55 protein-coding genes and 3 pseudogenes are annotated in these 56710 nt (G+C 63.2%); 27 read left to right on the top strand and 31 right to left on the bottom strand.

Going from position 1 to position 56710, the window contains the following annotated elements; translation table 11 throughout:
• Positions 1-48: 48 nt before the first annotated feature.
• A pseudogene (locus BH683_RS19665) lies at positions 49-1258 on the top strand (IS256 family transposase).
• Positions 1259-1468: 210 nt separating this feature from the next.
• On the opposite strand, the gene BH683_RS19670 reads toward BH683_RS19665, so the two are convergent.
• The 3 genes from BH683_RS19670 to BH683_RS28480 all read right to left on the bottom strand — a co-directional run bounded on the left by BH683_RS19670 (position 1469) and on the right by BH683_RS28480 (position 3849).
• Complete coding sequence (locus tag BH683_RS19670) at positions 1469-2392, bottom strand: hypothetical protein (protein WP_143696097.1); 924 nt, start codon at positions 2390-2392, stop codon at positions 1469-1471.
• Between the two features lie 547 nt (positions 2393-2939).
• Positions 2940-3521 (bottom strand): tetratricopeptide repeat protein, encoded by a 582-nt coding sequence (locus BH683_RS19675; protein ID WP_084837981.1) that lies wholly within the window; start codon positions 3519-3521, stop codon positions 2940-2942.
• A gap of 145 nt (positions 3522-3666) precedes the next feature.
• Positions 3667-3849 carry a hypothetical protein gene (locus BH683_RS28480; RefSeq protein ID WP_143696098.1) on the bottom strand — a complete coding sequence of 61 codons (183 nt, stop codon included), beginning with the start codon at positions 3847-3849 and terminating at the stop codon, positions 3667-3669.
• Positions 3850-4612: 763 nt separating this feature from the next.
• Between BH683_RS28480 and BH683_RS19680 the strand changes: the two genes are divergently transcribed.
• On the top strand, positions 4613-4942 hold the full coding sequence (locus tag BH683_RS19680; protein WP_084837982.1) for a hypothetical protein: 330 nt from the start codon (positions 4613-4615) through the stop codon (positions 4940-4942).
• A 130-nt stretch (positions 4943-5072) separates the two neighbouring features.
• On the opposite strand, the gene BH683_RS19685 is transcribed toward BH683_RS19680, so the two are convergent.
• The 5 genes and pseudogenes from BH683_RS19685 to BH683_RS19705 form a co-directional block, all read right to left on the bottom strand.
• Positions 5073-5510 (bottom strand): type II toxin-antitoxin system VapC family toxin, encoded by a 438-nt coding sequence (locus tag BH683_RS19685; RefSeq protein WP_084837983.1) that lies wholly within the window; start codon positions 5508-5510, stop codon positions 5073-5075.
• Positions 5507-5746: a type II toxin-antitoxin system prevent-host-death family antitoxin gene (locus tag BH683_RS19690; RefSeq protein WP_084837984.1), complete on the bottom strand. Its 240-nt coding sequence runs from the start codon at positions 5744-5746 to the stop codon at positions 5507-5509. Before BH683_RS19690 ends, BH683_RS19685 begins: the two co-directional genes overlap by 4 nt.
• Before the next feature lie 52 nt (positions 5747-5798).
• Positions 5799-6833: an alcohol dehydrogenase catalytic domain-containing protein gene (locus tag BH683_RS19695; protein WP_084837985.1), complete on the bottom strand. Its 1035-nt coding sequence runs from the start codon at positions 6831-6833 to the stop codon at positions 5799-5801.
• Positions 6834-7110: 277 nt separating this feature from the next.
• Positions 7111-7951, bottom strand: a pseudogene (locus tag BH683_RS19700) (SDR family NAD(P)-dependent oxidoreductase).
• Entirely contained in the window at positions 7948-8292 is a 345-nt protein-coding gene (locus tag BH683_RS19705) for a nuclear transport factor 2 family protein (RefSeq protein ID WP_084837986.1), read from the bottom strand. Before BH683_RS19705 ends, BH683_RS19700 begins: the two are co-directional and overlap by 4 nt.
• Positions 8293-8520: 228 nt before the next feature.
• Here BH683_RS19705 and BH683_RS19710 point away from each other — a divergent pair, with 228 nt between their 5' ends.
• Both BH683_RS19710 and BH683_RS19715 read left to right on the top strand, forming a co-directional pair.
• Entirely contained in the window at positions 8521-9348 is an 828-nt protein-coding gene (locus BH683_RS19710; RefSeq protein WP_084837987.1) for a MerR family transcriptional regulator, read from the top strand.
• A 199-nt stretch (positions 9349-9547) separates the two neighbouring features.
• A complete protein-coding gene (locus BH683_RS19715) occupies positions 9548-10243 on the top strand; it encodes a DUF2071 domain-containing protein (protein WP_084837988.1) in 696 nt (231 codons plus the stop codon).
• Between the two features lie 78 nt (positions 10244-10321).
• On the opposite strand, the gene BH683_RS19720 is transcribed toward BH683_RS19715, so the two are convergent.
• Positions 10322-10714 (bottom strand): nitroreductase/quinone reductase family protein, encoded by a 393-nt coding sequence (locus BH683_RS19720; protein WP_084837989.1) that lies wholly within the window; start codon positions 10712-10714, stop codon positions 10322-10324.
• A 248-nt stretch (positions 10715-10962) separates the two neighbouring features.
• On the opposite strand from BH683_RS19720, the gene BH683_RS19725 reads away from it, so the two are divergent.
• Positions 10963-11373, top strand: coding sequence for an ester cyclase (locus tag BH683_RS19725; protein WP_084837990.1), 411 nt, complete (start codon positions 10963-10965; stop codon positions 11371-11373).
• Between the two features lie 69 nt (positions 11374-11442).
• Here the strand turns inward: BH683_RS19725 and BH683_RS19730 are convergent, their stop codons facing one another.
• A complete protein-coding gene (locus tag BH683_RS19730) occupies positions 11443-12072 on the bottom strand; it encodes a TetR/AcrR family transcriptional regulator (RefSeq protein ID WP_084837991.1) in 630 nt (209 codons plus the stop codon).
• Between the two features lie 138 nt (positions 12073-12210).
• On the opposite strand from BH683_RS19730, the gene BH683_RS19735 reads away from it, so the two are divergent.
• Positions 12211-13482: a nucleotide disphospho-sugar-binding domain-containing protein gene (locus BH683_RS19735; RefSeq protein WP_084837992.1), complete on the top strand. Its 1272-nt coding sequence runs from the start codon at positions 12211-12213 to the stop codon at positions 13480-13482.
• Positions 13483-13484: 2 nt separating this feature from the next.
• Here BH683_RS19735 and BH683_RS19740 read toward each other — a convergent pair whose 3' ends face one another.
• From BH683_RS19740 to BH683_RS19790, 13 genes and pseudogenes are all read right to left on the bottom strand, one after another.
• Positions 13485-14081 carry an FUSC family protein gene (locus tag BH683_RS19740; RefSeq protein WP_084837993.1) on the bottom strand — a complete coding sequence of 199 codons (597 nt, stop codon included), beginning with the start codon at positions 14079-14081 and terminating at the stop codon, positions 13485-13487.
• Positions 14082-14112: 31 nt separating this feature from the next.
• Positions 14113-16451: pseudogene (locus BH683_RS19745) on the bottom strand (FdhF/YdeP family oxidoreductase).
• 41 nt (positions 16452-16492) lie between these two features.
• Entirely contained in the window at positions 16493-16936 is a 444-nt protein-coding gene (locus BH683_RS19750; RefSeq protein WP_084837994.1) for a lipocalin-like domain-containing protein, read from the bottom strand.
• A 200-nt stretch (positions 16937-17136) separates the two neighbouring features.
• Positions 17137-17511, bottom strand: coding sequence for a UBP-type zinc finger domain-containing protein (locus BH683_RS19755; protein ID WP_084837995.1), 375 nt, complete (start codon positions 17509-17511; stop codon positions 17137-17139).
• A gap of 45 nt (positions 17512-17556) precedes the next feature.
• The gene (locus BH683_RS19760) at positions 17557-18120 is read right to left on the bottom strand and encodes a hypothetical protein (protein ID WP_084837996.1); all 564 of its coding nucleotides are present in this window, start codon (positions 18118-18120) and stop codon (positions 17557-17559) included.
• A 507-nt stretch (positions 18121-18627) separates the two neighbouring features.
• Positions 18628-19119, bottom strand: a complete 492-nt coding sequence (locus tag BH683_RS29220) for a hypothetical protein (RefSeq protein ID WP_308203577.1) — start codon at positions 19117-19119, stop codon at positions 18628-18630.
• A gap of 104 nt (positions 19120-19223) precedes the next feature.
• Positions 19224-19643: a hypothetical protein gene (locus BH683_RS29225; RefSeq protein WP_308203578.1), complete on the bottom strand. Its 420-nt coding sequence runs from the start codon at positions 19641-19643 to the stop codon at positions 19224-19226.
• A 42-nt stretch (positions 19644-19685) separates the two neighbouring features.
• Positions 19686-20585 (bottom strand): DUF5996 family protein, encoded by a 900-nt coding sequence (locus tag BH683_RS19770; protein ID WP_084838186.1) that lies wholly within the window; start codon positions 20583-20585, stop codon positions 19686-19688.
• 71 nt (positions 20586-20656) lie between these two features.
• Positions 20657-20818 (bottom strand): hypothetical protein, encoded by a 162-nt coding sequence (locus tag BH683_RS28745; RefSeq protein ID WP_168187084.1) that lies wholly within the window; start codon positions 20816-20818, stop codon positions 20657-20659.
• Between the two features lie 280 nt (positions 20819-21098).
• A complete protein-coding gene (gene fadD5, locus BH683_RS19775; protein WP_084837997.1) occupies positions 21099-22703 on the bottom strand; it encodes a fatty-acid--CoA ligase FadD5 in 1605 nt (534 codons plus the stop codon).
• 144 nt (positions 22704-22847) lie between these two features.
• Positions 22848-25226, bottom strand: coding sequence for a PEP/pyruvate-binding domain-containing protein (locus BH683_RS19780; RefSeq protein ID WP_084837998.1), 2379 nt, complete (start codon positions 25224-25226; stop codon positions 22848-22850).
• The gene (locus tag BH683_RS19785) at positions 25223-26221 is read right to left on the bottom strand and encodes a TIGR03617 family F420-dependent LLM class oxidoreductase (RefSeq protein WP_084837999.1); all 999 of its coding nucleotides are present in this window, start codon (positions 26219-26221) and stop codon (positions 25223-25225) included. The genes BH683_RS19780 and BH683_RS19785 overlap by 4 nt, the downstream gene beginning before the upstream one ends.
• Before the next feature lie 9 nt (positions 26222-26230).
• Complete coding sequence (locus BH683_RS19790; protein WP_084838000.1) at positions 26231-27346, bottom strand: hypothetical protein; 1116 nt, start codon at positions 27344-27346, stop codon at positions 26231-26233.
• Positions 27347-27396: 50 nt separating this feature from the next.
• Here BH683_RS19790 and BH683_RS19795 point away from each other — a divergent pair, with 50 nt between their 5' ends.
• On the top strand, positions 27397-28014 hold the full coding sequence (locus BH683_RS19795; protein ID WP_084838001.1) for a TetR-like C-terminal domain-containing protein: 618 nt from the start codon (positions 27397-27399) through the stop codon (positions 28012-28014).
• A 209-nt stretch (positions 28015-28223) separates the two neighbouring features.
• Positions 28224-28712 carry a hypothetical protein gene (locus BH683_RS19800; RefSeq protein ID WP_246833486.1) on the top strand — a complete coding sequence of 163 codons (489 nt, stop codon included), beginning with the start codon at positions 28224-28226 and terminating at the stop codon, positions 28710-28712.
• Between the two features lie 40 nt (positions 28713-28752).
• Here BH683_RS19800 and BH683_RS19805 read toward each other — a convergent pair whose 3' ends face one another.
• Positions 28753-30378 (bottom strand): long-chain fatty acid--CoA ligase, encoded by a 1626-nt coding sequence (locus BH683_RS19805; protein ID WP_084838187.1) that lies wholly within the window; start codon positions 30376-30378, stop codon positions 28753-28755.
• A 216-nt stretch (positions 30379-30594) separates the two neighbouring features.
• On the opposite strand from BH683_RS19805, the gene BH683_RS19810 reads away from it, so the two are divergent.
• The gene (locus tag BH683_RS19810) at positions 30595-31782 is read left to right on the top strand and encodes a serine hydrolase domain-containing protein (RefSeq protein WP_084838188.1); all 1188 of its coding nucleotides are present in this window, start codon (positions 30595-30597) and stop codon (positions 31780-31782) included.
• Positions 31783-31823: 41 nt separating this feature from the next.
• On the opposite strand, the gene BH683_RS19815 is transcribed toward BH683_RS19810, so the two are convergent.
• Positions 31824-32456: a dihydrofolate reductase family protein gene (locus BH683_RS19815; protein WP_084838003.1), complete on the bottom strand. Its 633-nt coding sequence runs from the start codon at positions 32454-32456 to the stop codon at positions 31824-31826.
• Between the two features lie 165 nt (positions 32457-32621).
• Complete coding sequence (locus BH683_RS19820) at positions 32622-33047, bottom strand: DoxX family membrane protein (RefSeq protein ID WP_281492327.1); 426 nt, start codon at positions 33045-33047, stop codon at positions 32622-32624.
• Between the two features lie 129 nt (positions 33048-33176).
• On the opposite strand from BH683_RS19820, the gene BH683_RS19825 reads away from it, so the two are divergent.
• Entirely contained in the window at positions 33177-33665 is a 489-nt protein-coding gene (locus BH683_RS19825) for a nucleoside deaminase (RefSeq protein ID WP_084838004.1), read from the top strand.
• Between the two features lie 21 nt (positions 33666-33686).
• Here the strand turns inward: BH683_RS19825 and BH683_RS19830 are convergent, their stop codons facing one another.
• Entirely contained in the window at positions 33687-34433 is a 747-nt protein-coding gene (locus BH683_RS19830; RefSeq protein ID WP_084838190.1) for a GntR family transcriptional regulator, read from the bottom strand.
• 151 nt (positions 34434-34584) lie between these two features.
• Between BH683_RS19830 and BH683_RS19835 the strand changes: the two genes are divergently transcribed.
• Genes BH683_RS19835 through BH683_RS19855 form a run of 5 tightly spaced genes read left to right on the top strand, consistent with a single transcriptional unit; the run spans position 34585 to position 40189 of the window.
• Positions 34585-35583 carry a BMP family ABC transporter substrate-binding protein gene (locus BH683_RS19835; protein ID WP_246833487.1) on the top strand — a complete coding sequence of 333 codons (999 nt, stop codon included), beginning with the start codon at positions 34585-34587 and terminating at the stop codon, positions 35581-35583.
• Positions 35584-35597: 14 nt separating this feature from the next.
• Entirely contained in the window at positions 35598-37118 is a 1521-nt protein-coding gene (locus tag BH683_RS19840) for an ABC transporter ATP-binding protein (RefSeq protein ID WP_084838005.1), read from the top strand.
• Positions 37119-37123: 5 nt separating this feature from the next.
• Positions 37124-38257, top strand: a complete 1134-nt coding sequence (locus BH683_RS19845; protein WP_094647619.1) for an ABC transporter permease — start codon at positions 37124-37126, stop codon at positions 38255-38257.
• Entirely contained in the window at positions 38254-39180 is a 927-nt protein-coding gene (locus BH683_RS19850) for an ABC transporter permease (RefSeq protein WP_084838007.1), read from the top strand. The genes BH683_RS19845 and BH683_RS19850 overlap by 4 nt, the downstream gene beginning before the upstream one ends.
• 25 nt (positions 39181-39205) lie before the next feature.
• The gene (locus BH683_RS19855; RefSeq protein WP_084838008.1) at positions 39206-40189 is read left to right on the top strand and encodes an ornithine cyclodeaminase family protein; all 984 of its coding nucleotides are present in this window, start codon (positions 39206-39208) and stop codon (positions 40187-40189) included.
• Between the two features lie 39 nt (positions 40190-40228).
• Here the strand turns inward: BH683_RS19855 and BH683_RS19860 are convergent, their stop codons facing one another.
• Positions 40229-40612, bottom strand: a complete 384-nt coding sequence (locus BH683_RS19860) for an SRPBCC family protein (RefSeq protein ID WP_246833488.1) — start codon at positions 40610-40612, stop codon at positions 40229-40231.
• A gap of 219 nt (positions 40613-40831) precedes the next feature.
• Between BH683_RS19860 and BH683_RS19865 the strand changes: the two genes are divergently transcribed.
• The 5 genes from BH683_RS19865 to BH683_RS19885 are packed head-to-tail and all read left to right on the top strand — an operon-like array spanning position 40832 to position 46576.
• Positions 40832-41653 (top strand): alpha/beta fold hydrolase, encoded by an 822-nt coding sequence (locus BH683_RS19865; protein WP_084838009.1) that lies wholly within the window; start codon positions 40832-40834, stop codon positions 41651-41653.
• Positions 41654-42478, top strand: a complete 825-nt coding sequence (locus BH683_RS19870; protein ID WP_084838010.1) for a lysophospholipid acyltransferase family protein — start codon at positions 41654-41656, stop codon at positions 42476-42478.
• Positions 42475-44148 (top strand): AMP-binding protein, encoded by a 1674-nt coding sequence (locus BH683_RS19875; protein ID WP_084838011.1) that lies wholly within the window; start codon positions 42475-42477, stop codon positions 44146-44148. Before BH683_RS19870 ends, BH683_RS19875 begins: the two co-directional genes overlap by 4 nt.
• Before the next feature lie 28 nt (positions 44149-44176).
• Complete coding sequence (locus tag BH683_RS19880) at positions 44177-45571, top strand: wax ester/triacylglycerol synthase family O-acyltransferase (protein ID WP_168187085.1); 1395 nt, start codon at positions 44177-44179, stop codon at positions 45569-45571.
• A gap of 24 nt (positions 45572-45595) precedes the next feature.
• The gene (locus BH683_RS19885) at positions 45596-46576 is read left to right on the top strand and encodes an alpha/beta hydrolase (RefSeq protein ID WP_084838013.1); all 981 of its coding nucleotides are present in this window, start codon (positions 45596-45598) and stop codon (positions 46574-46576) included.
• Positions 46577-46708: 132 nt separating this feature from the next.
• Here the strand turns inward: BH683_RS19885 and BH683_RS19890 are convergent, their stop codons facing one another.
• Positions 46709-47437 carry a class I SAM-dependent methyltransferase gene (locus BH683_RS19890; RefSeq protein WP_246833489.1) on the bottom strand — a complete coding sequence of 243 codons (729 nt, stop codon included), beginning with the start codon at positions 47435-47437 and terminating at the stop codon, positions 46709-46711.
• A gap of 356 nt (positions 47438-47793) precedes the next feature.
• On the opposite strand from BH683_RS19890, the gene BH683_RS19895 reads away from it, so the two are divergent.
• The 5 genes from BH683_RS19895 to BH683_RS19915 all read left to right on the top strand — a co-directional run bounded on the left by BH683_RS19895 (position 47794) and on the right by BH683_RS19915 (position 52883).
• Positions 47794-48243: a helix-turn-helix transcriptional regulator gene (locus BH683_RS19895; RefSeq protein ID WP_084838014.1), complete on the top strand. Its 450-nt coding sequence runs from the start codon at positions 47794-47796 to the stop codon at positions 48241-48243.
• Between the two features lie 5 nt (positions 48244-48248).
• Positions 48249-48659 carry a VOC family protein gene (locus tag BH683_RS19900; protein ID WP_084838194.1) on the top strand — a complete coding sequence of 137 codons (411 nt, stop codon included), beginning with the start codon at positions 48249-48251 and terminating at the stop codon, positions 48657-48659.
• Between the two features lie 40 nt (positions 48660-48699).
• Entirely contained in the window at positions 48700-51084 is a 2385-nt protein-coding gene (locus tag BH683_RS19905; protein ID WP_084838015.1) for an excinuclease ABC subunit UvrA, read from the top strand.
• A 109-nt stretch (positions 51085-51193) separates the two neighbouring features.
• Positions 51194-52297, top strand: a complete 1104-nt coding sequence (locus BH683_RS19910; RefSeq protein WP_084838195.1) for an NAD(P)-dependent alcohol dehydrogenase — start codon at positions 51194-51196, stop codon at positions 52295-52297.
• A 7-nt stretch (positions 52298-52304) separates the two neighbouring features.
• Positions 52305-52883 (top strand): TetR/AcrR family transcriptional regulator, encoded by a 579-nt coding sequence (locus BH683_RS19915; protein ID WP_084838016.1) that lies wholly within the window; start codon positions 52305-52307, stop codon positions 52881-52883.
• A gap of 10 nt (positions 52884-52893) precedes the next feature.
• Here the strand turns inward: BH683_RS19915 and BH683_RS19920 are convergent, their stop codons facing one another.
• Complete coding sequence (locus BH683_RS19920; RefSeq protein ID WP_084838196.1) at positions 52894-53448, bottom strand: TetR/AcrR family transcriptional regulator; 555 nt, start codon at positions 53446-53448, stop codon at positions 52894-52896.
• Between the two features lie 116 nt (positions 53449-53564).
• Between BH683_RS19920 and BH683_RS19925 the strand changes: the two genes are divergently transcribed.
• Together BH683_RS19925 and BH683_RS19930 are read left to right on the top strand one after the other, a co-directional pair.
• Entirely contained in the window at positions 53565-54770 is a 1206-nt protein-coding gene (locus BH683_RS19925; protein ID WP_084838017.1) for an oxygenase MpaB family protein, read from the top strand.
• Positions 54771-54842: 72 nt separating this feature from the next.
• Positions 54843-56018, top strand: coding sequence for a metallophosphoesterase (locus BH683_RS19930; RefSeq protein ID WP_084838018.1), 1176 nt, complete (start codon positions 54843-54845; stop codon positions 56016-56018).
• Between the two features lie 4 nt (positions 56019-56022).
• Here BH683_RS19930 and BH683_RS19935 read toward each other — a convergent pair whose 3' ends face one another.
• Positions 56023-56412 carry an STAS domain-containing protein gene (locus BH683_RS19935; protein WP_168187086.1) on the bottom strand — a complete coding sequence of 130 codons (390 nt, stop codon included), beginning with the start codon at positions 56410-56412 and terminating at the stop codon, positions 56023-56025.
• Between the last annotated feature and the right edge of the window lie 298 nt (positions 56413-56710).

A 56710-nucleotide genomic window follows, 5' to 3' on the forward strand; every position in this document is an offset into this window, starting at 1 on the left:
AAGAAATCGACACCACCGTCGGCCGAGGAGGCGGCGGCAGCGGAGCTCGTGCGCTTGGCGAAAGAGCAGGGCCTGTCGCTGACGGGCCCGGATGGGCTGCTCAAGCAGTTCACCAAGACGGTCCTGGAAACGGCATTGAACGAGGAGATGACCGAGCATCTCGGGCACGACAAGAACCAGGCCAACCCGGATCGGGCATCAACAAATATCCGCAACGGCACTCGGTCGAAGACGGTGCTGACCGAGTCGACCGGGCAGGTCCCGATCGAAGTCCCCCGAGACCGCGAAGGTACGTTCGAACCGCAGATCGTCAAGAAGCGGCAGCGTCGGCTCAACGGCGTTGATGAGATCGTTTTATCGTTGTACGCCAGAGGGTTAACGACTGGGGAGATCAGCGCGCACTTCGCTGAAATCTACGGTGCATCGGTCTCGAAGGAGACGATTTCTCGGATCACCGACAAGGTGATCGAGGAGATGCAGGATTGGTCTGCACGTCCGCTCGATGAGGTGTTACGCGGCGATCTTCATCGATGCCATCGTGGTCAAGATCCGCGACGGGCAGGTCGCGAACAGGCCGATCTACGCGGCCATCGGGGTGAGCCTGGACGGGCGCCGCGACGTGCTTGGTTTGTGGGCCGGCACGGGCGGTGAGGGTGCCAAGTTCTGGATGAGCGTGCTCACTGACATCCGCAATCGTGGCACCAGAGACGTGTTCTTCCTCGTCTGCGACGGTCTCAAGGGCCTGCCGGAGGTTGTCGAGCATGTGTGGCCGGCCACCACCGTCCAAACCTGTGTCGTGCATCTGATCCGCAACACTTTTCGGCTCTCGGCTCGACAGCACTGGGACGCACTCAAGCGCGATGTCAAACCGATCTACACCGCGCCGAGCGAGCCTGCGGCCAGAGCTGCTTTCGACGAACTGGCCGAACACTGGGGCAAACGGTACCCGGCGATCATCCGGCTGTGGGACAACGCTTGGGAGGAGTTCATCCCCTTCCTTGACTACGACACGGAGATACGTCGAGTCATATGCTCTACCAATGCAATTGAGTCGCTCAACGCGCGCTACCGGCGGGCCGTGAAAGCCCGCGGCCATTTCCCCAGCGAGCAGGCCGCGCTCAAATGTTTGTACCTGGTGACCCGTTCGCTGGACCCGACCGGCAAAGGTCAGGCACGATGGATCACACGGTGGAAACCCGCTCTCAATGCCTTCGCGATCACGTTCGCGGATCGTTGGCCCGGATCAGAAACCTACTGATGAAAACGGCCGAAACACCGTTAACGAGATAGTCCCGGTGGTCCTGCTGGTTCTTAGTCGCTGGTTATTTCAACGCCTTCAGTGTGATAGTTGACAGTTTCGTAACGGCCTTACGGTGTCTCTCCGCGCACCTGTCGATAGCGGCAAGCTCATCACTATTGACAGAGGTGTTCGTCATCGTTTGCGTCGAGTCGACGGGAATTCCGTGCATCAACTCCATGGCCCCGGGTAGGCCCCGTTCTGATCGCGGATCAATTCGCGGTCACCGTTGTCGCGTATGACCAACGTCCAGCCGTCGAGCATCGCTGTCGGACGTACCGTCCAAGACTCGGATTCCGTTGTGCCGCTCGGTAAACTGACCACCGATTTGCCGCCGGTCTTGGTGGAGAGGTAGAGGCGGTCAGCGAATACGAAGGCGTTCTGGATGTTGAGTTTCTCGAAATCGTCGCCTGACTTGGTCACGACGGTCTCGCCTGACTCCCTGTCGATCACCACCAGACGCTTGTTCCCGAGGATGAGAAGGTAGTCAGCAGACGCGCTCAGGTCGTCGGGGACGTATAGGCCTGAAGCCGGTGCGATAGCGAAGACTTCTTTCTTTGTGGCGGTGTCATAGCCGACCAACGTGCCTTGGCGATCCGGGCCGCAGTCGTCGCGTACAGTCACGAAGCCGTCGGAGACCTCAGCAAGGAAGCCTGCCTGATCTGAGGCGCACCGTGAGTACAACGGCTTTCCGGTGGCAGCATCGAGAAGTGTGAGCTGGGGGGCCAGTTCGGTCATGATCGCAGATCCGACGCCGGTGATCCCGTCTGCGGATGTTGGTGCTGTCCAGGTTGGGGTGGGTCCCTCGCCGCTGTAGACGGCGAGGGTGAACTCCGGGCCGTTCGAGAGCACGACGGCCGGTCCGGCGTCGGTGCTGACCAGGCTGCGGAGTTCGCCTTTGAGGTCGATCACGGTCGGGGTGGTCGAGCCGAGTGGGTAAGTGTAAAGCCGGTGGCGAGACTGCGACCCGTTGAGGCCGGAGGCCTTGGTCTGGGACGAGACGGCGAACGACACGTAGTAGTCGCCATTGCGCGTGAAGACGGTGCACATCAGGGACGTTCGGGTTTCGTCTGCGGGCTCGGGGGGCGCTGACACGGTTACCAGTTTCCCGGCGGTGGGGTCGAATACCTGAACTTGGTCTTGACCGCCGGTGCACGCGTCTTTGGTGACCAGCGTCCCGGCGACGATATCGCCGTCCTCGAGAGAGCCTGGGACGGCGACCGTTTGCGGGCCCAGCGTCAGATCTGAACTGGTTGATGTCCGTGTCGCCGAGGCGACACCCCCGGTTGCCGTGGCCGACGTCTCAGAGGAAACAGCGGACGGGGCTGGCTCGGAGGAACAACCGGCCGCCACTACCAACATTGTGCAGAGAGCGAACGTAGCTCCCGCCTTAGCTAGCGGACCCCTGCGTCGTGCCAGTACCAAAGTCACAAAAATTCCCATCAGGAAGCGGGTAGCAGAGTTATGCCTCCAGTGACCCGAAGGTGCAAACGGGCTCTGCGACCGTGGTTAGTTCAGCAAGCAAAGTCTGCCAGCGGTGACGATCAAAATACAGCATGACGGCATCGCATGATCGTATGAACCTTCAGCTGAGCAGTGGGCGCGATACTGCCGGATCGCGTTGTCACCAGGACGGAACGGGTTAGTTGAAGAGTCCACCGACCACGCCCTCGAAGGCTGCGGTCACCCCGGCAGCCAGCGCCCCGCCGCCGACCTTTTTAACCATCCCCTTGAGCTTGTCGCCATTGCTGGTTGTCGCTGCTCTGGCGGCGACAACCTCTTCGGGTCGGCTCGTCGACGTTTGGTTCTCGTAGTAGACCGCGGTTGCCACCGCTCGTTCTGCGCCCGCGGTATCGCCTGCGCTGTACAGCGCGTCGGCGATCTCGACCTCGAGATCGGACGCCTTCGAGAAGTCGCCGACCTGTCGGCAGGTCCACACCCACCAGCGTTTGGCGTCGATCGATGACGGGTCGCCGGGGCCCAGGGCGCGCTCACGCGTCGTTGACAACTCTTCTACTAAGGGGAGCGCTTCGGCGGCCCGTCCGAGTTGATGAAGGCAGTACACCGACGAGTGAAGATTCGACAGATACATCGCCGACGCGAGGCCTTCCTGGCGCCGGCGGAGCTTCCGAAGAACAGTGAAAACCCCAAGAGCTTCGTCGTACCTCTGGCTCTGGAACAGTTGCTGGGCAGCGGTCTGCTGGGCTGCGAGGTCGGCGGTCACCAAAGAATCATAAGGTCGCGACGGATGAAGGCGCTGCCGAACCAACCCATGCTCTGCATCGGGCGTATCCGTCGGCGATGAGAGGCAATCGGTGTTGTCCATGCCTGGGGCGGTCCGGTAAACACACGCGGTGCTCGCAGTACGCTCAGAAACCTTGGCACTCGGCTTTGATGTTCTGAGTCTGTGAGGTGAAATCGGAGACGTCCAGTGAACCTCGCGACAGGATCTCGGCCATCTGACCGGCCTCGTACTGAACGACCTCACTCGGGTAGTTCTTGGCAAACTCGACGAACTTCTCGAGCACCCGCACCCCTTGTGGGGTGTACACGATGGTGTGGCTCTCGAATTCTCTGGTTGCGTTCTGATATGCGAAACACAGGTTACCTAGGCTGCTCTCACGCGATGACGGCCGGTTTTCCGCCGCAGCGGGGTCGCTTGAGGGGGCAGTCTCTGACGAGCAGCCCGTAACAGTTATCGCTGCCACTGCGAAAATGGCCGCGGCCCAGCTTGTATTGCGCACCGACCGAAGATAGCAGTGTTGATGCAAGGTTGGACGAAGTCCTACGGCGAGGTTGACTCACAGTTCTGGACAGGCCGCGCGGCCCGCGGCCGGCGAACTTTTTGTTGCTTCTCAGACGAATTCGGGATCCTTTGGAATGTTGATGGTGTTGTGCAGTGGCAGGTGGTTCGTGTGGTGTCGTGACCTGACTAGGCCGTCGCGTGCTCGACTGTCTAGTGCCACTGAGAGCGTCACTGCGCTTTCCTCAGCTCGTAGGTGCGCAACCGCAGCAGGGTCACCGGAATAGTTCACATCCGAATATTGCCGGTTGCCGGTAGTAGGTTGGTTATTCGCACTGCGCGCGAATATCTCGGTGTCTTGTAACACCCCGCACTACCCGGATCTCTCAACTCAAATGTCACCCGACAACTTCGGCCATGGCAGGACAGACGACCGCACGGCACTACGGGCAGAGAGTCATTGTCGATGATCAGGCGAAACTTCAACCCGCGGGCTCGCCTGCTACTACGGATCTGGCACCGATGACCCGACTCCATCGTGGCGGTGCGCCCGGACGCTAGACTGCGCGGATATGGGCAGGCGGCAGATGGGCAGGCGGCAGGTAGTGACGACCCTGGCCATCGGACTCGCACTCGCCGGGTGGACCGCCTTCGCCGGCATTTATGCGACCTTTAGCAGGTTCGCGGTGTCCGACACCAGCTGCGACGGAGGCAAGTTGCGGCCGTCCACGTTCGGTGTTGTGTATCTCATTGTCGTGGCTTCGATGTGGATGGTTCCGTTCATGGCGCTGGTCATCCGAACCCGGTCAGTTGCGGCGGTTGTGCTCGTCGTGGTCGCGGCGATCGTGGCGGCGGGAGTTGTTGCTACTACTCTCGCCAACCCCGGCGAATTCTGTTTCTGAGCGAGCCCCGTGAATTGTCCAGTGACGCGTAAATATTGCAGCAGATGCAGGGAGTCGGCAACGATCCGCGGGTGCGGCGAATGTTCCCAATTCCAGAGTCGTGTGGGCGGCGGAAACTATTTGCGCTTAATTAGGTCGGCGGTTTTGTGTCGGGGTGGGTGACGGCGTGAAGGTCAAGTTGGGGTATGCCGGTGAAGTTGTCCGGGTTGCAGGTGTGGAGCGGTAGGCCGTGCGCCACTGCTGTGGCGGCAATGAGCGCGTCGTAGGCGCGGGCGGCGGGTTTGCGGCCCGAGGCGCGCAGAGCGGCCGCTACAGCGCCGAACGCTCGCGCACTTTCGGCGTCGAACGGCAATATCTCGAAATCTGCTTCTGCTTGTTGTAGATGTTGCTGGCGCGCGCTGCGTTCGGCGTCGCTGCGGGCGACGTGGGGCCCCACGGAGAGTTCAGCGAGGGTGACAGCGCTGATGACCGACTCCTCGGGTAGCTCGGCCGGATCGGAGAGTCTGCCGAGCAGGATTACCGTGGACGTGTCCAGCAGGCCCCGGTGCCGGGCGACAGCCTCGCTCACACTGCGGAATCGAGCACGGTGTCGATATCTGCACGCAAGGCGTCGACATCCACCGGCGGGATATGGCGCCGGCGTCGGATGAGTTCACTGGGAGTGACGCTGCGACGTGGCAGTGGACTGAGCTCGGCCACTGGTTCGCCGTCGCGGGTGACCACTATGCGCTCGCCTCGATCGACACGGCGCAGCACTTCCCCACCGTTGTTGCGCAGATCGCGAACGCTCACCACCTCAGTCATTCCAGCAGTGTATCACCGGTGAGACACCCGGGTGTGATGGCCGCCATCCAGGTCAAAGGCGGGGATCGATCATCGTCATTCCCACGGGTGAGGCGGTGTCCATTCGAGGGAGCAGCAATGCTGCCTCTTCCAACCCGACCAGACGTCCGATGAGATCTTGGGGGCGCAGACTGCCGGACTCGATCAGGGCGAGCATCCCGGGATAATCAACGGCAGCCATGCCATGGCTGCCGAGCAGGTCAAGCTCCCACGCGATCGCCCGAGCCATAGGGATACCGGACAGCCCGCTGGTCGTGGGAAGCAGACCGATCTGGACGTGCCGGCCGCGGCGTCGCAGGCTCAGCACCGCATCCGTGCAGGTCTGCTCGCTGCCCACAGCATCAACCGCGACGTGGCTTCCACCGGCCGTCAGCGAATGCACCCGTGCCGGGACGACGTCGTCGGCGATGATCGCGTGATCGGCCCCCAGGGCACGTGCCGCGTCGAGAGCGGCGGGGTTGCGGTCGACAGCGACGACGCGCGCACCGAGAGCTTTCGCAACCATGACAACGCTCAGCCCTACCCCGCCCGCGCCCACCACAGTGACCCACTCTTCCGCCATCACCCTTGCCCGCACCGTCAAGGCCCGGTACGCCGTTGCGAATCGGCACCCAAGTGCGGCAGCGGCTTCGAACGACACCGACGGGGCGATGGCCACCAGGTTGGTGTCCGCGGCGTGCAGTGCGACTTGCTCAGCGAAAGACCCCCAATGGGTAAAACCCGGCTGCTGCTGGTTGGGACAGACCTGCGCGTTGCCCGACCTGCACCAGTCGCACGCACCGCACCCGCAGACGAACGGCACCGTCACGCGTTGACCGATGGAGAACCGTCGCACCCCCGCGCCGACCGCGACAACAACTCCGGCCAGCTCATGTCCCGGGACGTGCGGCAGCGTGATCTGCTCATGACCCGCCCAAGCGTGCCAATCACTGCGGCACAACCCCGTGGCGTGCACCTCGACCACCACACCGTTCTCGGGCGGCGACAGATCAGGCACCTCGTCTACCTCGAGCGGCTCCCCCAGCTGGTGCATGATCATCGCGCGCATCCACCCACAATAGGTGGAGGACTCGGGATACGAAGACCTCGCCAAGGGGCCCCCGGGTGACGTCGGAGTGGATCACGGTTGCGGACTCACTCAAGTGTTCTTGCCCCAGTGCGCAAGCGCTTCACGCAACGCAAGTCTTCGATCGGTCAGCGCGTAGGCGCGGGTGTTGTGCCGGGTCGACTGGTCAGACGCCGGCCGCTTCGAGTTGGCGCAGGCGCGTCCGGCAGACAACACACCCCAACGTTCCAGGATTCGGGAACGTTGGGGCTGGCCGCTACTAGGAGGGGAAATCAGTTGTGCGTGAGAGGGTTTCGTTTGCTCGGATATCCGCCAACACCGCCTCGAGTGTGTCGGTCACGGCGTCAAAACCGCCGTTGCCCAAGACCAGTCGTCGGGGTGGCGGGTTCTGGGCCATTGCCGCGATCACTGCACGGGCACCGCGGCGCGGATCGCCGGGTTGCACACCGTCCATGTCCACGAACGCTGCGCGGACCTGCTTGAGCATCTCGTGGTACTCGGGAATCGGCTCTGACACCGGTTCATGCGCGAACCCGGCGTAGGCGTTGGTTCGGGTCGCTCCCGGTTCGACTGCCAGTACGGAGATGCCCTGTGCGGCGACCTCGTCGCGCAGCGTCTCGGTGACAGCTTCGACGGCGAACTTCGTCGCGCTGTAGAAGCCGAAGCCGGGTGCAGCCACCAGCCCCGCGACCGAGGACACATTGACGATCCATCCGTCGCCGCGAACACGCATCCCAGGTAGTACCGCACGGGTCACCGACAGGACTGCGAAGAAGTTCAGCTCGAACATTGCCCGCATCGGGGTCTCATTCATGCCCTCGATCGATCCGAACCAGCCGCGGCCTGCGCTGTTGACCAGCACGTCGATACCTCCGAAGTGCTCCTCGGCCGCACCCACCGCGCGCTGTACCTGCTCGGTGTCGGTGACATCGAGCCGGACGACCAGAACGCGGTCACCGTACTGCTCGGCCCAGGTCGCCAATTCGTGGGGACGCCGGGACGTGAGCACCACGCGGTCCCCCGTCTCCAGCGCCGGCCTCGGCGAACGCGACACCGAATCCACCGGGCGTACCTCCTGTGATGAACCACCGCCGCGTCATGGCTCGATCACCAACCGGCTGATCAGCGCACCGTCCAGAGTGAAGCGGTAGTGCAGGTCGGCGACGCCGCCCGGGAAGTTGCCCTCCAGGTGCTGCCCGACGTCGACGGTGGTAACGGTCGTGGTGGCGCCGGTGAATGCGGATGTGTAGGTGTATTCACTGCCGCTGACGGAGGCGGCCAGCCAGGCTCTGATCTCGTCGCGGCCCGTGTAGTCGCGGCCGTCGTCGGTCACGACGGCATCGGCGGTGAAAGTGGCCAGCGCTCGGTCGTCCTCTCGGTCGTCGAGGGCGGTCATAAACGTCTTTACTGTGTTCGGGAGTTCATCCCATGCTGTTGTCATGACCCCACGGTGGAACCTCCCCTAAGGGGAAAGTCAACCCGGGGTGGCGATCTCGATTCCGTCTGGCTGCAGCCGGGTCCGCTTCCCCAGCGATGCCACCACTTCGCCATTGTTCGGTAGAGAACGGTCCCGAACACGAGCTGTCGGACTCGCACCACATGTTGACCTTGCCCTAGGGGAAGACTGCAGAATGCCCTTACAACCCGACAGCGCGCAGAGGAGGACACCATGAGCGCACAGGTCTCGATCGGTGACTTCGCAGTGATGACCAGCCTGAGTAGGAAAGCGCTGCGGCATTACCACGACATAGGCATTCTCGAACCGGCCCATATCGATTCCCACACGGGCTACCGGTACTACGACACCAGCCAGGTCGATCATGCACACATCATCCGCCGGTTCCGATCACTCGGAATGTCCATTCCCGACATCAAAGCGCTACTGAGTACCGACGACGCCGCAACTCGCACAGAGATCATCACGACTCATCTCGAGCAGATGGAACTGCAGCTGCAACAGACTCGCGACACGGTTGGCGCGCTGCGCGAGTTGCTGTCCCCAGTCCACCCCCCCGCCTTCGTGGCGGTGCGCCGAGAACCTGCCCTCGCGGTGTGGTCGATCAGCGCCATCGTCGAGGATTCCGGCATCGACACCTGGTTCGCGGCGACGCTGAACACGCTGCGGGACGCAGTTGCCACGGCAACAGGCGCACCGTCCGCACTAGTGCCCGGTGGCCTCTACGACCGAGAACTTTTCCTCGAATCACGGGGGGAGGCAACCCTGTTCGTTCCCGCGGCCCACTCCACCGAACCCCCGCAGGGCATTCGCGCCGAGGTCTTACCTCAGGCCGAGTTCGCAGTGCTCACCCACTCCGGCGGACACGACGGCATAGACCGTAGCTACGCGGCTCTGGGCACCTACGCCAACGAGCACCTGATCAGCCACCAGGGGCCGATCCGCGAACACTACATCGGCGGCACGCCCTCAGCTCCGACGACGTTTACCGCCACAGAAATCTGCTGGCCGATCTTCAGCACCACCCCACCGCCCGCCTAGACAGTCCTCAGCGCGTCACTGCTTCCTGCTTCCCGTTCAGTGATTTCTGCTCATCGATGCGGAAGGGTAGACCCCTGCGGGACCGGAAAAAGTCATCGTAGCCATCGACCTGTGAAGCACGCCTACTGTGCATGGTATGGACCGCGATGGTGGACGACGACTCTGGCCGAGGCCTCCACTTCTACCGCGGCCGATTCTGATGGACCAACGCTGGGAACGGCTTGTGTTCTTACATTGGCGCGTCCCAAGTGACCTTGTCGCACCGCTTCTACCGAGTGGTTGTGTTCCCAACGAGTTCGACGGCTCGTCGTGGGTAGGGCTGATCGGGTTTCACATGAGGGGTGCGGGCTTCGGGTATCAACGCCCTGTCCCCTACCTGGGCACCTTTCCCGAGATCAACGTTCGGCTGTATTCAGTGGACGCAGATGGCCGGCGCGGGGTCGTTTTTCGATCCCTCGAAGCGAACCGTCTCGCGGTGGTTGCGGGCACCAATCTTGTTGGCGTTCCATACCGCTGGGCATCGATGGCAATCGTCGATGACCGATCGACGATCGCGTACCGAAGTAGGCGCTTGGCTCCGCCGCAACGCGGCAGCACAACAGATTTCGGTGTGGTACGCGGATCGCGTGACATGTCCGACGACTCACTCGCTCAATTCCTGACGGCGCGTTGGGGTCTACACACGACACTGGCAGGACGACTTCTCTACGTGCCGAATGTACATCGGCGCTGGCAACTGTTGGACGGCACGGTCACCCACTGCGACGACCAACTCGTTGGCGCAGCTGGACTTCCGAATATCTCCAGCCAGCCGCCTGACTCGGTGCTGTATGCACCCGGCGTCTCCACACAATTCGGCCGGCCGTACACCGTACGCACCAACGGCCTGGTCTGATTGGAGCAAAGCCTCAGTTCACCAGTGCAAGCACTGCCAAGGCCAATGACTTCAGGCGTTGGAACTGGATGCGTTGCGTCAATCGATCAGGTCAACGCAAATCGTGAGCAGGCTGGTCCCGAACGTGCGAACCGCGAAGCTGTTGGCTCGCGGCAATTGGCGCAACCGGATGCGAGGGTCATCGTCGGGCACGAGGTGGGCCGTACCGTTGTGCCATCGCCCTCGGAGTCGCACCCTGACAGTGGGGTTCGTTTTGATGTTCTTGACGTACTGCGATTTTTCGCCGAATTCAGATACGAACCAGAACTGGTCGCCGACGCGGCTGCCGTCCAAGGGTGTCCGGCGGGGTTCACCAGACGTCCGCCCGATCGTCTCCAGAAGTGTGTGGCTGGGCAGCCGAGTAGCCAGTGGGTTCACCAGGCGTCTTTGAACGAACTTGGTGACGCGGTCACGTACGTCAGTGGTGGCCATCGCTGCCCTCTTCATGTTGAAATGGATATGCCACAAGATACGTTTTCTATTGGGATGCAGTCTATTTCACAGTGGTAACGACGTCCCGGCCCGTCCGCCTCGAGCACTCTCTCTCGACCACGCAGACCCGCTGGACGCATATTTGATTTAGTCGAACTAAACTGAAAGCTTCCGCGACGGCCTGTCGTGGTTTACGGTTGTAGAAATTGGACAACGCTCTCCTCGACATTCGATTGGGTACCCACTTCATGAGCAACACACGTAGCGTCATCGAACAACACATCAGCGCGTTCAACAGCCGCGACACCGAGTCCGACCCTTGGTCGGTGGACGCCGAGATGATCGCCCCGGCCGGAACATTCAGCGGACGCGAGGGCGTCTTGGGATTCCTCGGGGTGTTCCAAGCAGCGTTCTCAGACGGTGCGCTGACCGTGAGCGATTGGGTGGTGGACGGTGATCGGGCCGCGGTCGAAGGCGTGTTCGCAGGAACGCACGATGGCGTGCTCCAGAGTCCGAACGGAGAAGTGCCGCCCACGGGCAAGTCGATCTCGTTCCGGTGGAGCGCGTCGTATCAGGTGCGCGGAGACGCCCTCCTATACGAGCACCTCTACTTCGATCAGCTGGATTTTCTAGGTCAGCTGGGGTTGTTACCTGCGTGAATCGCTGCGTGGCATATCCGTCTTTGCTCGCACCAATTGTGTGGCAACGTCTTTGCTATGCCTCGCGCGTCACTCACTGCCGAGGTGTTGGGCGATGGAACGTCGTAACCACGCCGTGAATCGAGGCTGGGTCCATCCTCGTTCGACGGTGAAGTATCGGTAGGTGTCCGAAGCTGTGAGGTAGCTCAGGATGTCGGCGAACTCGTCGACGCGACTGTCGTCGAGCAGCCCCCGCTGGACGAACCAGTAACTACCGGTGTGGACGTCGTCGAGTCGGCGCAGTTCGCTGCGTTCGAGTTGCTCGCCGATCGCGGGCTCGGAGTCGGCGGCGAGGGTGGCGGCGTGCCAGAGATCGGCGATTCGGCTGTTGGCGGTCACGACGAAGTCGACGTAGCGATCGAGGGCGCGTTCAGTGTCGGTGTCGGACATGATCGCCAAGAACTCTGGACGCTCGAGCAGCGAGGTGAATTGTTCGTCGCCGGTGAATCCCCGCTCGAGCACCGCCATCATCAACGACGCCTTGCTGCCCGCCAAGTACACCGACTGAACCGAGACCCCTGCTGCGGTGGCCACTTCTTGCAAGGTGGTGCGCGAGTAGCCGTTCTCGACGAACAGCTTCTGCGCTGCGTCGAGTATGTTCGCTCTTGTCTGAGCGGCAGTGATGGCACGCTTGCGTGATACGTAACGACGAGTTGCCACCGTCGATCACCACCTCTGATATTTCGGCCGGGTCGGCGCACCTGTGTCCTTGCGCAGGCCATGATAGCGCCTCGTAACCAAAATTCGACTAGAGTGTGACACTATTAAAACTTTAGACAGTGAAAGGCGCGAACTCGTATGGCTCGGTATCTGTTGTGCAGCCCGCCGCTGCGGGGGCATGTGGGGCCGATCATGGCAGTCGGTCGCGACATGGTCGAGCGGGGGCATCAGGTGGTCATGCTGACCGGCGTGGGCTTCGCCGACTCGGTGGTGAAGGCCGGTCTGCAATTCGAGCCACTTTGTGCCGAAGCAGATTTCGACGAGCGCGACCCGGAGACCTTCACCCCCGACCTGGACCGCTATCGGGGACTTGCGTTGTCGCGATATCAGGTAAGGCAGACATTTGTCCGTCCCATCACCGGACAGGCACGTTCGGTGGAGTCGTTGCTGGGTAAGCGCGAGTTCGCGGCGGTCCTGGCCGATGGCACGTTCGCCGGCGTGCTGCCGCTGCTGGCGCGGCCGCGATCGCGGCGGCCCGCAGTGATCGGACTCGGGACGATGCCTTTGGCTCAGACGAGTGTGGACGTCCCACCGTTCAACAGTGGCCTGCCTCCCGGACGTGGACCCGTCATGCGAGTCCGGAACCGGGTCGCGAACCTCGCTGCTCGCCACGTCATCTTCCGATCTACCCAGAGGCTGGCACGTGACCTGGTTGTCGCGGAGGGTGGTGAATTGGACGGTTTCATCCTTGATCTGTCAGCGGCGTTCGATCATTTTCTGCAACTCGGGCCGGCGGAGTTCGAGTATCCGCGAAGCGATCTCAACCCGAATACCACCTTCGCTGGGCCGGTCGTCGCGCATGACGGGCAATCGCAAGTCCCCCCGGCGTGGTGGCGTGACGTCGAGACCGACGGTAGACCGGTCATCCATCTGACCCAGGGAACGCTGGACAACCATGACTTCTCGCAAATGGTGACACCGGCACTCGAAGCGCTGGCCACGGCTGCCGTACGGGTGATCGTCAGCACCGGCGGCGCGCCGGTCTCCCGGTTGGGGGCCTTGCCGGACAATGCGCTCGCGGTTGAGTTCATCGACCATGACCTGCTCATGCCGCGTACCGCAGTGATGGTCACCAACGGTGGGTTCGGGGGCGTGATGACCGCGCTTCGTCACGGGGTTCCGGTCGTCGTGGCACCCGGTGGGGAGGACAAGCCCGAAGTCGCGGCTCGCGTGGCGCATTTCGGAGTAGGGGTCAATCTGAAGACCCGCCGCCCGAGTGTTGAACTGCTGGCCGATGCAGTCCGCGTCGCTTCCTCTGACCCCGCCATCGGGCGGGCTACGCGCGCGATGGCCACGGCCATATCGGCGTATCGGCCACTCGACACCATCGCGGAAGTGCTGACGCACTGAGTTCAGCCGTGACCTTTGCGTTTCTGTTCTGATGTGGCTGCGCCGTGCCCGACTCTGTCTCGGTGGCGACGAAACACTGCTGTGAACAGGGCCCCTGCGGCGAGGCCCACAGCTATGCCGATTGCGGTGTCCAACAGCCGCAGCACCGGTTGTATCCATTCGGGTGTGGGTTCACCGAGGTGTGCCACGACTAATACCACCGTCGAGGTGATCGCGGTGAGCGCGGCGTCTTGAGGTCTGCCGAGTCCGATGGCCAGCAGACTACTCAGCCCGACCACTGCACCGATCCCGACTGCCGTAACGGGGAAGATCGACAGGTAGATCAGACAGATCACCAGGCTCAGTGCTGTGGAGGACAGTCGGATTGTGGCGTCGTCCAACCGGTCTTCGAGGCTGCACCGGAACACGAAGATCGTGGAGATCACTGCCCACATCGCTCCTATGGCGTGGGTGTCTGCCGACTCGGTGAGTGCGGGGCCCAGCCAGCTGGTCATCAGCACGTACACCGCGCCGCAGGCGACGGCGAGAATGATCGACGATGCAATGACCTCGATGTCGAGTCGGCGTGGTCTGCGCGCGTCGTTGGTCGGTGGGTTCATCAATGCTCCATACGATGTGCCGCGCGGGTTCCTATCCGAGGCCGGCAGGGGTGATTTTTACGGTGAGGTGCTTCATCAGCGGCTGACCACTCTGGTTGCTGTAATCGCCGATCGGGCACAGGACGTTCAGCTCCGGCATGTACCCGGCCGCGTTGCCGGCAGGGATGTCGTACGCCACTGCGGTGTAGCTGAATACCTGTCGGGTGCTTCCGTCCTTGGCATAGCTGGTGATGTCCACGGCGCCCAGTTCTGGTACCCCTAGTCGTGTCATGTCGGCCTGGTTCATGAACACCAGGGTTCGCAGGTTCTTGACTCCGCGGTATCGATCGTTGTCGGAGTAGATGGTGGTGTTCCATTGATCGTGGGACCGCATGGTTCCCAGCATCAGATAACCGATCGGGGGCAATACGTCTTTCATTGAGGCGCAGGAGAACTCAGCCAGGCCTGAGGGGGTGTGAAAGTCGAGCTCGCGCGCAGGTTGGCTGATCCTGAATCCATTGCGCTCGCGCACTCGGCTGTTGAAGTTCTCGAATCCTGGGATGACACGGGACATGGTGTCCCTGATCCGGTCGTAGTCGTCGATATAGGCCTGCCAATCGGTGCTGCTGTGGGGCAAGGTCGCTGAGGCCAGCCCGGCGATGATTGCCGGTTCGGACAACACGTGTGCGGACGGCGGCTTTTTCGATCCTCGGGACAGGTGGACTCGGCTCATCGCGTCCTCAACACTGATGCTCTGCGGCCCGCTGCGTTGTTCGTCGCGTTCAGTGCGTCCGATACACGGCAGGATGAGGGCATTCGTTCCATGAACGAGGTGGCTGCGGTTGAGTTTTGTACTGACGTGAACGGTCAGGCTGCACCGGCGTAGGGCTTCGAAGGTGTATGTCGGGTCCGGTGTGGCCATCGCGAAATTGCCCCCCATCCCGACGAACACCGACACCTTGTGGTCGTACATCTTCTTGATGGTTGCGACGGTGTCGAGACCATGGGCGCGCGGCGGGTCGAAGTTGCACTCCGAGGCGAGGGCGTCGAGGAACTCGGTGGTCGGTCGGTGGTCGATTCCGCAGGTGCGGTTGCCCTGAACATTGCTGTGGCCGCGAACGGGCGAGGGCCCGGTTCCTGGTCGACCGATGTTTCCTTTCATCATCAGGAGGTTGACGATCTCCCGGACCGTGTCGACTCCATGTTCTTGCTGTGTCAGCCCCAGGCACCAGCTGATGATCGTGCGCGAGGATTTCCGGTAGAGGTCGTCCAGGTTTCGAATCTCAACCTCGGTGACGCCGGATTGGTGAACGATCTCGGTCCAGGCCTCCGCTTCGCAGCAGGATCGGTAGTCGTCGAAGCCGTGGGTGTTGTCGGCGATGAACGAGGTGTCGATCACGGTGGGGTCCTCGGCATGCCACTCGAACAGTGCTTTGGCTACGCCGCGTAAGAGTGCCAGTCTCCTCCGATCCGGGGCTGGATGTCGAGAGTTCCTGTCGGGGTGGGATGAAAGGCGGCCATCGACCCGAACTCGTGAGGAACGATGGTGCGGCGTGACGCGGCCTCTTTGAGTGGATTGACATGGACGATCTGTGCGCCGCTCCGGTGTGCTTCGGCGAGTGCGGTGAGCATGCGCGGTGCGTTCGACGCGGCGTTGACGCCCATCACGATGATCAGCTCAGCGGCGTCCCAGTCATCGATGTCGGCGGTGCCTTTGCCGGTGCCCAGCGCTGCTTGGAGCGCGCGGCCGCTGGCTTCATGGCACATGTTTGAGCAGTCCGGGAGGTTGTTGGTGCCGTACTCACGTGCCCACAGCTGGTAGAGGAATGTCGCTTCGTTGCTCAACCGTCCTGAGGTGTAGAACGACGCCATGTTCGGATCGGGCAATGCGCGCAGGGTATCTCCGACCAGTACGAATGCGTCGCTCCACGAGATGGGTACGTACTTGTCGGTCTCGGCGTCGTACACCATGGGTTCGGTCAGGCGGCCCTGTTTCTCCAACGCGTAGTCACTCCACCCAGACAGCTCTGTCACGGTGTGCTGCTCGAAAAACGCGCGGTCGACGCGGTCCTTGGTCATCTCCCACGTGACGTGTTTGATGCCGTTCTCGCACAGATCGAGGTGAAGGCCGCTGCGGTCGTCTGGCCACGCACACCCCGGGCAATCGAACCCGCCGTTCTCATGATTCATCGTCAGCATCGACTTGCTGCCCGACATCACCTGTCCGCTATGCAGGAGCACCTTGCCGACACTCATCGCCGCACCCCAGCCGGCGGAAGGGTGGCGATCGTCTTTCTGCTGTGGCCGCCGCCCACTACCTGGCCCGCACCCCGGTGGAGTGGCCCCAGGAGCACCGCGCCCGCGGATCTCGTCGAAATCGTTGCCGGCCATACCGTCTCCTAGGTCGTCATGCTGATGAGGGTGTTGCATTGTCACGGCGTGAGCCGTTCCCAGATGAGTTCGCTGTGGAACGTGCGTCCGTCCGACGAAGTGCGGGGCGACCCAGTGATACGCAGCTCGTTGCCTGCGATCTGGGCGTGTCGCCGTTGGGGTTTGCCTTGCCAATCGGTGAACAGAGCGATATCTACGTGGTGGATGACGGTGCCGTCGGCGGTGACCGTGTAAGGGCCGGCGTAGGCGATGAGCCCGTGCGCCATCGCGGCCTGTTCTTCGCGGGAGATCCTTTGTGGGTCAGAGCTACCGCTGACCGGGCGGGTCATGTCGCCGAGGATCGCCGACACAATCCCGTTGGCGCTGTACGAGAGGTAGCCGGCCGTATCGGGCCCGAACTCTGGTCGCCGCTCACCGTCAGCAAACACCGCGGTGGCGGTCAACAGTTTCCATGCTCCGATGAGGTCGTCGGTGGTGAGGGTCATGAAGGGTCTCTCTTACATGTGAGGGCAGGGGGCGACAACAGCTCACCACGCACCTGGTCGCGGTTTTGGCCTATCGCGTTGTGCTGTAGCCGGTTTCGAGGATGACCGCGCCGGCACTGTCTCCTCCGGCCCGCTTATCGGACGTCGCACCCTAGATGGGTGGCATCTCCGAGCCGAGCGCATCCTTTGAGGTGAGTGAGCTATGGGTTTGAACGCCGACGCAGTTGCAAAGTCTGAAGCTGGTTGCTCCAGTCCCCCGGCACTCGTGCCCGAGGCCCGGGAACTCCCTGATCGGTTGGGTGGGCTGTGGGCGCGGCGAGAGTCGGGCCGGCAAACATCTCACCGTTGGCGAAATCGTAGAACCAGTCCTCACCGGGCTCATAGCTTTGAATGATGGTGTGGCCGGTCTCGGTGGCGTGGCTGCTGGCGTGCCGGTTCAATGAGTCGTCACAACATCCGACGTGGCCGCATTCGACACAGCGCCTCAGATGAAGCCACCACGAACCGGTGGCCTCGCAGTCGACGCAGCCGGACCCGCTCGGCGCGATCGTTGTATCAATTCGATGATCGTTCATGTGCAAACCTGCTCTCTCGCAACTGTAGATCGGGTCAGCGCCGCGTCAGGCAGCTGCGGCTTCGGAGGCACGGGCCTTCGCGAAATTGGCGATGCTCAGCGCGTAGTGAGGGGTCTCGAGTTCGCAGTGCTTACCGGAGGCCTCCTGGCGAGCAGCGGCTGCTTCTTCGAACGTCTGACCGCTGGCGGTGATGAACTCCAAGAACTCTTCGGTCGGGTGCGAGGTCACCGTGTTGATGTAGCGGAGCTGATCGCCCTCGAGCTGTTCGATGCCGAGCTCCCAGATGACCTGCGTCGTGGTCCACCCCGCGGCGCTGAACACATCGGAGATCGAAACCATCTTGCAGTAGTGCTTGCTCGCGACCTCGAAACGGTACTGCTGGATGACCAGGCCGGTGCCGATCATCTCGACATTGATCGACATCGGGGTTCCGTCATCGTCAACGGTGTAACCGGCGGCCTTGTGGTCGCCGGGCGCGCAGCGCTGGTACTCGTGCGTGGGCAGGGTTTTGAGCCACTGCTCGATATCGACGTACTCCAATGGTGCGGTCACATCGGAGGTGACCACTGCGTGTGAGAGTTGCAGATCGGGGCGGGGCGTTGCAGTCATTGGGACGGTCCTTTGCTCTGGGCGCCCCGACTGTCGGAGCGGAATCTGTTCGACAAGAGAAAGTTTCGCTCAATCGGTGACTGACTGTCATTGACGGTTCCCGTACTTGCTACCTACCGGCTAGCAGGTACCGATCTCTGGGCTGAGAAGGTCGCACGCTGTTTCATACAAGATCGTGGCCGCAGGCCTCCTCGTACACATCGCCCGCCGGCGCTGGGCGTGTTTCACTTTTGGGTATGGCCAAAGCTGCGTCAACCTCGGCCGTACAGTCGTGATTCTCAAGTGGCGCCAAGCGGAACCTTTGTGCCGCAACCACTCTCGGTCAGCCCATGATCGAACCGGCAGGTCGGCGGATACGCTGTGTGCGGCGTGCTCGCCCGGACCTGTGTGCCCCGGTCGGACTCGACGGCATCTCCACGGCGACGACCCGCTACCCAACTCCCCCCGCCTGCGTGGATCATCCGTCCCCGCCCCTGTTCAACAAGGGGGGTAGCGGTCGGGCGAGAGTCAGTTCTCTTGGTCGAATCGCCGGCGCTGCCGAACTCCGTACGCCGCGGCCCTCACGGCTTCGTCGTCTTCCATGCCCGACCCCAATGCGCCGCCGAGCGTGGCGATCCCAGCTACCAGCCAGGCCATGAGTAACAGTGACGAGAAGTCCATCGGATGACCGATGTTTTCGGTGACCATCTGCGGCGGTATGGTCCACCACGCTGTGAGCAGCAGCAAAACGAACACCCCGGCATGGAAGACAACTACTCCGATTGTCAGGGTGACGAGGGTCGACGCGTTGTACAGAGTCGCGCGCTCACGGTCGCCGGCCGTCGGCGGCCTTTCCCACAAATCGTGTTCGACGACGAGCCACGCGATCATCGCGAGGCTCGCCAGTACCGTGACGGCGCTCAGCCGCCAAGGGCCCATGGTGGCAGAAAGTTGCCACATCGTCGGGTAAGCGAGACTCACCGCCCCGGTGGCGAACGCCGCCATCATCACCTTCGACATCCCGGTCACCAATCGCCATGGCCGATTGGCGTAGACCATCCCCGCGAGCAGTCGAAGTCGCGAGAGGGCCGACGGTGCGACGTAGTGGACGTTGCCGCCGTCCTCTACCCTCCGATTCGGCGTGGCGGTTGAGATGACTTCGGTTGGTGCATCACCTCGGCCACAACAGTCTGCGTCAGGTTCCTCACCCGACGCTCGGTGAACGCCCCGCCCAGCCCGGGAATCGAGATGATCCCGAAGCGATCCGCCACGCTGAGGTCAGCGATCACTGGGGTTGTTCCCTGCCTGCGAGGCATGTCGGTGAGATAGATGACGACGTCCTCGGCTTCGGCATCGGGATCGATGGTGCCTATGACCTCGGCAAACTCAGTTTGTTCATCGATCGCGTATGCGTGCTCTCGAGTAGATATTTGCCAACTATCGTGCTTGGTGTCGTCCCCGAGCGGGTGGGACAGCGAGTCGCTCAGGTGTTCCGCGATCGTTGACGGGGCACCCGGGTCGGCGATCAATAAAATTGATGGCATTACTCCCCCTTCCGTAGCGGGGTTACCCTTCAGCTCCGATGGTCAAACCGGCGACTGGCCCCAGCCTGCCGTCTCCACCGCCGCGAGATGGGTCTGCTCGAGGAACTTGAGCACCATGGCATCCGGATCCGTCGCTTGTCTCACCAGGTGGTACGGCAGAACGTATTCCCCTAGCGTGCTGTCCCAATGCGCAGGAGCCTCGACGGCGGGATGTGTGTCGTATCCGTCGGGATGGGGGTACGCATATGCATAGAAGACACCTTCTTCGGCGCCCCCTGGCCAATAACCTGCGCTGGAGACCTCATCGCTGTAGGCCTCGTGCATGACCCAGTCGGGGCAGTTCGGGACTCCGCCGGGATGTTGCGGCGCAGGCCGTCCGGAGAACCGGGTGACCGCCAGATCGAATGCGCCCGAAAAGAAATGGACGGGTGAGGACTTTCCGCGAAACTCACCGCGGAACTTCGTGAAGACACCATGCGCGGAGACGAGCGACCGCCAGAAGCGAGATACAGCGGCCGCGTCGTACGACGCGTGTGTCGTGTCCTGTGCGAACGGGGTTGCATCGGGAAGTTCAACCGGAGTCCCGACGATTTCGATGTCGAACCCGAGCTCAGCCAGGTGACGGATGTACTCGTCATAGAAGTCGGCGACGGATCGCGGTTCGAGCTTGATCCGGCGAACGCTGCCGTCGGTGACGAGGATCAGTAACTCGTGCTCCAGGAAGTCGAAGCGGATCTCCAGGCCGCGACTGCCCGCCAGCATCAGGGACGTGGTGAGTCCTCGTGCGTCCACATAGAGCGGAACGCCCCACCAATGATTGATCTGGGGCCCTAGAGCCATGCGCGTCTTTCCGACAATCTGGGTCCACAGCTGCAGCGTGTCTCTGGTGTCGACCCATGAATCCAGCGGCAGTGCAGGCCAAGCGTCGTGTTCGGTACTCATGGATCCCATGATCCCCGACGTCTGCTCGACCCGCACCTACATCAGCTGTGCGCGTGCAACTGCGGGCTTTGTCAGTCGTTGTCGGTGGCGGGTCCTTCCTGAGTGGCCCCACCTTCGCCGGACCAGTCGCCGGACGTCTCGCCCTCGGCAGGATCGGACTGTACGTCGGGGTTCACGCCCTCTGGTCCGGTGCCGGCGTCTTCGGTCTGCGGATCTGGCTTCTTCTTTGTCATAGGAGGTCCATACCCGAACACTGTCGTCGTCAACCCCACCGCTGGGATCAGCCGTACCAACGACGCGAATCGCTGTCTACCGTGCTCGGTCGCTCCCTGGTGTCAGTACCGCGGTGAGCACCTGTCTGCCGGAGTCGACATCGGAGCGCAGTGGTACCTGTGATCGCGACCGAAACGGGCGACCAGTGCCGCTGAATCCATCTGCCCCCCTGCCGAGAGATCGTGCTCCGAGCACCGCCGGACGACTCTGGCTGAAAATACATTCCGAGAAATCACGGAATCAATGAGTCAGACCAGCATCCTTACTGCCGTACGCATCACGAAGTTTGGGTTTGACCACCTTGCCACCGGGATTTCGTGGCAATTCGTCGACGATGACGAGGTCCTTGGGATGTTTGAAGCGCGCCAGATTCTGGTCGAGGTGAGGCCCGAGGTCGACGAGGGTGAGCGTGTCGGTGCCGTCGGCCAGCACGACCACTGCAACGGGCACTTCGCCCCACTTCGGATGGGCCCGACCGATGATGGCGGCTTCGGCGATTGCAGGATGGCTGTAGAGAACATTTTCTACTTCAGCGCAGTAGATGTTCTCGCCACCGGAGATGATCATGTCTTTGGCGCGATCGACCACATAGAGAAATCCCTCGTCGTCCTGCCGAACCAGATCGCCGGAATGGAACCAACCGCCGCGGAACGCATCTGCTGTGGCCTGCGGGTTCCGCCAGTACCCTTTCATCAGGTTGGGCCCACGATAGACGATTTCGCCGACCTCGCCGGGTTTGACGTCCTCCATCAGAGGATCCACGATCCGGGCGGTCACCGCCGGTACCACTTTGCCGATCGACCCGATCTTCCGGATGGCGTCCTCACCCTCGAGAAGGGTTGTGACCGGCGACATCTCGGTTTGTCCGAACGCCGTCATGTTGAGTGCCTCGGGAAACAGTTCATTCATTTCTTTGAGCACGGTGTCGGGAGCGGGAGCAGCCCCCCAACTGATTGTCCGCAGCGCCAGGTGGCGGGGCTTGGCCCTTTGCGCAGCGCAAACCGCTTGCCACTGGGCGGGCACCATGAATACCGATGTCGTGCCTTCACGCTCCAGGGTGTCGAGCATGTCCTCCGGGTCGAATGCGCCGAGCGGATGGATGACAGCGCGGATACCGCGATAGAAGACCGGGGCAAAGGCGGCGATGCCCGCGATATGAAAGATCGGAGGCACGACCGAGGCGATGTCACCCGGCCGGCCATCAGATGCATTGATGGTGGTCATGGCCTGCGATTGCAGGTTGGCGTGGGTCAGCATGGCGCCCTTGGGTTTACCGGTGGTTCCCGAGGTGTACATGATGAGGGCCACGGTGTCTTCAGGAATGTCGACCTCTGTCAGATGCGCGGGATCCTGCGCCAGGAACGTCTCGTAGTCCAGGTGATCGGCGCTGTCTCCGGCGTCGACCACGATGGTGGTGTCGATGGCGCCGGTGGACGCCCGCACCGCATCCGCCAGCGGCGCAAGAAGTCGTTCGGTGAGAATGATGGTGGCGCCACTGTCTTGAACCAGGTAGCCGACCTCGGCCGGACTCATGCGGATGTTGACAGGGACGGGGATCGCGCCGATCAGATTCGCCCCGAGCACCGCCTCGACGTATTCGGTTCGATTGAGTAGCGCGATCAAGATACGGTCGCCGAATCGGACGCCGCGGTGTTGCAAAGCCGCGGCGAATCGGTGCGATCGGTCGTCGAGGTCACGCCAGGTCGTTGCAGTTCCGAGATACTTCACCGCGATTTCGTCGGGTGTCATCAGAGCGTGTCGTCGCACCTGTGTGTTCCAGGTATTTCGACTCGAGCGCATCGGTTCGAGGAGGAGCTCGCTGGTCGAGTCTGCAGCGACTGTCATTGGCGTATCCCCTGGTGTCGTCGGACATGGCGGCCCTCAGCCTTGTGCTGTGACCTCAGTCTCACTGTAGAGGCTGCGGTCAAAGTGCGCCCGGGAATCTGATCACGCGTGCCGCCGGATCGAAACACCGCTCAGTACAACAGGTCAGGGCCGATCGAGACGCGTGATCACCCCTCGGTCGCCGTCCACCCGGACTCGATCGCCGGTTTTGAGCACCTGCGTGGCCACCAGGGTGTTGACAACGCAAGGCAGACCGTACTCGCGTGCCACCACAGCACCGTGGGACACCGAACTGCCGATATCGGTGACGAGTGCCGAGATGACCGTGAAGTACGGCGTCCACCCGACGTCGGTGACCGGGGCCACCAGGATCTCACCACGCTCCACTTCGCGCGCGTCGACGATCGACCTCGCAACGCGCACGACGCCTTCCACGGAACCACGGCTGGCGGGCCGTCCGACGATCTCGTCGCCGGTGACACTGGGTTGCGGACGGGCGATCAGCGGAGTGGGTCGGCCGACAGAAACGTCGGCGAACTCGAGAGAGCCTTGGAATGCCAGCGCTTCGCGACGCTTCACCGCGCTCTGGATGAGTGCGGTGACGTCTTCTGAACCGACGATGCGAGTCAGTTCTGCACGGTCGAAAAAGAACACCAGATCCGAGTCGGGCAGTCGTCCCGCCTTCGCCAGCACCCCACCGAGGTGCCGATAGCCCAGCTTGAGCGAGTGCGCCATCAGGGCCATCTTCGACTTCGTCTCCTCGCGTCCGCGCGCGCCACCCTGGGCCAACCGTGCGAGAAGTCTGACGGTAGACGACGTGGCCGCCTCGACGTCGATGCTGCTCGGTCTTGTCGCAGCCGGATCGAGCGCCGACCGCACCATCACCTGCATCATGGCACCCAGACCCTCGAGATCCTCGGCCCAGGATGCGTCGCGCATACACAGTTCTCTGTACCCGCGGTGGCCGTGACGATCGAGGAACTGATCGAGCGCCTGACCGATCGAGCCGCCCGAAGTTCTCAACTCGGCGATGGCGACGGCCGGCTTCGCGGCCAAGAACCTCTCTGCGGCCACCGCGTCGGCGGCCACGGCGTGTACCACCGAGTCGAGCTCCTCGAGCATGAGCGCACTCTCGACTTCGGTTGCACCGGCCATGAGCCGGGTGGCGTCGGCTCGACCCTCGTCCTCGCTTCGACCCGACTTGATCGCCTGTTTGATCAAGACACTCTCGAGAATATTGGCCGCAACTGCTGCGCGCGACGAAGACCGCACATGTGTCAGCGTGATCTCGCAATACTGTTCAACGCCAGACTCCAACTCTTGCAGCACAAGTCGAGGATCATCACTCGTCGGGACACGAAACGCGGCGATCTGCCTCGGCAGGCGCCGGATCGCGGGACCGGCGGACAATGCATACGTACTGAGTCGAACCGTGTTGATCAGCTTTGCAAGAAACGGTTTCGGTGGTTTTGGCTTCAGCTCGTCGACGACCCGACCGCAGATCGAAATCGAGAACTGCTCCAAAGAGTTGCCCAGCAGGCCTGAACTCAGTCCCGTCCCCTCGGTCATGTTCAGAAACATGTGTCCCTGGAAGTAGCCGACCTGCAGCCATGGCGTCTGATAGCTCGGCTGTGCCCGCGCCACCACCTGAGTCATCTGCATCGCGTAGTCGATGGCGAAGCCGGACACCGATGCGGTCAACGGGCAGAATGCACCCGGCATCATCTCTCCGATGTTGCAACGCGTGTAGACGTGATCGTCGCCCGCGAGAGGCGAATCCATCTCGTTCAAGTCGCCGGGCAGCGTCGTGATCGGACGGGCTTGCAGCCACCACAGTGTCCCTGACTGGTCGATGGCCCACTCGAGATCCATAGGCCTGCCCCAGTGTTCAGAAGCACGCACGGCGCCGGACCGGATGTTGGCGATCTCGTCGGTCGACAACACCGGAGTTTCACCGACCTCACGGACAGCGGAGCCGCCTTGGATGTCGAGGACGAGATGGTCCGGGGATGCGCTCCCGTCGACGAGCGCTTCGCCGAGTCCGGCAATGGCGTCGATGACCATCAGGTCGCGTCTGCCGGTGGCCGGATCCGCGGTGAACACCACCCCGGCGGCGCGCGCGTCCACCATCTGCTGAACCACCAGATGCATGGTGGCGGTGACTTGTCCGCTGTACGACGAGGCCCGCCCAGAATGTACCGAGTCGGCGCACGCGCGCACGGCCCGGACGAAGTCATCGGCGGAGTCGACACCCAGGACGGTGTCGTATTGACCGGCGAAGGATTGATCGTCACCATCTTCGCCGACTGCCGAGGACCTGACGGCCACCGGGGTCGCGCCGAGGGCCTCCATCCGGGAGAAGCATGTCCCCACGTCCTCGGCAGCGGCGTGGGCCGACGCATCACGGATCACGAATCCCACCGGTACCGGAAGTCCGAGACGACGCAGCTGGGCCAGCCCCGCAGCTTTGCCACCGTAGCGTTCGTCGTGGACCTCGTCGAACTCGATCGTTGTCAGCGTCATGACGACTCCCCTAAAGCGTCCACGATCTCGGCGAGTGACCCGACGTCGATGGGGCTGGGTTGATAGAGGCAGATCCGGTCCGATACCCCGTTGACGCGATCACGGATGTGGGAAGCCACCTCAGCCGGGGTTCCGCACGCAGCGATGGTGTGCAGTATGTCGTCGTCGATCAAGGTGGCCATCTCCTTCCAACGGCCCTGTTTGGACATGGCGTTGAGTTCAGGTTGCAGATCACCCCAGCCGTGAGCGTCGAGCACGGGCCGGTAGGCGGGGGTGGAACCGTAGAACGCCAGCAGCATCCGGGTCGAGGTATGGTCCTCGTCGCGTCCGGTGCCGACAGACACGATGATCTCGGGCACCACCTCGAAGTCGTCTTCGCTGCGTCCTGCAGCAGCCAACCCTTCCCGGACCGCAGGCAATGTCGTCTCGTGGAGGAACCGCTTCGACCCGAACGGCATCACCAGGAGTCCGTCGGCTACTTCCGCGGTTGCTTTGGTGAGCCGAGGTCCTAGCGCGCCGAGGTAAATAGGCGGCGGACCGAACGGGTTCGGCCCGGGCACGAAGGTCGGCGTCATCAAGGTGTGCCGGTAGTACTCTCCGCGGAAGTCCAGCCGCTCCCCCTCATTCCACGTGGCGAAGATCGCTCGCAACGCTCCCACCATCTCTTTCATCCGGGCGACCGGACGATCGAACTCCGCTCCGTAGCGCTTCTCGATCTGCGCGCGTACCTGCGTGCCAAGCCCCAGGATGAAACGCCCTTCGCTCAGCAGTTGCAGATCGTTGGCTTGATGCGCGAGCTGAATCGGATTGCGGGGGAACGCGATCGCGACATTCGACATCACATCGAGATTCTTGACGGACGACGCCAGCACCAGCGGTGTGAAGACATCGAACGGTCCTTCGAAGGTGAACACTCCAGATGCGCCGGCCTCTTTGAGCACTTCCGCGCGTTCGACCGCATCGGTGGGGCCAAACAGCGCTGTCATGATTTTCATACCCGCCGCCTAGCCGGCCACGTCGGTCCAGTCGGAGAACCCCGACGGGTGGTGGGGGCCGATCACGCCATGCTCGAACAAACCCGCACCCTTGCTGACAGTTCCGTCGGCTTCGGTGCACACGGCCTCGCCGATATGGTCGATGAGACTGAACGGCGCTCGGGCCATCACCTCCGGATCCGTCAGGTCGAAGCTGACTCGTTCGGCGAACGGACCGCCCTTCCAGCTACCGTGGGCCCACGAGGAGTCGCCACCGTAGCCCGATCCGAAAGCGATGGGTGCAAACAATTTCGACTCGATATCGAGCGATATCTGGTCGCCTGCCCGGTTCATGAACTCGACATGGGCGCCACGGGGAATCCTCGTTCCGGGCGCGTAGTCGATGGTGGCGCGGACTCCGTCGAGCTGTTCGACGCGGCCGTCTCTCCAGCGGCGGGTGCAGTCGTAGAGGCTGCGGTGGCCGTCGGGATCTTCCTGGAGGATCAAGAACAGCTGGGAGTCATCGAACGCCAGCGGTAGGTAGAGCCACCACATCCCGCGGAATGCGGCATCCGGCCGACCGGCGGGCTCGGCCTCACCGACAGGTCGGATCCCCCATGACCGGTCGCGGCTCGCCACGCTGGAGTCATGATCGACCTCCAACCGTTCGCCGTCGACATCGATCCAGCCCTGCCACGAGCCGACCTGGGCGAATCGGCTCGCCTGCAGCGTCACTCGCCGCTCGGTGAGCATCTCGTGCGGCTTCTCCAGTACCGCGGGGAACAGACCGCGCCACGTGAGGTCCGCAGAAATGCCTTCGGTCTTCGCGAGGGTGAGGTGCATCTGCTGCAGGGGCTCGATGACGTCGAGACGGTAGCCGTTGACGTTCTGATGAAGGCGGTCGTCGTCGATGGCGTCGCTCAGGTGTACGGCGGTCTGCGTGTCTCCGCGACGGACGACGAAGTAGGCGTCTTTGACACCGAGGCGCGGGTAGTAGCCGATACCGGTCAACGCCATGAACTTTCCGCCTCGGTCGAGCACATTGAAATACGACCGGTCGTAGAAGTTTCGGTCGGATGTGGCCGGCCAGGTCAGCGGCGCGGGCGTCTGATGGATCGGAAACTCGTCGAGCGGGCTCAGGTTCACAAGCTCTCCCTCAAATACGATGCACACTGTATTGGAACTATGCTGAAGTCATGACAGCAGAAAGCCGCAACGAAGGCAAGAGGTCTGCACAGCCCGCGCCGGGGCGGCCACGCGACAGCAGGATCGATGCCGCGATCATCGCGGCCACTCGCGAACTGATTCTGGAGATGGGATATTCAGCGCTGTCATTGTCTGCAATCGCCGCGCGTGCAGGGACTACCACGGCTGCCATCTATCGGAGGTGGTCAGGCAAGGCGCAGCTCGTTCACGAAGCGGTGTTGTTTGCCGAAGCGATCCCCACGCCCGACGGGTCAGGAGATATCCGCACTGAGATCAGGGGCTTGGTGGAGACCGTTCGGATCATCTTCGACCGACCCGAGGTGCGGTTGGCCTTACCGGGCCTGATCGCCGACACCGTTGCCGACCCGGAACTCCACAACATGATGATCGCCCGACTGGGCGGCAACCTCACAGCTTTCGAATCTCGCTTCGGTCAGGAGCGCCGCGGCGATGACCAGCTTCCGATGCTCGCCGAAATGGTCGCGGGCACTGCGATTTTCCGCATCCTCATTCGTCGAGATGCAGCCCTCGACGAGACCTGGGTGAACGAGATGACCGAGATGATCACCGAACGCTGGCCTCCGGAGAAGACGCTGGAAGGCGAATGACCGCGAGGCTGACCCGCCAGGTTTGAGATATTCTTCAGACCCACGACTCGGCTTCCTCCCTCGAAGCGGGACGGTTGAAAGGCCTGATATTGGTGACCAAACGAATAGTCCTGCGTGCTCTCGGGGCTGCAACCTGTTGTGCCACTGGGTTGCTGCTGTTCCCGACCACAGCTGACGGCTCGCCGAACGATGTCACCACAGAGTCTGCGGTGACAGGTGACACCGCCACCGTGACGATCATCAACGAAAGCAGCGCGCTGATCGGCTGCAAACTGTTCGGGCTGCCCGCCGGATCTGTGGCGGACAGCGATTCGCGGCCACCATTCGGTTATGTCAACCCGGTCGATCCGGGGGCGCTCATCCTTCCCGGAGCCACCAAGACAGTGACCTTGGAAGTGTTCACAGAAGATGGTCCGAACGGGTCCACCGCCCTGCCTCCCGGTGCCTATGACTTGTACTGGGGATGCACCACAGTTCCGAACGTCGACGGCGTCGAACAGTGGGGCACCCTGGCTCCCGCCGGCGGGATCTCGACGGCGGAGCCCACAGAGCTGGTGTTACCTGGTGACGCGGCGAGCCCTCCCCTCGCCCCGGTGGAGACGGCACCGCCTGCCGGGCCCTGTTACGACGCGGAGTGCCTGCCTCCTGAGGCTGCGGACATCGTCGATGACCTGTGGAACGAATACACGTCGCCGTAATAGCTTGCCCCGGAGCCTCGTCGTCCAATAGACCGTCGGTCTAGATCCGGACCACGTCCAGGTCGCCGTCTCGATAAGACGCACGCAGGCGCTTTTTGTCGAACTTGCCGACACTCGTCTTGGGCACCTCGTCGATCAGCGCCCAGTTCTCGGGCACCTGCCAACCGGCCACCTTGTCTGTCAGAAACTCCTTGAGCTCGTCGACTGTGACGGACGTGCTGTCCTGCCGGAGCACCACTGCCACCAGCGGTCGCTCATCCCACTTCTCGTCGGGTACGCCGATGACGGCGGCTTCTGCGACCGCGGGGTGGCCCATCACCGCATTCTCGAGATCAACAGACGAGATCCATTCGCCGCCGGATTTGATGATGTCCTTGGTTCGATCGGTCAACGTGAGATAGCCGTCCGAAGTGATTGATCCGACGTCTCCGGTGCGGAGCCAACCTTCGTTGAACTTCTCCGGGGTGGCGACGCCGTAATACGCCCCGGCGATCCACGGGCCACGGACCTCGAGTTCGCCGACACCATGGCCGTCGTGCGGAACTGCGGCACCGTCATCACCGATCAATCGAGCCTGCACTGAGGCGGGAAAGCGGCCCTGCGAGTACCGATATCGCCACATCTCGTCACCTGTGACGTCTGCGGGCGGCCGTGCCACCGAGCCGAGCGGCGATGTCTCGGTCATCCCCCAGGCGTGGAGCACGGTCACCTGGTGATCATCTTCGAAGCTGTGCATCAACGAAGGCGGTACGGCCGACCCGCCGACCAGCACCTCGCGGATGAACGAGATGTCCTGCGGATTCTGTTCGAGATGAAGGTGTAGGCCCTGCCAGATCGTCGGCACTGCTGCTGCCAGAGTCGGCCGTTCCGTCTCGATGATCGTGGCCAGTGGCTCCGGTTGCAGGAATCGATCGGGCATGATCAGAGAAGCGCCGATCATGAAAGCGGCGTAAGGCAAACCCCAGGCCATGGCGTGAAACTGGGGCACCACCGCCAGCGCACGATCACCTTGCTTGAGGTTCGGACCGTCACTCATGCACACCTGCATGGAGTGCAGATAGATCGAACGATGCGAATAGACAACACCTTTCGGGTCGCCAGTGGTGCCGGATGTGTAGCACATCGCCGCGGCGCTACGTTCCTCGACGTCTGGCCACCCCAACTCAACCGATTGCTCGGCGATCAGGCTTTCGTACGCGTGGACCTGCACCCCCTCCGGCGCGTCGAGCCCGGCCGTGGACGTACCCGTCACCACGACGTGACGGACCGTGTCCAGTCGGGGAAGGTGCGGCTGGAGCAGCGGGATCAGCGATGGATCCACGATGATCACGTGGTCTTCTGCATGATTGACGACGTGGATCAACTGCTCCGGAAACAACCGGATGTTGAGGGTGTGCAGCACCGCGCCCATCGCCGGAACCGCGAGGTAGCACTCCAGGTGTTCGGCGTTGTTCCACATGAAGGTTGCCACGCGTTGGTCACCCGTGACTCCGAGTCCCTGGAGCGCATGCGCCAGCGCACCGCAGCGCTGACCGACCTCGGCATAGGTTCGGTGCCGCGGGCCCGAATCGGTCCAGGTTGTCACCGTCGCACCCTGATGGACCGTGCTCCCGTGCCGCAGAATCTGCGCGATCGACAGCGGAACGTCCTGCATCGTGCTGAGCATGGTGCCTCCAACATCTCGGAACTCTACGGCTGAAATCATTCCATCAATTTCGGCCGGTGATATCCCGAGAACAAGCAGAAACCATGCGAGGCTGCAGTTTTGGCCGTAGTGTCCCTGCGGCGCATGGCAACGATCTAAAATCAACTACTCGTAGCTGACATTGCAGTTGGCAACGACTCCAACCGCGTTGTGCGTGCGCACGAAGGGACCGAGCCCATGGGTGGTGTGTCGACTCGTTCCCTACTTCGCCGGGGCGTGGCCGTAGCTGTCGGTGTTGTCATCGCCTCGACGAGTCTCTCGTGCGGATCAAACGACAACGACGGCGCAGATGCAGAGTCGACGGCACCGAGTACCACCGCCGCGAACGCCGACGCCGGCAAGATCGTTGACATCGTTCGTGCCAAGCTCACCGAACTCGATCTCACTGGTGCGGTGTTCGGCGTGTGGCGCGGCGACGAGCAGGTCGTCGTCGAGGCTGCCGGTGACTCCCCGATCGGGGTCCCGGCCACGCCCGACATGCAGTTACGAGTCGGACAACCGATGGAGCCAATGCTCTCGACGGTGCTGTTGCAACTCGACGACTCCGGGACTCTGGACCTCGACGAGCCGATCGCCAGGTGGGTGCCCGACTTTCCCCGCGCTGACACGATCACCCCACGGATGCTTGCGAACAGCACCTCCGGCATCTCGGACTATGTGACCAACCCCGAGTTCCTGAAGATCTTTTACGGGAACCCGATGAAGGGTTTCACTGCCCAGGAGATCCTGGACCTGGCGAACTCCCGTCCGCCACTGTTCGAGCCGGGGACCAACTTCGCCTACTCCCACAGCGATTTGTGCCTACTCGGACTGGTGCTCGAGAGGGCGACGGGCCAACCGCTCGGCGACCTGTTGAAGGATCGGATCTTCACACCGTTGGGAATGAAGGCGAGCACCGTGATGCTGACGCCGCAGATGACCGAACCGGTCCTGCACGGCTATACCAATGAACGAGGCATGTTCGAGGACTCTGCTTTCTGGAATCCGACGGCGTTCCTCAACAGCGGCAACACCAACTCCACAGTGCCTGACATCGCCCGGTGGGTACGAGCACTGGCCACCGGCGAAGTGTTGTCCGACAACGGGTTCGAAGAGATGATGGCGCCCTCGACCGCGGGGATCGGGCCCTTGACAGCTGAGAAGTTCTTCGCCTTCGGGACTGTTCACCTGGACAGCTGGTTGTTCATGAACCCGTCATTCGGCGGCTACAACGGTGTCGTCCTCTACGAGAAGACCTCCAAGACGACGATCATCGTCTACGCCACACTCGGGCCGGCGGCCGACGCAAACACCAACAACGCGGTGCCGATCGGGACCGAGATCGGCAAACTGCTGCTCCCCGACAACCCGCCGCCTGTGCCCTGATCCCAGCCATCAGCCATGGCGGACCGCGTGGTGGCGAGGTCTCAACCGGTAGCGTTGTCGACGGTCATGTCCCCCGTCGCAGGCGTACCTTCCGCGCGCCCGTACCGCAGGAGCACGGTGCCGGTCGGCGCAGCTTCCGGCTGCTCGAGAAGCCTGAGATTGGTCGGTATCGCTCCGTCGCCGAACACTTTCTTGCCCACGCCGAGAACAATGGGGTGAACCCACAGGTCGAGGCGGTCGAAGAGTTGTTCTCGAAACAGCGTCTGCACCAGATCGAGACTCCCGACCACCTTGACGCACTCGTGCCGCTCGCGGATCTCGCGCACCGCACCCGCCAGGTCCGGACCGAGTTGGGTAGAGCCGTTCCACGACAGGTCGGCAGATCCACGGGACGCCACGTACTTCGGAACACTGTTGAACAGTGTGGCGATGCTGTTGTCCGCTCCCCCTTGCTGATGAGGCCAGTACGCAGCGAAAATGTCGTATGTGCGCCTACCGAGCAGCAACGCATCGGTGCCCTGATACGAGGCGGCGATCTGCGCACCGGTGAGCTCGTCCATCAAAGGTGCCTGCCAGCCGCCGAACGGAAATCCCTCTGGATCCTCGTCGGGTCCGCCTGGCGCCTGCCCGATGAGGTCGAGCGTTGCGAACATCTCGATGTGAATGAGTCCCATGGTGTGCCCCTGCCGTTTCGGTGTGTGCCGGTCGAGAGGTAGACCCAGCCCCGCCGGCAAAATAATCGGAACAAGGCGCCGCACACCTCGAAGTTCAGTGGCACAACGGCCCGGAGGGCGAGAACCTACTTCCGCGATGAGTCACCGGCCCATGCGTCCCAATTGCTATCGGCGTACGCGCAGCGCGGCCCATGCCCCCGTCGACCACAACGCCCACGCTATGAGTACGGGTTGGAAGATCAGTCGTGTTGCGCGGGCCTGATCTGTGTCGAGGCCGAACGCGTCTCGGTGGTTGACCCACTGCGCGATGTTGCCGGGGAAGACGGCGACGAAGAAGACCGCGAGTATCAGACCGATCGCGGCGCGGCGGCTCTTCAGCAGAATGAGCGACGAGCCGAGGGCGATCTCCACCACACCCGAGGCCAGCACGGTCACATCTGGATCAAGGGGAACGAAGTCCGGGACCTGAGCCTGAAAGTCCTGCCGCGCGAAGGTCAGGTGCCCGACCCCGGCGAACACCATCGCTGAACCGAGGATGACACGACCGAGCTTGCGCGGGGTGGACTCTGTTGCAGGCGACTTCGACGTCAAGAGTGCGACGACATTTTCTTTGACGGTCAATGGATTCCCCACGTGTCTGGACTAAGTGACGTGATATCGACCTCCAGCCGAAGCCCCGAGCGCCGGGCGGTGTCGATCTGTGTGTCGTAGGCTCGCGCAGTGAGTGTTTCTGACGACGACCTCGACCACCTGCAGCGCTGCGTCGACCTGGCGCGTGAAGCGCTGATCGCGGGCGACGAACCGTTCGGATCCGTACTGATCGACACCGCGGGCCGGACACTCTTCGAAGATCGCAACCGCGTCAAAGACGGTGACCAGACGCGACATCCGGAACTGGCCATCGCACTGTGGGCCGTCCACAACATGACGCCCGAGGATCGTGCTCGCGCCACCGTCTACACCTCAGGTGAACACTGCCCGATGTGCAGCGCAGCTCATGCATGGGTAGGACTCGGACGCATCGTCTACGCGGTGTCGTCGACTCAACTGTCGACCTGGCTGCACGAATGGGGCGCTCCCCCATCCCCGGTTGCAGGGTTGTCGATCAACACCGTCGCGCCGGGGATACCTGTGGATGGTCCTGCGGAGCTTCTCGAAGCAGAGATGAAGATGCTGCATCTGGAGAAGTTCAAGTCCGCCACCCAGTGATGTACTTGTTCGATTGATCTTTCAGGTCGCTCTGGTCCGTCGGCGGCTCTTCGTCGCTTCGATGGGATCGATGGCTCCGCCGGACCACTCTCCTGCCATGGCGAGACTTGCCTCGCGGCCGGAATGCACGTGGTGAAAGGCTGATTCGGCGGCACGCTTCGAATCGCGAGCGGCGATCGCAGCGAGTATCTCCTCGTGCTCCTGACACTGCCGGCCGGGGTCGCGGTCTTTCGTGAGGTGAAAAAGCCATTGTGTGCGGGCTTCGAGCGGGCGGAGCATGGACTCGAGCAGCGGGTTCGCCGCGAGATCGACGATCATCTGATGAAACCGCGCGTTCGCGAGTGCAATCGCCGGACGGTCCTTGCGCACGGTAGCCGCCCGTGCCGCGTCGAGTTGATCGGACAACCGCGCCAGGCCGGCAGCATCCGCGCGTTCTGCGGCGAGTCTGGCGGCGAGGACCTCGAGACTCTCGCGGACGTCGAACAGATCGCGCACGTCGTTCACGCCGAACGGTGACACGACGGCGCCCTGCCGAGGAACGAGCACCACCAACCCGTCCTGCTGCAGCAATTGCAGAGCTTCCCGGAGCGGGATCCGGGACACGTCGAGTTCTGCGGCGAGGTCCCGTTCCACCAGCCGTGAACCCGGTGCCAATCTCAGATCGACGATCTGTTGCCGAAGTTCTTCGTAGGCGCGCTGGCGCAGGGACTTTGAGTCGTGCACGGGGTCTTCCGGTCGCTCTGCCACGGCCACGAGTCCAGCTCCCATCCCAGGTTCGTTCATTTCCAGCGAGTCTATCCCGAGGCCAAGTAGCGGTATACCAATAACTAACGGGGCTGTAATCGAATGGAAACACTCCTACCGGAGTCTTCTCCTAACGGTATACCGCTAAACCGGCGGTTGGCGACGGGAGAAGAATGTGAAGATCCGAAACAACACGGCGCGGGCGTCCCTGACGCTGGGTGCGGCCGCGGCCCTGACCATCGGGATGTCAGCGTGCGGGAGCTCAGGGGCGGAGACCGGGGACGGGAGTCTTTCGGTGGGCGTCTTCTTCCCCGGGTCCGTCACCGACACCGGTTTCATGGAGTCGGGCTACCTCGGTTACCAGCGGCTGGAGCAATCGCTCGGCGACCGGGTCGACCTGAGCTATGTGGAGCAGGTCGCACCTGCGGACTACCAGCAAGCCCTGCAGCGCTTCGCATCCGAGAACGACCTCGTCATCTCCGTCGGCGGACAGACCGACGCCGACGTGCGCAAGGTCGCCCCGCAGTTCCCCGACGTCGATTTCGTGGAGATCGGCGGTCCCTCGGATGCCGAACCGATGGACAACCTCGCTTACTACGATCCACAACAGGCGGAAGCCGAATTCCTTTCTGGCGCGGTGGCGGCCGCGTCGTCGCCCAACGGTGTCGTCGGGTTCGTGGGCGGTGTCGAGCTTCCCGCGATCGTCAATGCCGCACAGGCTTTCTCGAACGGTGCGACATTCGCCCGACCGGACGTCAAGGTCTTGAACCCACAGTACGTCGGCGACTTCAACGACCCGGCCAAGGCGAAACAGGCTGCCGGGACCGCCCACGCGGGCGGCGCGAACATCCTCGGACAAATCGTCAACCTCGGTAAACAGGGCATTGAACAGGCGGCCAGGGATTCAGGCAATCGCATGGTCGGAGGGCCGATCCCGGGTGATTGCGCGAACGCCGTCTACGCCGGATTCGTTCGTACCGACATCGGCACCGAGATCGAGTACGCGGTCAACGCGACACTCGAAGGCACCTGGACGGCGGCGCAGGTGCCGTTCGGCCTGACCACCGACAAAGGCGGCAGCGACTTCATCCCGTGCTCGGATGACCCCGCGGTCACGAAGGCCCTGACCGATGCAAAGGCAGCGCTGACCTCCGGCGCCGTCGAGCCCTACTGAGACCGGTCCGGACGATGACATCAAGAACAGGTCCGCTGCTGATTCTCGACGGAATCGGAAAGTCGTACGGCAATGTTCGCGCACTCGACGAGGTCAGCTTGACGGTCGAGCGGGGCTCCGTGCACTGCATTCTGGGTGAAAACGGCGCGGGCAAATCGACACTGTGCAACGTGGTCTACGGAACGGTCGCGGCTGATCAGGGCCGCATGACGATCGCCGGTGAAACGTACAGTCCGAGAACGCCCGCGGCTGCCCTCGATGCCGGGGTGGCGATGGTCCATCAGCACTTCTCACTGATACCCACGATGACCGTCGAAGACAACCTGCTGCTGGGGCGGAACGGATTCCGTCCACCCCACGACGCCATCAGGCGCGGCCTCGACCGTATCGCCGACACCTACGGCCTCACCGTCGACACGAAGGCACGGGTGCGTGATTTGCCGATCGGTGCCCGCCAGCGTGTCGAGATCGTCAAGGCTCTACTTCGTGAACCGTCGCTCATCCTGCTCGACGAACCGACTGCCGTTCTCGACCCCGCAGAAATCGATGCCCTGATCGACACCTGCAGCGCCCTGGCAGCAGACGGGAAGTCGGTTGTCCTCATCACGCACAAGCTCGGGGAGGTCAGCAGGGCGGCCGACTCGGCGACCGTGCTGCGTAGCGGGGCTGTCGTCGGCGGCGGGCGCCTGTCCCAGACCCCGCTGAGCACTCTGTTGGAACTGATGTTGGGAGGTGCGCAACCGATCGATCGTGGACATGCCCCACCCCCGCGACCGGCTTCCGACGCGGCCTGCCTGACTCTCGAGGGGATCAACTTGACCAGAGCTGACGGCAGCATCGCGCTGTCGGAGGTGAGCTTGTCCGTGCGGCCCGGCGAGATCGTCGGGATTGCGGGCGTCGAAGGCAACGGTCAATCGGAGTTGGCAGCGATCCTGGCTGGTTCGATCGGTGTGGACAGCGGTGCTGTGCACCTCGATGGCGCGGACATCACAGGACTCACCCCCGCCCAGCGCACTGCGATGGGAGTGGGTGTCGTCCCTGAAGACCGCCATGCCGAAGGCGTCATCCCGGAGCTCTCCATCGCGGAGAACATGGCACTGGCGAGGCTGCATGCCTACCGCCGGTGGGGTCTTCTGAATCGGCGAACCATGAATGCCGATGCGATGAATGCGATCTCGGAGTACTCAATTCGTGCGGACGGCTTTGATACCCCGGTCGGTTCGCTCTCAGGTGGAAACCAGCAGAAAGTCGTGTTGGCACGTGAGTTGTCGATCCCTGGTCTGCGGGTGGTCGTCGCGGCTCAACCGACACGCGGACTCGACGTCGGCGCGGTGTCCTTCGTCCTCGAGCGCCTGCGCGAAACCGCTGCCGCCGGCGCTGCGGTCCTTGTGATCTCCAGCGAGGTCGACGAACTTCTCGCGCTGTGTTCGCGCATCGTGGTCGCGTACCGGGGCACACTGGAGGGCTCGGTCGACGCCGGATCCACAACGGCAGCCACCACCATCGGCGAACTGATGATGGGAGTGGCCGCATGACCGTCATGAGCACCCTCGGCCGCCGGGCAATACCCGCGCGGGCCTGGCTTCGCAATCCGCTCGCGGTGGCAGCGATGGCACTACTGCCCGCCGCCGCCGTCGGTCTCGCCCTGGCGGCCGGCGCCGGAGCGGGCCCTGCCGAGGTGATCGACGCCCTCGTCGAAGGAACCCTGGGTTCACCCTTCGCCATCGGAACGTCACTGAACAATGCGGCCATCATCATGTTCGTCGCCGCCGGATTCACCGTCGCCTACCGCGCAGGACTGGTCAATGTGGGTGGAGAAGGTCAGATGTGCCTCGGCGGTATCGCAGCCACCACGGTCGGCGTCACTGTCGGTGACGCGATGCCGGTCTGGCTCGGTGTCGTTCTCGCCCTCGTGGCGGCTGTGTTCGCCGGCGGCTGCTGGGCGGCGATCGCGGCGTGGCTGTATGTGCGCCGCGGAACCAGCGAGATCATCACCACTCTGCTGCTGAACTTCGTCGGTCTCGCGCTGGTCGTACTGGTGGTCCATGAGCCCGCTCTGCTGCGACAGCCCGTGACCTCGTCCGAGACACTCCCCCAGTCCGAAGCCTTGGGCGAGGCGAGTCATCTGCCGTTGCTGGGTCTGACAAGATCCCCGGCCACCATCGCCATCGTTCTCGCCCTCATCGGGATCACAGCGGTCGGAATCGTACTGCGGCACAGTGCCATCGGTCTGCGGCTTCGATCGGTCGGCCTGTCACCCAGCGCATCGGCGCGACTCGGGATCGGCGTCGACAAGGTTCGTTTCGTAGGTCTGGCCACTGCCGGTGGATTCTCCGGGCTGGCCGGCGGCATCCTGGTGACCTCGGCGCCCTTCGTACTCGCAGAGGGATTCTCTTCAGGGTTCGGCTTCACCGGCCTGGTGGTCGGCCTGCTGGCCCGCGGCTCGATGGTTGCGGTGGCGGCGGTCTCGGTGTTCCTCGGCTTTCTCGTCGCCGGCGGGATCAATCTGCAACTGGCAGCCGGAGTTCCGTCGTCCACCGTCACGGTGGTGCAGAGCGTACTGATAATCGTGATTGCCGGAGCAACACTCTGGACCACGACCTCCCGAAAGAAGACGTCGGCCGTCTCCCCCGCGGCCGCCACCGATGAGGCCGCTGAAGAGGTACGCCTGTGAACATCGACATGCTCACCCAGATCTTCACCAGTGGCGTCGCTTTCGCGATCTTGCTGATCGTCGCCGCCACCGGCGAGTCCATCAGCGAACGGGCCGGGGTGCTCAACCTCAGCATGGAGGGAATGATGCTCACCGGTGCCTTCGCCAGTGTCCTGGCCTCCGCGACTACCGAGTCCGCAGTCCTCGGCGTGGCCGCCGGGGTGCTGGCGGCCCTGCTCTTCGGTGTGGTGCAGGCACTGCTCACCGTGCGATTCCGCGCTGATCAGATCGTCGTCGGCATAGCCGCAAATGCGCTTGCCCTCGGCCTGACCACCTACGGTGCCAGGATCTTGCTCGACGACGGAAAGGGACAGGGTGTGGCCGGCTTCTCCGGAGTCGACATTCCCGTTCTCACCGACATTCCTGTCGTCGGACCCGCATTGTTCGGGCAGTCGCTGCTCGGGTATCTGTGCGTGGCCGTCGTGATCGCCATCGCATTGGTGTTCTCGGGACAGACCATGGCAGGCGTCCGGGTCGACGCCGTCGGCGAGGATGCCATCTCCGCCGGCTGGACCGGACTGTCCGTCAACAAGATCCGCGCACTGTGCGTGCTACTCGCCTCTGCGACGGGTGGCCTCGCCGGCGCGCAGTTGCCTTTGTCCGAGGTGCAGTCGTTCAGCGAGAACATGACCGCCGGACTCGGATACCTCGCCGTGGTCGCGGTCATCGCCGGCCGCTGGAAGGTGCTGGGCATCGTCTGGGCCTGCGTCTTTTTCGGCGTCGCCCGTGCGCTGCAGTTCGCCCTTCCCGCGGTCGGTGTGGACATCCCCTATGCCGTACTCGTGATGCTGCCCTACGTCATCGCCATCGTCGCCATCAGCGGCGTCGTCGGCGGCAGACGCGCACCGACCTGCCTCACCGTTCCTTACGCCGGTCGCTCCTGACCTCCATCACCTCTAAGGCACTGTCATGACTCTGATCCTCACCCATTCCGACATCGACGCCCTGATCGACCGCGCTGCGATCTACCGCGCGATCGAACAGGCCCACATCGATCTCACCACCGGCGACGCGGTCAATCCGGCACCCGCTCAACTCCCACTGATCGACGGTGGCACAGCTCTTCCGATGGTCGCGTCCTCCCACCGATCGGGCGCCAGCGTCGTCAAGATGCTGTCCGACATGCCCCTTAACGGAGCCCGCGGACTACCCAGTCAGCGGTCGACGATCATGTTGTTGTCGGCACGAACCGGCGAGTGTGAAGCGGTACTCGACGGCAGGCTGATCACCGCGATCCGCACGGCCGCCGCGAGCGCGGTTGCGACCGCTCACCTTGCCCGGCAGGAGTCCTCGACCCTGGGATTGATCGGTGCAGGCACACTGGCCGTCGAGCATGCCCGCGCGATCTGTGCCGTCAGGCCGATCGAGAAGGTTCTCGTGTGGTCGCGGTCGGCAGCAACAGTGGACCGATTCCGCTATCGGACAACAGGTTTGGACGTACAGATCGAGTACGCCGAGTCCCCACGGCGAGTGGTCTCCGCCGCCGACATCGTGTGCACCCTCACTCCGTCGCAGACCCCGATCATCGAAGGCGCCTGGTTCCGGCCCGGTCTCCATCTCAACGCGGTGGGGGCACCGCCGCGACCGGACCACAGAGAGATCGACGGACCTGGCATGGCTGACTGTCGCCTGATCGTGGACAGCACCGCAACGGCACTGAGCAAATCGGGTGAGGTGCTCTTGGCCATCGCCGAGGGGTATCTGACCGCCGCCGACGTGCGCGTCGAGCTCGGCGACGTCATCGTGGCGCCTCAGACCGGTCGACGCTCGGACGACGAGATGACGCTCTTCAATTCGGTCGGGATCGGTTTGCAAGATCTCGTCACTGCCCGCACGCTCCTGGACGCCGCGATTGCGCAGGGTGCAGGCTCGACGGTGCTTCTGAACGCCTGACGCCAGTCTCCGAAACCGGGACGGATCCCCGACCCATGATTACGCCGAGCGGCGGGCCGTCGCGAGCCGTGCGATGCGCGGCAGTGCGACCGCCATGACCGGGAGGTAGGCCGGGGCCCACACGGGCACGCCGAAACTCAGGACGCAACCGTCGCGCGTCGGAATCACCTCGTGCCGGGTGGCAGGCACGCCCGCCACCCGCCAGCCCCACGCCCGGCCATCGACGAACTCGTCGATCTCGAATGGCAGTGGTACTCCCACGGGCGTCCATACCTTGCCGCGGCTACCGAAGGTCAAGGGTCCTGGTCCGTCGAGTTCGGCGCCGGAGACCGTGGGCCCCCACTCGGGCCACACTTTCAGATCCACCAACACCTCCCACACTGCTGCGGCAGGGGCGGCGATGGCGAGCTCGACGCTGGGCATTCGATGACGCAATCGCAGGCGCATGAGTGCAGCCATAGCCACCGTGGCGCTGGTTCAAACGCACCCGGTACCCAGCCGTCGGAGCGCCGGCCCGACGCTGTGGCGATTTCGATCGTCGCGGTTCGACTTGCGCGATCGGAGCAATTCAGTCAGCCTGGTCACGCAAAACGAGAACACGTTCTAGTATCGGAGGCAGCTCGGCCAACGGGGGATGGGTGGATGTACGACTTCGAGGATTCGCGCGACCGTACAAGCGGCCCTCCGCTGCCCAAACCGATGATCGCCCTCACCGCCCTCGAGGTGGTCCGGGTCGCTGTCGAATACCCCGTATCGGTCGGATTGGATGCCGTGTTGCCCGTACGACGTGTCGGCGGCGGCCGCCCGGTCCTGGTGCTCCCCGGGTTCTCTGCTTCGGATTCTCTGACCCGACGGCTGCGCGCACATCTGAGAAGACAGGACTACCGGGTACACGGGTGGGGGCTCGGAACCAACCACGGTCTGACAGACGAGATCGTCGCGGGCCTGCCCGCCCGGCTCGACACCATCCACGAACGGTACGGTCGGCCGGTCAGCGTGGTCGGCTGGAGTTTCGGAGGACTGCTGGCGCGATGGCTCGGCCATGTCCGGCCCGATCACGTCGACCGCGTCATCACCTTGGGGTCACCCTGGCGGCCACAGGGGGAGATCACCCGCACCACCGCATTGTTCGAGAGAGCAGCCCGCAAGTACGGCCTCTCCCCCGAAGCCAGGGACATCGTCGACACGCTCCGACAACCCATGCCCGTCCCCTGCACTGCGGTCTATTCGAAGACCGACGGGGTCGTGAACTGGCGCAGTTGCGCGCTTGATGATGCCCAGGACCAGCAGAACATTGCGGTGGTGAGTAGCCATATAGGTCTTGTCTCGAACCCGCTCTCGCTGGCGGTGGTGTCCGACCGCCTCGCGCACGAGCACCCGGCCGATGCAGCGTTCGTATGGCGACGATGTCTGCACCGTTCGCTGTTCGGACAACAGCCCCGTACACCAACCGTGAGGTCATGAATGGCTGACAAGGCGATCGTCGTCAACGAACCCGATAGTGCATCGCTGTGGACCCAGCGGGATCCCACGTGGGTGGCGCGGGTGCTGCCCTTGCTCAAAGTGGCCGTCAAGGCGTGGTTCCGATCGGACGTTCGTGGTGTCGACAAGATCCCCGAAGGTGGCGCGCTGCTGGTCAGCAATCACTCCGGCGGTGTGATGGCGATGGATGTGCCGGTCATCGCGGTGGCCTTCTGGGATCACTTCGGCACCGAACGACCGCTGTACGTATTGGCCCACGACATCCTGTTTCTGGGACCGGCCAAAGAAGTCTTCTCCCGTACCGGTTTCCTCCCCGCCAACCGAAAGAATGCGCAGGACATCCTGCAATCAGGCGGCGTCACCATCGTGTTCCCCGGGGGCGACTACGACGTCTTCCGGCCGACGACATCCGCCAACCGGATCGATTTCGAGGGCCGGACCGGTTACGTGCGCACCGCGCTCGAGGCGGGCGTTCCACTGGTGCCGGTGGTCAGCATCGGAGGGCATGAAGCACAACTGTTTCTCTCGCGCGGTGAAGGTCTTGCCAAATTGCTGCAACTCGATCGCCTCACCCGGATGAAGTTCGTACCGGTGACGTTCGGCTTCCCATTCGGTTTCTCGTTGGGGCTTCCTCCGAACCTGCCACTGCCGACGAAGATCGCGACCCGTGTGCTCGACCCGGTTCACATCACGGAAGAGTTCGGAGACGATCCCGACATCGAGGAGGTCGATCGGGTCGTCAGAGATCGGATGCAACAGGCGCTCGACGAGATGGCGCGGACTCGCCGATTCCCGGTGATCGGATGAATCGCGTGAAGCACCTTGCCATCACCGGTGCGCATGGGGTGAAGCACACGATCTGGATGGTTCGGATACTCTGCAGCGCAGGTTTTCTCGCGCTGCTACGCCCTGACAAGTATGTACGGATGATTGCAGCGCTGCTGCGACTGGGCGCCTCACCCTTGACGGGTATCGGCCTGTCTGCCGCCCGCAGTCCGCGTGCAACGGCGATCATCGACGAGCGCGGGTCGCTGAGCTGGGCCGCGTTGGAGAACCGCAGCGACGCACTCGCCGTCGGACTCGCCAACAGCAACACCAGGGAACCCGCGACCATCGGGATCTTGTGCCGAAACCACCGAGGGTTGGTCGAATCGCTGGCCGCAGCCACGAAGACCGGTGCCGACGCTCTCTTGCTCAACACCGGGTTCTCGGGGCCCCAGCTCGCGGAAGTCCTTGTGCGCGAGGGTGCGACGACAATCGTGTACGACGAGGAGTTCTCGGGGCTGGTTGCGCATGCGCGAGACAAGATCGAGGGATTGATCGAGTTGATCGCCTGGTGCGAGGACACCTCCGCGGGCAAGACCATCGATGAGATCATCACCGTCAACTCCGGGAACCGACCTCCGAAGCCCAAGAAGGCCGGGCGCATCATTCTGCTCACCTCCGGCACCACGGGCACGCCGAAAGGGGCGCGCAGATCTGGCGGCGGCGGCGCGGGCGCCCTCGCAGCCATGTTCGAGCGAATCCCGTGGCGCGCCGAGCAGACAGTGGTCATTGCCGCTCCGATGTTCCACGCCTGGGGTTTTGGTCAGATGGCGGTGGCGGCCTCGATGACCTGCACGATGGTGATGCGGCGCCGCTTCGATCCAGAGGCGACGTTGGCGATGGTCGACGAGCACGGGGCGCGTGGGCTCGCACTCGTTCCTGTGATGCTGGAACGGATCATGGATCTGCCCGGCGAGGTGCTGGACAACCATCAGATGGCGACACTGCGGTTCGCAACGATCAGTGGTTCCCGGATGAGGGCAGATGCAGTACGCGACTTCATGGATCGCTTCGGTGACGTGGTGTACAACAGCTACAACGCGACCGAAGCCGGGCTGATCAGCACGGCCGTCCCGGCCGATCTGCGCGCGGCGCCGGACACCGCGGGGCGTCCGGCAGCAGGCACCGATGTTCGGATACTCGACGAGAACTTCGAGGAGCTGGCCGCCGGAGATGTCGGAAAGATCGCTGTGTTGAGCAACTCGCATTTCGAGGGATACAGCTCGGGCGAGACGAAGGATTTTCACGGGGCCTTCATGCTCACCGGCGATATGGGGACGTTGGACCGAGCAGGCCGGCTGTTCGTCGTCGGACGCGACGACGACATGATCGTCTCGGGCGGAGAGAACGTCTTCCCACTCGAGGTCGAGGAGACGCTGCACCAACACCCGTCGGTGCTCGAGGCCGCGGTCCTCGGGGTAGACGATGCGCAGTACGGCCAGCGTCTGGCGGCCTTCGTGGTCCTGCGTCCAGGACAGTCGGCGGGAGCCGATGAGCTCAAGGCCCATGTGAAAGCCCAACTCGCGGGGTTCAAGGCTCCTCGCGACGTGGTCTTCCTCGACAGTTTGCCGCGTAATGCCACAGGCAAGGTGGTCAAACGTGAACTGCCCGAGGTACGCGACCCGGGTGTACCAACAGGTCCTGCCTCATGACCACCGCTGCGCTGCCGGGTCATACCTGATGGAACGCATGGAGGGCGTCGACGCCGGGTACCTGTACATGGAAACGCCCACCATGCACATGCACACGCTCAAGATCGCCATCATGGAGCCCAGCGACAGCTACACATTTGCCGGGCTCCAGAAACAACTACTGTCCCGGATGAACGACCTGCCGCCTCTGAAGCAGCGTCCATTACCGGTTCCATTCGCTCTCAACCATCCGATGTGGATCTCAGACGGACCCATCGAGCCGGGCCGACACATATTTCGGCATGACCTACCCTCACCTGGTGGTCACACAGAACTCGAAGCACTGATCGGGCAGGTGTGTAGCACACCCCTCGACCGGGACATCCCACTCTGGGAGGTGCACGTGTGCGAAGGGATGGCCGGTGGACTGGTCGCGGTGATCGGAAAACTGCATCATGCGCTCGCCGACGGTGGCGCAGCCAACGCCCTGATCGCCAACATCGCCGACCCCCGGGAAGGCACCCCCACCGCAGATCGGCGATCCGGCCGCCCCGCGGACTGGCACTTCGACGCCGTCCCGGCGAAGGGCACCCAGATCAAACTGGCGCTTCGCGACGCGACCGTGCAGATCGGGACAATCCATGGTCTGCTCGGTCGAACGACGAGCGGCGCTGTTGCTGCTGTTCGTCGCCGGCGTGAGCACGACGTGAGTGTCCCCCGCCCGATTCTCGATGCCCCGCGCACCTCTTTCAACGGGGCGTTGACCCCGCGGCGGAACTTCGCCACCTGCACGCTTGATCTGGCTCACGTCAAGCAGGTTCGCAAGGCCAACGGAGTCACCGTCAATGACGTCGTCCTGGCGGTCGTGGGCGGTGCGCTCCGAACGTGGTTGGACGCACGCGACGAACATCCGGCGACTGCCCTGCTGGCCGGCGTGCCGGTCTCCACCGAAGAGGTGGGCAGTTCACCGCGGCTCAGCGGCAACCGGGTATCCAACCTGTTCACCACGCTCGCAACCGATGTCGACGATCCGATCGAACGGTTGCATACGATCTCGAACATCACGAGTGCCTCGAAAGATCTGCAACGCACCCTCGGCCCGAGCATGCTCGCCGACTGGGTCCAGTTCACCCCACCGGCTCCGTTCAGCGCTCTCCTGCGGTGGTATTCACATGCGCGGATGGCGGCGCGACATGCGCCGCCCTTCAACGTGATCGTGTCCAATGTGAAAGGTCCGCCCGCCGAGATACGCATCGCAGGATCTCGCCTTCACGACCTCTACAGTGTCGGGCCGCTCATCGAGGGCATCGGTCTCAACATCACGGCGTGGTCGTACGCCGGGCGCCTCAACATCGCGGCCTTGAGCTGCCCTGACCTGATGCCCGATCTTCCTTCGCTTGTCGCCGCACTCGAGCCGGCCCTCCAACAATTGCGTAACCCGTGACGCAGCCCCAGAAAGGTGAGACAAATGACTGTCCGCACAGTGATGACCGCAGCGCAACGCCTGTCCGGCCCCGGCGTCGACCTAGTGCGCAAGGGAGCCGCAGCCGGACTACGTGCGGCACTTCCGTCACCACCTGAGGTCGACAGCGTCCCCGAAGGCCAGATTCTCGAATTACCGGGTCGCGGAAAGACTTTCGTCGTCGACGTGCCCGGACCCACCCCTGAGGCACCGACCATAGTGCTTCTGCACGCCCTCGGTTGCACCGCGTACCTGAGCTGGATGGCGACATTCGGCGCCCTGTCGAACCACTATCGGGTGGTCACTTTCGACCAGCGATGGCATGGCCGGGGCATTCGCTCGTCCAAGTTCGAGTTCGATGATTGCGCCGACGACGTGGCCGCCGTATTGGACGCGCTCGGCGTCGATCGCGCGGTGATTGCCGGATACTCGATGGGCGGCGCCGTCGCACAACTCACTTGGCGGCGCCACCCGCACCGGGTCTGCGGCCTGGTGTTGTGCTCCACAGCAAGAAACTTCCGCGGCAAACACGGGGAGCGCCTCTTCTTTCCGCTCATGACCGCGACCATGATGCCTTTGACCGGCTTCGCGCTGGCACACGTGGATCAGCTGGCCCAGACCCTCCCCGAGCTGCCGTCGATCGAAGTGGCCGATTCGGCCGCCTGGACGCGAGTCGAGTTCCGCAGCACCAGTGCATGGTCGATCCCTCACGCGCTCGCCGAACTGGGACGCTTCGACTCGGCGGCGTGGATCGGCGAGGTGGACGTGCCGACCGCCGTTGTCGTGACCACTCGGGACCGGATCATCCCCAGTCGCCGACAGCGCCGACTGGCCGCTTCGATCACCGGGGCACAAGTTTTCTCCGCGGCAGGCGGTCACGCTGCCATCGTGCTCGGAGCCACCGACTGGGTACCGACATTTGTAGAGGCCGCCGAGAACGTGATTGCCAGGATCGATCCCGAGATCCGCGAACAATATTCCTACTGAATACTCGCGTCGACCGGCTGGGCCGCCTCTGGTCATGAACTACGAGTATGCGCGGAATGTGCATCACATCAAGACAATTGCCGACCAAGCACCACCACGGCACATAAATGACGCCAAGGTCAGTTGTTTTTCTCAGACGGGTTTGGTCCACGAGATCGAATAGCGAAACAACAGGTGTCGCCGAAATCGAGAACCCGGTAGCAACTCGTGTGCGAGCTTCTTCATCTCGCGATAGGTGACAGGTGGCGGCCAAACAACGGGACAGGGATGTTTCCATAACTTGTGCCGGCTGAGTACGGCAAGCGCCGAGACGGTCGATGCGAGGTCGATGATCAGATCGCGGGGACGTTCGCTGCTCGCACATCCGATCACGATCACCGTGCCACCCGGTCTGACCAGTTCTGCCATGCGCACGAGCCCACGTGCGGCATCGATGTGATGAAGTACAGCCACGGAGACAACCGCGTCGAACGATTCGGATTCGAACGGATACTCGAGTGCATCGCCGCAGATGTAGTCGATGTCGCCGACCGACTGCTCGCGAGCTGCCCGAATACTGTCCTCGTCAGGGTCGATGCCCACGACGCGAGCTGACCGAGCTCGCAGTCTCCGGGCCAGCATCCCTTCCCCGCACCCGAAGTCCAAGACAGAATCGGTACCGGGCATCAGCTTGTCGGTCAGCCGATAGTAGTGGGTGTTGTAGTTCCAACGGTCCGAATCGGGCGCCGAATCCCCGTCCCAGGTTTTCAGATCGAATATCGATCTGTTGTGCTGAACATTTTGGACACTTCGTCCGGAATTAATCGCCTGTTCATCATGAGTGTCCTGCACCCGTGTCAGAGGCCACGAAAAATTGCTCACGTCTGATCCCCGTCCATCCCGAATTGCCCGATTCGTTGTTCGTCATCAGTAATGACGTTTCCCGTCGGCCGACCAACCATTTGTCATATTCGCATATTCCGCCTGGCGGTTATGCTCGACAATATCAACTATTGCATAGAAGGGCGGCTGTGCGAATGTTTGCCCCTCCGGAAGTGGTAATACGGGACAATTCGTAGAGCGCCCCATTTCGGGCGTCGGTTGTCCTGACATCGTCCGCGATTTATTACGGAAGCGACACGCTCGACAAAAGACGGGTTGTCCACACGCAGGTTGCAGGGGTCCTCGGACTGTCCGGCACTGGCCTCCGGTCGGTGCCAGGTGGCACGATCGATGAGATGACCAGCAGACCCCGAGACGCCCAACAGTTGCGCGACCTCGCTCTGCTGCGCCGCGTCCGGGATCGGATCGACCGTGAGCATGCCCGGCCGCTCGACGTCGAGGCGCTCGCGCGCGGTGTGAACATGTCTGCAGGCCACCTCAGTCGCGAGTTCAAGAGGGCATACGGTGAATCCCCCTATGCGTACCTGATGACCCGGCGGATAGAGAGGGCCATGGCACTGCTGCGCCGCGGCGACCTCAGTGTCACCGAAGTGTGCTTCACGGTGGGCTGTTCATCGCTGGGCACGTTCAGCACCCGATTCACCGAGCTGGTCGGCGTCCCACCCAGCGTCTACCGGCGTGACGCGGCGCTCTCGACCGCCGGGATGCCGTCGTGTGTGGCGAAACAGGTGACGAGACCGATCAGGAATCGAGAAGCGCCCATCACCCCGTCGCAACTAGCGTGACCGATATGAACATCAGCATCCACTCCAGCTTTCTCCCGCACAACGACCCGGAAGCCGCTCTTGCGTTCTATCGCGACACACTCGGCTTCGAGCTCCGCAATGACGTGGGGTACAACGGGCTACGGTGGCTCACAGTCGGTCCCGTCGGCCAGCCCGATGTGTCGATAGTGCTGCATCCTCCGGCCGCCGATCCCGGCACCACCGACGTCGAGCGTCGCACCATCGAAGAGATGATGGCAAAGGGGACCTACGCCAGCATCCTGCTGGCCACCAGCGACCTCGACAGCACCTTCGAGAAGGTCCAGGCGGGCGGCACCGAGATCGTCCAGGAGCCGACAGAGCAGCCGTACGGCGTTCGCGACTGCGCCCTGCGCGATCCCGCCGGAAACATGATCCGTATCCAGGAAAAACGCTGAAATCACCCTTCCAACCGAGATTTTGGAGACCGTAGCCCACATGGCCACCAAGAAGACCCCGCAACCGCCCGCCCAACACGTCGCCGACAGTCACGATCTGATTCGAGTCCAGGGCGCACGGGTGAACAACCTCAAGGACATCAGCGTCGAGATACCGAAACGGCGACTGACGGTGTTCACCGGTGTCTCCGGGTCGGGCAAGAGCTCACTGGTGTTCAGCACCATCGCCGCCGAATCGCAGCGGATGATCAACGAGACCTACAGTGCGTTCGTCCAGGGGTTCATGCCCACCCTCGCGCGGCCCGAAGTCGACGTCATGGACGGACTGACGACAGCGATCATCGTCGACCAGCAACGGATGGGCACAGATCCGCGTTCGACCGTCGGCACGGCCACCGATGCCAACGCGATGTTGCGAATCCTGTTCAGTCGTCTCGGTGAACCACATATCGGATCGCCGCAGGCGTACTCGTTCAATGTCGCGTCGATCTCGGGCGCCGGCGCCGTGACCATCGAACGCGGTGGCCGTGAGACAAAGGAACGCCGGGAGTTCAGCATCACCGGCGGCATGTGTCCGCGCTGTGAGGGGCGGGGTTCGGTCTCTGACATCGACCTCACCGCGTTGTATGACGCGAACAAGTCGCTCAACGAGAGCGCGATCACCATCCCGGGTTACAGCATGGAGGGCTGGTACGGGCGAATCTTCCGCGGCTGTGGATACTTCGACCCTGACAAGCCGATCAGCAAGTTCACAAAGAAGCAATTGAACGATCTGTTGTACCGCGAGCCCACCAAAATCAAGGTGGATGGCATCAACCTCACCTATTCGGGTCTGATCCCGCAGATTCAGAAGTCCTTTCTCTCCAAGGATGTCGATGCGATGCAGCCTCACATCAGGGCATTCGTGGAGCGCGCGGTCACGTTCGCGACCTGCCCGGAGTGCGATGGGACGCGGCTGAGCGAGGCGGCCCGGTCGTCGAAGATCGGCAAGGTCAGCATCGCCGACGCGTGCGCCATGCAGATCAGCGATCTCGCGCAGTGGGTGCGTGGCCTGGACGAACCGTCGGTGGCCGGCCTGCTGTCCACGCTGCAGCAGACCCTCGACTCTTTCGTGGAGATCGGCCTCGGGTACCTTTCGCTCGATCGCCCCTCGGGCACTCTGTCAGGTGGCGAAGCCCAGCGCACCAAGATGATCCGACATCTCGGATCGTCCTTGACCGACGTCACCTATGTGTTCGACGAACCGACGATCGGCTTGCATCCACACGACATCGAGCGGATGAACAACCTGCTGCTCCGGTTGCGCGACAAGGGCAACACCGTCTTGGTCGTCGAGCACAAGCCGGAGACGATCGCGATCGGCGACCACGTCGTCGACCTCGGCCCGCGTGCGGGCTCCGAGGGCGGACAGGTGATGTTCGAGGGCACGGTGGAGGGTCTGCGGACAAGTGACACCCTGACGGGGCACCACCTCGACGATCGGGCGGCGTTGAAGGACTCGGTCCGCGACCCCGGTGGTTCGCTGGAGGTGCGCGGTGCCGACTCGCACAATCTGCAGGACGTCGACGTGGACATCCCCTTGGGCGTTCTGGTCGTGCTGACCGGCGTCGCCGGATCGGGAAAGAGTTCGCTGATCCAAGGGTCGGTGACCGGTCTGGACGAGGTCGTATCGGTCGATCAGACCCCGATCAAGGGTTCCCGGCGCAGCAATCCGGCGACCTACACAGGACTGCTGGAGCCGATCCGCAAAGCCTTCGCGAAGGCCAACGGGGTCAAACCGGCCCTGTTCAGCGCCAACTCCGAAGGCGCCTGCCCGACGTGCAACGGCGCAGGAGTCATCTACTCCGACCTCGCCATGATGGCCGGGGTCGCGAGCAGATGTGAGGAGTGCGACGGAAAACGGTTTCAGGCCGCCGTACTGGAGTTCACGTTCGGTGGTCGCGACATCAGCGAGGTGCTCGGCATGTCCGTGGCCGAGGCCGAGGTGTTCTTTGGTGAGGGAGATGCAAAACTCCCTGCCGCGCACAAGATCTTGGAACGTCTCGCCGACGTCGGCCTGGGGTACATCAAACTTGGCCAGCCCCTCACCACTCTGTCGGGCGGCGAGCGGCAGCGGATCAAGTTGGCAACCCAGATGGCGGGTAAGGGCGAGATCTACGTTCTCGATGAACCGACGACCGGCCTGCACCTCGCCGATGTCGAGAATCTGCTCGGCTTGCTCGACCGCCTCGTCGAGTCCGGGAAATCAGTGATCGTCATCGAGCATCACCAGGCAGTGATGGCGCATGCCGACTGGATCATCGATCTCGGTCCAGGAGCCGGCCACGACGGTGGCCGAATCGTGTTCGAGGGCACTCCGGCTGACCTCGTGGCCGACAAGTCGACCCTCACCGGGCAGCACCTCGCCGCGTATGTCGGAGCTTGATCGATCCGTCCCCCAAGCGTTCTGCGACTTTTCGACATCTGTCAGAAAGTGGGTCTAAGCTCGGCAGTGCCGCAGAGCTGCGGCCTCGTTTTCTGAAAGGCAGATGCTCATGACCACCTCCGCCAACGCTGCTGTCCTGCGCGGTGTCGATTCCCCGTTCACGTTCGAGCAGGTGGTTCTCGATGACCTCGAGCCCACCGAGATCCTGGTGAAGATCGTGGCGACGGGCCTCTGCCACACCGACCTCGCGGTGGTTCACGGTCACATCCCCGCGGCGCTGCCGATGATCCTCGGACACGAAGGTGCAGGCATCGTGGCGCAGGTCGGCGCAGCGGTCACCGGGTTCGAGGTGGGCGACCACGTGGGGCTTTCATTTGCCGCGTGCGGCCACTGCGACAACTGCTTGACGGGCCGAGCGGCCTACTGCGTCAATTTCCTGCTGCTGAACGTCGCCGGCGTCCGGGAGAACGGGACCACCACGATCGAAGGTTCGGATGGCGAGGTGATCCGGGGATCCTTCTTCGGGCAGTCCTCGTTCGCAACCCACGCGATCGTCAGCGCGCACAATGCCGTCAAGATCCCCGACGACGTACCCCTCGACATCGTCGGACCACTCGGCTGCGGCATCCAGACAGGAGCCGGAACCGTACTGAATTCACTGAACGTCCCGGCCGGAGCCAGCGTGGTGGTGACCGGAGCCGGCGCCGTCGGCCTTTCCGCCATCATGGCCGCGCAGATCGCGGGTGCCACCACGATCATCGCTGTCGACGTGCTCGACCAGCGACTGGAGTTCGCGACGAAACTGGGTGCCACCCACACGATCAACGGCGCATCCGACGACGTCGTCGCGACGATCCACGCGATCACCGGCGGCGGTGCCGCATACGCGATCGACACGACGGCCATCCCGTCGGTGGTCGCCGATGCGATCAACTCCACCCGCTTCGGCGCTACCATCGCACTGCTCGGCGTGCCCAAACCGGATGCGGTGCTACCCCTCGGGTTGGTCTCCGGAGCGGGTAAGACACTCGTGGGCGGCATCGAGGGTGACTCGGTTCCGCAGGTCTTCATCCCGGAGTTGCTGGCGCTGTACCGTGCCGGACGGTTCCCTTTCGACGAGCTCATCACGCGGTACGCATTCGACGACATAGAGAAGGCCATCGCCGACACTCAATCCGGCGTCACGGTCAAGGCCGTTCTGACCATGCCATGACTCGCTGATGGCAGCTCGGGATCCGCGGACCGTCCGCACCGTCGAAGGACTGCGCGCCGCTCTGCGCGAAATCCTCAAATCCGTTCCGCTCGATCAGATCTCGGTCAGTGAACTGTGTCGGGCCGCCGGCGTACAACGCACCAGTTTCTACACCCACTACCCCAGCGTGGGCGATCTGCTCACCGCGATGCTCGTCGAGGCGGTCGAAGACGAACTCGATGCGCCCGACATGACAGGATTGTCGATCGGCGAGGTCGCGGTGGCGTTCCAGCGGACCCTGACTTCCGCCTACGGCGTTGTCACCCGGGACCGGGGGTTGTTCCAGGCGGGTTTCATGTCCAACGGATCGTCGTCGCTGCGGCGGGCGTTGACCGACATGTTCACCCGCCGGCTCCGGGTGGCGCTGCAGGTGTGGATCTCGCACGGCGTGGCGACCGACGTCGATGCGGACGTGGCGGTCCCTTTTGCTGCCGGCGGACTCACCGGATCCATGGAGGCCTGGGTGTGTGGCGACCGGGAGGACGAGGTCCGATGGGCGGACTCCGTTCGAGACCAGATGCCTCCCTGGTGGCCGAGACCGGAATAGGAGCGCGAGCTCAGGGCGCGAACGCCGCCAGCAGCATGCGCGCCGCGGTGCCGATGAGGGCCTGGCGATCCGAGGTCGGCGACCGCAGCAATGCGATCCGCAGACAGAGACTGGCGGTCGCGCCCATCGTGAGGAATACGAGATCATCGAGTTCGGCATCCCTGAGATCCGGTCGCAGTCGGCTGGGCAGGATGCGCGCAAGCGCCGCGACCGGTCCCTCGACGTCGCGCCAGGCGTCACCGAACTCCGCCTCGTCGGATGTGGACGAAGCCTTCAGCACCGCGGCATGCTTCTCGAACGCAGAAGTGAGGGTCTCGACGATCGTGGTCACGGAGACCAACGGATCCAAGTCCATCGCGCGACCCACACCTGTCGCCAATTCCGTCGTGATGTCACGTATTGCCGACCCACGCAGTTCTTCGATGATCGAGTCCATGTCGGCGAAGTAGCGGTAGACCGTTCCGATACTGACGTGCCCATGGTGCGCCAACTCTTGTGTGCTGGGTCGAACACCAGGGTGTTGTTCGAGGAGTTCGACGGTGTTCTCGAGCAACCTGGCACGCATCTCGACTCCGCGTTGCTGCCGCGGTTTCGCCCGCGCCTGGACGTGGTCGGCACCGCTTCGATAGTTCGCCACAAAAGTGAATAGTAAGTGAGGATTCCTCGTGTTTCACTGAAGCCATGAACACACCGATGCCGACCGAACTCGTGAACGGCGACCGAGCCATCGCCGATCACGGAGACAAAGGGCGGCTGTGGCTCGAAGCGATGTGGACCGCCGATCCGCTCGCAGATGCGGTGGTGAGCGACTCCTTCCCGGATTCCTCTGCGACCGCGGCTGTCGGGGCGGCCCTGGCCGGCGGGGTCACTGCGGTCTCGGATGCCCCACAATCGTTGCGGGCGTTGTTCGCCGTCCTCGACGCCGAACCCGACTGGGTCGATCACGACCGTTTGGACCGAGCAGCCGACGCACTCATCCAGCACACCGCCGCACTCGGGATCGTGTTGGGCGCAGCCTCCCTGGTTCGAGGGGCCGCCAACACGATCGCCGGGAAGCCTCTGGCACTGACCGGTCGATACGTCTCGCAGCCGGCGGTGCGCTCGGTCGAGGTCGGCGAGTGGCTGCGTAAGGTCATCTCGCCCGGCGGAATGCGCAGGGACGGGGATGGTTTCGCCTACACCGTTCGAGTCAGGGTGATCCACGCGCATGTCCGCCGAGCCCTGGTACGCGGCGGGTTCTGGGACGATTCCGCGTGGGGGGTTCCCATCCCGCAGCCCTACATGGCTTTTACCCTGGCCGAGTTCGGCCACATCGCCATCGAGGCGATGTACAAGGTGGGCGTCCGCTTCTCCGATCGCGAACTCGCCGACATCTACCACCTGTGGCGGTACGTGGGACACGTCATCGGCATGGACGAACGCCTCAATCCCCACGACGAGGCCGATCACATTCGGATCGAAGAGTTGTACCGCCTCACCTCTCCCGGCCCCGGCCAGGACGACTGTGAATTCGTGGAGGCCCTCACATACGACTATTTGATCCCGGAGCTCGCCAACGTGCTGCCCGGACCGTACGCCGTCCGGCTGAAGGTGGCGTCGAAGCTCATGCAATCCCTGCAGCGGGTCTTCATCGGAGACACAGCGGCCGATGAACTGCAGATCCCCGACACCCCACTCAAGCATGTGATGACCCGGATCGGTCCGGCGCTTGCTGTCGTCGGACGCGGTCGAGTACTTCTTGCCGGTGGTTCAGAGCGGCTTTCGAAGCGGGCGTACCGTGAGCGCGATGAGGAGATGACCCGGATGAAGACCAGTTATCGGGTGACCCACGAGATGGTCGACAACGCTCCACCCACCACGATGCGGGCCGAGGCCACCGCCGGCTGATCGGCTGAATCAGCTCTCTGCGACCCCTTCTGCCACCATGGATCCAATGACGGTCTCAGAGATCCTGGTTTCATGATTCGCTTGTTGATGTTCGGTGCGGTACTGGCTCTGGTGACTTTCTGGTTGCATCGCCGCCTTGTTCGCGCCCCCGGCCTCGGCCGTCCGTGGTCGATCATCGTCGACGCCGTGTTGGTGTCATTGTGGGCGCTGGTCATCATCGGCATCGGCAGCGGCGAGGTGTTCGACCCCGGCTGGGCCCGGATCCCCGGCTTTGTGGGCATGGTGTGGCTGGCGGCGGTGTTCTACCTGATTCTCGGTCTTCTCGTCGTTGCCGTGGCCTCTCTCCTCGCCCGTCTCCTCCGCAGTGTGCGTCGCCGCGGACCGGCACCAGCCGCCGGCCCGGCGGTCGAGCCGGCCGGGACGAGTCGCAGACGCGTTCTTCAGGTCGCCACCGCCGTGGTCGCGGTCGGAGCCATCGCCACCGCCGGATACGGCGTGGTGGAGGCTGCGCGACCACGGATAGTGCGGGTCCGTGTACCGCTGCGGCGCCTGCCCCCCGAATTTGTCGGTCTGAGAGTCGCGCTGGTCTCTGACCTACATGTCGGCCCCACTCGTGGACGAGAGTTCACTGCGCGAGTCGTAGACCTGGTCAACGAGCAGCGTCCTGATCTCATCGTCATCGCAGGGGACCTGATCGACGGCACCGTCGCAAAGGTTGCCGCCGATCTCGAACCGCTCGCCGAACTCGTTGCACCGCTGGGGGTTTTCGGTGTCAGCGGAAACCACGAGTTCTACGCTGACGACGGCGGCCGCTGGCTTGATGTCTGGGATCGGCTGGGCGTGCGCACCCTTCGAAACGAACGAGTGTCGGTCAACAGAGATGGCGCCTCCATCGACCTGATCGGCATCCATGACTACTCGTCGCCGAAACCGTACGAGCCAGACCTCGACGCCGCACTCGCCGGACGGGATCCGAGTACTTTCGCTCTCCTGATCGCGCACGAACCCCGGCAGGCCTTGGAAGCATCCGACCTCGGCGTCGACCTCCAGCTTTCAGGCCACACTCACGGAGGCCAGATGTGGCCGATCCGGTATCTCGTACCTGTGCAGCAGCCCTCTGTTCAGGGTCTCGACCGCATCGGGAACACCACGCTCTACACCACCCGCGGTGCCGGCGCGTGGGGCCCGCCGGTCCGCGTCGGAGCCCCCCCTGAGGTCACGATCTTGACCCTCGACCGACCCGATTGAGGCGTCAGTGCACAGCAGCGGCGTCCACGCCGATGTCGTAGATGAGGCGATCGTCGGCGAACAGGTCGAGGACTCGACGTGCCGCCCTGGACGGGGCCAGGATTCGAAAGCCCTCCGGTCGCCGTGCGTAGGCTGCCAAGACGATCTCGGCTGCTGCGCAGGAGAAGAAGTTGACGTCGGAGAGATCGACAGTGACATCGGTGTGGTCTGAGATTGCCTCGTTGATGCCGGCCAGCAGTCGCGGGGCCGTCACCATGTCGACATCGCCGCGGACGCGCACCAGTGCATGCCTGTCGGTGACGGGCTCGACGGCGATCGCAAACGACCACTTGGCGGGGTGGAACGCGACCGCCGGGCCGAGGTCGGTCCTGGTGCGCATGGAATCGAGGGTCATGATCGCGCCCTTCTGTGGGTTGACTCCAGTAGTGGTGAGAGCACTCCGCCGCGTCCTGACAGGGTCTGTCTGAACCTTAGGAAACGCTCGCGCACAAGACAATCCACACAGACGCATCGGCGCGCAACCGTGACTACCCGGTCACGAATCGGTAACGACGGCAGTGTTGTGCGGCCGGGTTCGCCACCCGCCGCCGCTCGTTCCGCAGGATGTTACTCACTAGTATGTTGTGGGTCCGCGAACGAGATGAGGAAAGTGGGTCTTTCGAAGTGTCTCCAATAGACGTCGCCATCGAGGG

Origin of the sequence: Williamsia sp. 1138 (assembly GCF_002095435.2) — a bacterium.
Taxonomy (GTDB): Bacteria; Actinomycetota; Actinomycetes; order Mycobacteriales; family Mycobacteriaceae; genus Williamsia.

Excerpts from the sequence above, each read along its gene's own strand:
- BH683_RS19900 (WP_084838194.1), top strand. The coding sequence starts at position 48,249 with ATGAACATCAGCATCCACTCCAGCTTTCTCCCGCACAACGACCCGGAA.
- BH683_RS19845 (WP_094647619.1), top strand. The coding sequence starts at position 37,124 with ATGAGCACCCTCGGCCGCCGGGCAATACCCGCGCGGGCCTGGCTTCGC.
- BH683_RS29220 (WP_308203577.1), bottom strand. The coding sequence starts at position 19,119 with ATGTCGAAGGTGATGATGGCGGCGTTCGCCACCGGGGCGGTGAGTCTC.
- BH683_RS19925 (WP_084838017.1), top strand. The coding sequence starts at position 53,565 with ATGAACACACCGATGCCGACCGAACTCGTGAACGGCGACCGAGCCATC.
- BH683_RS19705 (WP_084837986.1), bottom strand. The coding sequence starts at position 8,292 with ATGACAACAGCATGGGATGAACTCCCGAACACAGTAAAGACGTTTATG.
- BH683_RS19875 (WP_084838011.1), top strand. The coding sequence starts at position 42,475 with ATGAATCGCGTGAAGCACCTTGCCATCACCGGTGCGCATGGGGTGAAG.
- BH683_RS19805 (WP_084838187.1), bottom strand. The coding sequence starts at position 30,378 with ATGCTCAGCACGATGCAGGACGTTCCGCTGTCGATCGCGCAGATTCTG.
- BH683_RS19735 (WP_084837992.1), top strand. The coding sequence starts at position 12,211 with ATGGCTCGGTATCTGTTGTGCAGCCCGCCGCTGCGGGGGCATGTGGGG.
- BH683_RS19895 (WP_084838014.1), top strand. The coding sequence starts at position 47,794 with ATGACCAGCAGACCCCGAGACGCCCAACAGTTGCGCGACCTCGCTCTG.
- BH683_RS19690 (WP_084837984.1), bottom strand. The coding sequence starts at position 5,746 with ATGACTGAGGTGGTGAGCGTTCGCGATCTGCGCAACAACGGTGGGGAA.
- BH683_RS28745 (WP_168187084.1), bottom strand. The coding sequence starts at position 20,818 with ATGACAAAGAAGAAGCCAGATCCGCAGACCGAAGACGCCGGCACCGGA.
- fadD5 (WP_084837997.1), bottom strand. The coding sequence starts at position 22,703 with ATGACAGTCGCTGCAGACTCGACCAGCGAGCTCCTCCTCGAACCGATG.
- BH683_RS19750 (WP_084837994.1), bottom strand. The coding sequence starts at position 16,936 with ATGACCCTCACCACCGACGACCTCATCGGAGCATGGAAACTGTTGACC.
- BH683_RS19760 (WP_084837996.1), bottom strand. The coding sequence starts at position 18,120 with ATGACTGCAACGCCCCGCCCCGATCTGCAACTCTCACACGCAGTGGTC.
- BH683_RS19910 (WP_084838195.1), top strand. The coding sequence starts at position 51,194 with ATGACCACCTCCGCCAACGCTGCTGTCCTGCGCGGTGTCGATTCCCCG.
- BH683_RS19935 (WP_168187086.1), bottom strand. The coding sequence starts at position 56,412 with ATGACCCTCGATTCCATGCGCACCAGGACCGACCTCGGCCCGGCGGTC.
- BH683_RS19830 (WP_084838190.1), bottom strand. The coding sequence starts at position 34,433 with ATGGGAGCTGGACTCGTGGCCGTGGCAGAGCGACCGGAAGACCCCGTG.
- BH683_RS19710 (WP_084837987.1), top strand. The coding sequence starts at position 8,521 with ATGAGCGCACAGGTCTCGATCGGTGACTTCGCAGTGATGACCAGCCTG.
- BH683_RS19740 (WP_084837993.1), bottom strand. The coding sequence starts at position 14,081 with ATGAACCCACCGACCAACGACGCGCGCAGACCACGCCGACTCGACATC.
- BH683_RS19815 (WP_084838003.1), bottom strand. The coding sequence starts at position 32,456 with ATGGGACTCATTCACATCGAGATGTTCGCAACGCTCGACCTCATCGGG.
- BH683_RS19780 (WP_084837998.1), bottom strand. The coding sequence starts at position 25,226 with ATGACGCTGACAACGATCGAGTTCGACGAGGTCCACGACGAACGCTAC.
- BH683_RS19930 (WP_084838018.1), top strand. The coding sequence starts at position 54,843 with ATGATTCGCTTGTTGATGTTCGGTGCGGTACTGGCTCTGGTGACTTTC.
- BH683_RS19920 (WP_084838196.1), bottom strand. The coding sequence starts at position 53,448 with ATGCGTGCCAGGTTGCTCGAGAACACCGTCGAACTCCTCGAACAACAC.
- BH683_RS19915 (WP_084838016.1), top strand. The coding sequence starts at position 52,305 with ATGGCAGCTCGGGATCCGCGGACCGTCCGCACCGTCGAAGGACTGCGC.
- BH683_RS19855 (WP_084838008.1), top strand. The coding sequence starts at position 39,206 with ATGACTCTGATCCTCACCCATTCCGACATCGACGCCCTGATCGACCGC.
- BH683_RS19680 (WP_084837982.1), top strand. The coding sequence starts at position 4,613 with ATGGGCAGGCGGCAGATGGGCAGGCGGCAGGTAGTGACGACCCTGGCC.
- BH683_RS19695 (WP_084837985.1), bottom strand. The coding sequence starts at position 6,833 with ATGCGCGCGATGATCATGCACCAGCTGGGGGAGCCGCTCGAGGTAGAC.
- BH683_RS29225 (WP_308203578.1), bottom strand. The coding sequence starts at position 19,643 with ATGCCATCAATTTTATTGATCGCCGACCCGGGTGCCCCGTCAACGATC.
- BH683_RS19720 (WP_084837989.1), bottom strand. The coding sequence starts at position 10,714 with ATGGCCACCACTGACGTACGTGACCGCGTCACCAAGTTCGTTCAAAGA.
- BH683_RS19785 (WP_084837999.1), bottom strand. The coding sequence starts at position 26,221 with ATGAAAATCATGACAGCGCTGTTTGGCCCCACCGATGCGGTCGAACGC.
- BH683_RS19865 (WP_084838009.1), top strand. The coding sequence starts at position 40,832 with ATGTACGACTTCGAGGATTCGCGCGACCGTACAAGCGGCCCTCCGCTG.
- BH683_RS19880 (WP_168187085.1), top strand. The coding sequence starts at position 44,177 with ATGGAACGCATGGAGGGCGTCGACGCCGGGTACCTGTACATGGAAACG.
- BH683_RS19860 (WP_246833488.1), bottom strand. The coding sequence starts at position 40,612 with ATGCCCAGCGTCGAGCTCGCCATCGCCGCCCCTGCCGCAGCAGTGTGG.
- BH683_RS19870 (WP_084838010.1), top strand. The coding sequence starts at position 41,654 with ATGGCTGACAAGGCGATCGTCGTCAACGAACCCGATAGTGCATCGCTG.
- BH683_RS19795 (WP_084838001.1), top strand. The coding sequence starts at position 27,397 with ATGACAGCAGAAAGCCGCAACGAAGGCAAGAGGTCTGCACAGCCCGCG.
- BH683_RS19715 (WP_084837988.1), top strand. The coding sequence starts at position 9,548 with ATGGACCAACGCTGGGAACGGCTTGTGTTCTTACATTGGCGCGTCCCA.
- BH683_RS19755 (WP_084837995.1), bottom strand. The coding sequence starts at position 17,511 with ATGAACGATCATCGAATTGATACAACGATCGCGCCGAGCGGGTCCGGC.
- BH683_RS19810 (WP_084838188.1), top strand. The coding sequence starts at position 30,595 with ATGGGTGGTGTGTCGACTCGTTCCCTACTTCGCCGGGGCGTGGCCGTA.
- BH683_RS19885 (WP_084838013.1), top strand. The coding sequence starts at position 45,596 with ATGACTGTCCGCACAGTGATGACCGCAGCGCAACGCCTGTCCGGCCCC.
- BH683_RS19725 (WP_084837990.1), top strand. The coding sequence starts at position 10,963 with ATGAGCAACACACGTAGCGTCATCGAACAACACATCAGCGCGTTCAAC.
- BH683_RS19840 (WP_084838005.1), top strand. The coding sequence starts at position 35,598 with ATGACATCAAGAACAGGTCCGCTGCTGATTCTCGACGGAATCGGAAAG.
- BH683_RS19770 (WP_084838186.1), bottom strand. The coding sequence starts at position 20,585 with ATGAGTACCGAACACGACGCTTGGCCTGCACTGCCGCTGGATTCATGG.
- BH683_RS19905 (WP_084838015.1), top strand. The coding sequence starts at position 48,700 with ATGGCCACCAAGAAGACCCCGCAACCGCCCGCCCAACACGTCGCCGAC.